This window comes from Nitrobacter sp. Nb-311A (assembly GCF_000152905.1).
Classification (GTDB): Bacteria; Pseudomonadota; Alphaproteobacteria; order Rhizobiales; family Xanthobacteraceae; genus Nitrobacter.
Genome location: NZ_CH672421.1, coordinates 128,776 through 183,107 on the forward strand (window position 1 = coordinate 128,776; position 54,332 = coordinate 183,107).

Annotated in this window: 63 protein-coding genes and 1 tRNA gene (2 of these 64 only partly in view); 42 read left to right on the forward strand and 22 right to left on the reverse strand. The window is 60.8% G+C overall.

What is annotated here, in order from left to right:
• Both groL and NB311A_RS17625 read right to left on the reverse strand, forming a co-directional pair.
• Positions 1–729, reverse strand: the 5' portion of a protein-coding gene (groL, locus tag NB311A_RS17620; protein WP_009799962.1) for a chaperonin GroEL. 912 nt of this gene lie to the left of the window's left edge; the window shows 729 of its 1,641 coding nt (coding positions 1–729); the start codon lies at positions 727–729; its stop codon lies beyond the left edge, outside the window.
• A 42-nt stretch (positions 730–771) separates the two neighbouring features.
• On the reverse strand, positions 772–1,089 hold the full coding sequence (locus NB311A_RS17625) for a co-chaperone GroES (RefSeq protein WP_009799963.1): 318 nt from the start codon (positions 1,087–1,089) through the stop codon (positions 772–774).
• A 404-nt stretch (positions 1,090–1,493) separates the two neighbouring features.
• On the opposite strand from NB311A_RS17625, the gene NB311A_RS17630 reads away from it, so the two are divergent.
• From NB311A_RS17630 to NB311A_RS17645, 4 genes are all read left to right on the forward strand, one after another.
• Complete coding sequence (locus NB311A_RS17630) at positions 1,494–1,793, forward strand: usg protein (RefSeq protein ID WP_009799964.1); 300 nt, start codon at positions 1,494–1,496, stop codon at positions 1,791–1,793.
• Positions 1,794–1,937: 144 nt separating this feature from the next.
• Complete coding sequence (locus NB311A_RS17635; protein WP_009799965.1) at positions 1,938–2,678, forward strand: molybdopterin-binding protein; 741 nt, start codon at positions 1,938–1,940, stop codon at positions 2,676–2,678.
• An 82-nt stretch (positions 2,679–2,760) separates the two neighbouring features.
• The gene (gpt, locus tag NB311A_RS17640; protein ID WP_165475276.1) at positions 2,761–3,267 is read left to right on the forward strand and encodes a xanthine phosphoribosyltransferase; all 507 of its coding nucleotides are present in this window, start codon (positions 2,761–2,763) and stop codon (positions 3,265–3,267) included.
• A 250-nt stretch (positions 3,268–3,517) separates the two neighbouring features.
• Positions 3,518–4,123 (forward strand): 2-hydroxychromene-2-carboxylate isomerase, encoded by a 606-nt coding sequence (locus NB311A_RS17645; RefSeq protein ID WP_009799967.1) that lies wholly within the window; start codon positions 3,518–3,520, stop codon positions 4,121–4,123.
• Positions 4,124–4,137: 14 nt separating this feature from the next.
• Here the strand turns inward: NB311A_RS17645 and NB311A_RS17650 are convergent, their stop codons facing one another.
• Positions 4,138–4,536, reverse strand: a complete 399-nt coding sequence (locus tag NB311A_RS17650) for a hypothetical protein (RefSeq protein WP_009799968.1) — start codon at positions 4,534–4,536, stop codon at positions 4,138–4,140.
• 156 nt (positions 4,537–4,692) lie between these two features.
• Between NB311A_RS17650 and NB311A_RS17655 the strand changes: the two genes are divergently transcribed.
• The 4 genes from NB311A_RS17655 (at position 4,693) to NB311A_RS17670 (ending at position 6,964) form a co-directional block, all read left to right on the forward strand.
• A tRNA-Leu gene (locus tag NB311A_RS17655) sits at positions 4,693–4,781 on the forward strand.
• Between the two features lie 72 nt (positions 4,782–4,853).
• Positions 4,854–5,036: a hypothetical protein gene (locus NB311A_RS17660; protein ID WP_009799970.1), complete on the forward strand. Its 183-nt coding sequence runs from the start codon at positions 4,854–4,856 to the stop codon at positions 5,034–5,036.
• Between the two features lie 150 nt (positions 5,037–5,186).
• Positions 5,187–6,443: an aminopeptidase gene (locus tag NB311A_RS17665; protein ID WP_009799972.1), complete on the forward strand. Its 1,257-nt coding sequence runs from the start codon at positions 5,187–5,189 to the stop codon at positions 6,441–6,443.
• 101 nt (positions 6,444–6,544) lie between these two features.
• Positions 6,545–6,964, forward strand: coding sequence for a hypothetical protein (locus NB311A_RS17670; RefSeq protein ID WP_009799973.1), 420 nt, complete (start codon positions 6,545–6,547; stop codon positions 6,962–6,964).
• Positions 6,965–7,007: 43 nt separating this feature from the next.
• Here NB311A_RS17670 and NB311A_RS17675 read toward each other — a convergent pair whose 3' ends face one another.
• Together NB311A_RS17675 and NB311A_RS17680 are read right to left on the reverse strand one after the other, a co-directional pair.
• Entirely contained in the window at positions 7,008–8,210 is a 1,203-nt protein-coding gene (locus NB311A_RS17675; protein ID WP_009799974.1) for an FAD-dependent monooxygenase, read from the reverse strand.
• 7 nt (positions 8,211–8,217) lie between these two features.
• Complete coding sequence (locus NB311A_RS17680; protein WP_009799975.1) at positions 8,218–8,463, reverse strand: zinc-finger domain-containing protein; 246 nt, start codon at positions 8,461–8,463, stop codon at positions 8,218–8,220.
• 456 nt (positions 8,464–8,919) lie between these two features.
• Between NB311A_RS17680 and NB311A_RS21625 the strand changes: the two genes are divergently transcribed.
• Together NB311A_RS21625 and NB311A_RS17690 are read left to right on the forward strand one after the other, a co-directional pair.
• The gene (locus NB311A_RS21625; protein ID WP_131522935.1) at positions 8,920–9,171 is read left to right on the forward strand and encodes a hypothetical protein; all 252 of its coding nucleotides are present in this window, start codon (positions 8,920–8,922) and stop codon (positions 9,169–9,171) included.
• Positions 9,172–9,226: 55 nt separating this feature from the next.
• Positions 9,227–9,979 (forward strand): alpha/beta fold hydrolase, encoded by a 753-nt coding sequence (locus NB311A_RS17690; RefSeq protein ID WP_009799977.1) that lies wholly within the window; start codon positions 9,227–9,229, stop codon positions 9,977–9,979.
• On the opposite strand, the gene NB311A_RS17695 is transcribed toward NB311A_RS17690, so the two are convergent.
• The gene (locus tag NB311A_RS17695) at positions 9,937–11,301 is read right to left on the reverse strand and encodes a hypothetical protein (RefSeq protein ID WP_009799978.1); all 1,365 of its coding nucleotides are present in this window, start codon (positions 11,299–11,301) and stop codon (positions 9,937–9,939) included. The genes NB311A_RS17690 and NB311A_RS17695 overlap by 43 nt on opposite strands.
• A gap of 305 nt (positions 11,302–11,606) precedes the next feature.
• Between NB311A_RS17695 and cysE the strand changes: the two genes are divergently transcribed.
• Both cysE and NB311A_RS17705 read left to right on the forward strand, forming a co-directional pair.
• Positions 11,607–12,437 (forward strand): serine O-acetyltransferase, encoded by an 831-nt coding sequence (gene cysE, locus NB311A_RS17700; RefSeq protein WP_040675841.1) that lies wholly within the window; start codon positions 11,607–11,609, stop codon positions 12,435–12,437.
• A gap of 375 nt (positions 12,438–12,812) precedes the next feature.
• A complete protein-coding gene (locus NB311A_RS17705) occupies positions 12,813–13,031 on the forward strand; it encodes a DUF3126 family protein (RefSeq protein ID WP_009799981.1) in 219 nt (72 codons plus the stop codon).
• 10 nt (positions 13,032–13,041) lie between these two features.
• Here the strand turns inward: NB311A_RS17705 and NB311A_RS17710 are convergent, their stop codons facing one another.
• Positions 13,042–13,752: a hypothetical protein gene (locus tag NB311A_RS17710; protein WP_009799982.1), complete on the reverse strand. Its 711-nt coding sequence runs from the start codon at positions 13,750–13,752 to the stop codon at positions 13,042–13,044.
• 199 nt (positions 13,753–13,951) lie between these two features.
• Here NB311A_RS17710 and NB311A_RS17715 point away from each other — a divergent pair, with 199 nt between their 5' ends.
• From NB311A_RS17715 to NB311A_RS17725, 3 genes are all read left to right on the forward strand, one after another.
• A complete protein-coding gene (locus tag NB311A_RS17715; protein ID WP_009799983.1) occupies positions 13,952–14,281 on the forward strand; it encodes a hypothetical protein in 330 nt (109 codons plus the stop codon).
• Positions 14,282–14,414: 133 nt separating this feature from the next.
• Positions 14,415–14,945, forward strand: coding sequence for a gamma carbonic anhydrase family protein (locus tag NB311A_RS17720; RefSeq protein WP_009799984.1), 531 nt, complete (start codon positions 14,415–14,417; stop codon positions 14,943–14,945).
• A 105-nt stretch (positions 14,946–15,050) separates the two neighbouring features.
• Positions 15,051–15,515 carry an FKBP-type peptidyl-prolyl cis-trans isomerase gene (locus NB311A_RS17725; protein ID WP_040675928.1) on the forward strand — a complete coding sequence of 155 codons (465 nt, stop codon included), beginning with the start codon at positions 15,051–15,053 and terminating at the stop codon, positions 15,513–15,515.
• 298 nt (positions 15,516–15,813) lie between these two features.
• On the opposite strand, the gene NB311A_RS17730 is transcribed toward NB311A_RS17725, so the two are convergent.
• The 3 genes from NB311A_RS17730 to purB form a co-directional block, all read right to left on the reverse strand.
• Entirely contained in the window at positions 15,814–16,434 is a 621-nt protein-coding gene (locus NB311A_RS17730; protein ID WP_040675845.1) for a transglutaminase-like cysteine peptidase, read from the reverse strand.
• A 309-nt stretch (positions 16,435–16,743) separates the two neighbouring features.
• Positions 16,744–17,352, reverse strand: coding sequence for a PilZ domain-containing protein (locus NB311A_RS17735; RefSeq protein ID WP_009799987.1), 609 nt, complete (start codon positions 17,350–17,352; stop codon positions 16,744–16,746).
• 220 nt (positions 17,353–17,572) lie between these two features.
• On the reverse strand, positions 17,573–18,880 hold the full coding sequence (gene purB / locus NB311A_RS17740) for an adenylosuccinate lyase (protein ID WP_009799988.1): 1,308 nt from the start codon (positions 18,878–18,880) through the stop codon (positions 17,573–17,575).
• Positions 18,881–19,063: 183 nt separating this feature from the next.
• On the opposite strand from purB, the gene NB311A_RS17745 reads away from it, so the two are divergent.
• Both NB311A_RS17745 and NB311A_RS17750 read left to right on the forward strand, forming a co-directional pair.
• Complete coding sequence (locus NB311A_RS17745) at positions 19,064–19,408, forward strand: DUF1491 family protein (RefSeq protein WP_009799989.1); 345 nt, start codon at positions 19,064–19,066, stop codon at positions 19,406–19,408.
• A gap of 123 nt (positions 19,409–19,531) precedes the next feature.
• Positions 19,532–20,485 (forward strand): TIM44-like domain-containing protein, encoded by a 954-nt coding sequence (locus tag NB311A_RS17750; protein ID WP_040675931.1) that lies wholly within the window; start codon positions 19,532–19,534, stop codon positions 20,483–20,485.
• 127 nt (positions 20,486–20,612) lie between these two features.
• On the opposite strand, the gene NB311A_RS17755 is transcribed toward NB311A_RS17750, so the two are convergent.
• From NB311A_RS17755 to NB311A_RS17770, 4 genes are all read right to left on the reverse strand, one after another.
• A complete protein-coding gene (locus NB311A_RS17755; protein WP_040675849.1) occupies positions 20,613–20,972 on the reverse strand; it encodes a GFA family protein in 360 nt (119 codons plus the stop codon).
• 29 nt (positions 20,973–21,001) lie between these two features.
• A complete protein-coding gene (locus NB311A_RS17760; protein ID WP_009799992.1) occupies positions 21,002–21,694 on the reverse strand; it encodes an isoprenylcysteine carboxylmethyltransferase family protein in 693 nt (230 codons plus the stop codon).
• 90 nt (positions 21,695–21,784) lie between these two features.
• A complete protein-coding gene (locus tag NB311A_RS17765) occupies positions 21,785–22,255 on the reverse strand; it encodes a hypothetical protein (RefSeq protein ID WP_009799993.1) in 471 nt (156 codons plus the stop codon).
• Positions 22,256–22,387: 132 nt separating this feature from the next.
• On the reverse strand, positions 22,388–23,320 hold the full coding sequence (locus NB311A_RS17770; RefSeq protein WP_009799994.1) for a class I SAM-dependent methyltransferase: 933 nt from the start codon (positions 23,318–23,320) through the stop codon (positions 22,388–22,390).
• 214 nt (positions 23,321–23,534) lie between these two features.
• On the opposite strand from NB311A_RS17770, the gene NB311A_RS17775 reads away from it, so the two are divergent.
• The 9 genes from NB311A_RS17775 (at position 23,535) to NB311A_RS17815 (ending at position 32,287) form a co-directional block, all read left to right on the forward strand.
• Complete coding sequence (locus NB311A_RS17775) at positions 23,535–24,125, forward strand: SET domain-containing protein (RefSeq protein WP_009799995.1); 591 nt, start codon at positions 23,535–23,537, stop codon at positions 24,123–24,125.
• Positions 24,126–24,192: 67 nt separating this feature from the next.
• Complete coding sequence (locus NB311A_RS17780) at positions 24,193–24,447, forward strand: hypothetical protein (RefSeq protein ID WP_009799996.1); 255 nt, start codon at positions 24,193–24,195, stop codon at positions 24,445–24,447.
• A 119-nt stretch (positions 24,448–24,566) separates the two neighbouring features.
• Complete coding sequence (locus NB311A_RS17785) at positions 24,567–25,736, forward strand: acetyl-CoA acetyltransferase (protein ID WP_040675936.1); 1,170 nt, start codon at positions 24,567–24,569, stop codon at positions 25,734–25,736.
• 95 nt (positions 25,737–25,831) lie between these two features.
• Positions 25,832–27,310 (forward strand): CoA-acylating methylmalonate-semialdehyde dehydrogenase, encoded by a 1,479-nt coding sequence (locus NB311A_RS17790; RefSeq protein ID WP_009799998.1) that lies wholly within the window; start codon positions 25,832–25,834, stop codon positions 27,308–27,310.
• Positions 27,311–27,326: 16 nt separating this feature from the next.
• Positions 27,327–28,472, forward strand: a complete 1,146-nt coding sequence (locus NB311A_RS17795; protein ID WP_009799999.1) for an acyl-CoA dehydrogenase family protein — start codon at positions 27,327–27,329, stop codon at positions 28,470–28,472.
• Positions 28,469–29,539, forward strand: coding sequence for an enoyl-CoA hydratase/isomerase family protein (locus NB311A_RS17800; RefSeq protein WP_009800000.1), 1,071 nt, complete (start codon positions 28,469–28,471; stop codon positions 29,537–29,539). The genes NB311A_RS17795 and NB311A_RS17800 overlap by 4 nt, the downstream gene beginning before the upstream one ends.
• A gap of 34 nt (positions 29,540–29,573) precedes the next feature.
• The gene (mmsB, locus tag NB311A_RS17805; protein WP_009800001.1) at positions 29,574–30,470 is read left to right on the forward strand and encodes a 3-hydroxyisobutyrate dehydrogenase; all 897 of its coding nucleotides are present in this window, start codon (positions 29,574–29,576) and stop codon (positions 30,468–30,470) included.
• A 79-nt stretch (positions 30,471–30,549) separates the two neighbouring features.
• Positions 30,550–31,026 carry a MaoC family dehydratase gene (locus NB311A_RS17810; protein WP_009800002.1) on the forward strand — a complete coding sequence of 159 codons (477 nt, stop codon included), beginning with the start codon at positions 30,550–30,552 and terminating at the stop codon, positions 31,024–31,026.
• A gap of 28 nt (positions 31,027–31,054) precedes the next feature.
• A complete protein-coding gene (locus tag NB311A_RS17815) occupies positions 31,055–32,287 on the forward strand; it encodes a TIGR03862 family flavoprotein (protein WP_009800003.1) in 1,233 nt (410 codons plus the stop codon).
• Between the two features lie 8 nt (positions 32,288–32,295).
• On the opposite strand, the gene NB311A_RS17820 is transcribed toward NB311A_RS17815, so the two are convergent.
• Positions 32,296–34,107, reverse strand: a complete 1,812-nt coding sequence (locus NB311A_RS17820; RefSeq protein WP_009800004.1) for an ABC-F family ATP-binding cassette domain-containing protein — start codon at positions 34,105–34,107, stop codon at positions 32,296–32,298.
• A gap of 4 nt (positions 34,108–34,111) precedes the next feature.
• Positions 34,112–34,585, reverse strand: coding sequence for a YaiI/YqxD family protein (locus tag NB311A_RS17825; protein ID WP_009800005.1), 474 nt, complete (start codon positions 34,583–34,585; stop codon positions 34,112–34,114).
• Between the two features lie 373 nt (positions 34,586–34,958).
• Between NB311A_RS17825 and NB311A_RS17830 the strand changes: the two genes are divergently transcribed.
• The 6 genes from NB311A_RS17830 to NB311A_RS17855 all read left to right on the forward strand — a co-directional run bounded on the left by NB311A_RS17830 (position 34,959) and on the right by NB311A_RS17855 (position 41,327).
• Positions 34,959–36,020 (forward strand): Ppx/GppA phosphatase family protein, encoded by a 1,062-nt coding sequence (locus NB311A_RS17830; RefSeq protein ID WP_009800006.1) that lies wholly within the window; start codon positions 34,959–34,961, stop codon positions 36,018–36,020.
• 160 nt (positions 36,021–36,180) lie between these two features.
• The gene (locus tag NB311A_RS17835; RefSeq protein WP_009800008.1) at positions 36,181–36,552 is read left to right on the forward strand and encodes a DUF2946 domain-containing protein; all 372 of its coding nucleotides are present in this window, start codon (positions 36,181–36,183) and stop codon (positions 36,550–36,552) included.
• 90 nt (positions 36,553–36,642) lie between these two features.
• The gene (locus NB311A_RS17840) at positions 36,643–39,027 is read left to right on the forward strand and encodes a TonB-dependent receptor (protein ID WP_009800009.1); all 2,385 of its coding nucleotides are present in this window, start codon (positions 36,643–36,645) and stop codon (positions 39,025–39,027) included.
• A 16-nt stretch (positions 39,028–39,043) separates the two neighbouring features.
• On the forward strand, positions 39,044–40,252 hold the full coding sequence (locus NB311A_RS17845; protein WP_009800010.1) for a sialidase family protein: 1,209 nt from the start codon (positions 39,044–39,046) through the stop codon (positions 40,250–40,252).
• A complete protein-coding gene (locus NB311A_RS17850; RefSeq protein WP_009800011.1) occupies positions 40,249–40,749 on the forward strand; it encodes a TlpA disulfide reductase family protein in 501 nt (166 codons plus the stop codon). Before NB311A_RS17845 ends, NB311A_RS17850 begins: the two co-directional genes overlap by 4 nt.
• Before the next feature lie 110 nt (positions 40,750–40,859).
• Entirely contained in the window at positions 40,860–41,327 is a 468-nt protein-coding gene (locus NB311A_RS17855; RefSeq protein WP_009800013.1) for a copper chaperone PCu(A)C, read from the forward strand.
• A gap of 6 nt (positions 41,328–41,333) precedes the next feature.
• Here the strand turns inward: NB311A_RS17855 and NB311A_RS20875 are convergent, their stop codons facing one another.
• A complete protein-coding gene (locus NB311A_RS20875) occupies positions 41,334–41,717 on the reverse strand; it encodes a copper-binding protein (RefSeq protein WP_165475275.1) in 384 nt (127 codons plus the stop codon).
• Between the two features lie 197 nt (positions 41,718–41,914).
• Here NB311A_RS20875 and NB311A_RS17865 point away from each other — a divergent pair, with 197 nt between their 5' ends.
• The gene (locus NB311A_RS17865; RefSeq protein WP_009800015.1) at positions 41,915–42,358 is read left to right on the forward strand and encodes a four-helix bundle copper-binding protein; all 444 of its coding nucleotides are present in this window, start codon (positions 41,915–41,917) and stop codon (positions 42,356–42,358) included.
• A 58-nt stretch (positions 42,359–42,416) separates the two neighbouring features.
• On the forward strand, positions 42,417–43,097 hold the full coding sequence (locus NB311A_RS17870) for an RlmE family RNA methyltransferase (protein ID WP_009800016.1): 681 nt from the start codon (positions 42,417–42,419) through the stop codon (positions 43,095–43,097).
• A 78-nt stretch (positions 43,098–43,175) separates the two neighbouring features.
• Here the strand turns inward: NB311A_RS17870 and NB311A_RS17875 are convergent, their stop codons facing one another.
• Positions 43,176–44,648, reverse strand: coding sequence for an MFS transporter (locus NB311A_RS17875; RefSeq protein WP_009800017.1), 1,473 nt, complete (start codon positions 44,646–44,648; stop codon positions 43,176–43,178).
• A gap of 118 nt (positions 44,649–44,766) precedes the next feature.
• Here NB311A_RS17875 and NB311A_RS17880 point away from each other — a divergent pair, with 118 nt between their 5' ends.
• The 8 genes from NB311A_RS17880 (at position 44,767) to NB311A_RS17910 (ending at position 52,533) form a co-directional block, all read left to right on the forward strand.
• Complete coding sequence (locus tag NB311A_RS17880) at positions 44,767–45,015, forward strand: hypothetical protein (RefSeq protein ID WP_009800018.1); 249 nt, start codon at positions 44,767–44,769, stop codon at positions 45,013–45,015.
• A 55-nt stretch (positions 45,016–45,070) separates the two neighbouring features.
• Positions 45,071–45,205: a hypothetical protein gene (locus NB311A_RS22950; protein WP_256365433.1), complete on the forward strand. Its 135-nt coding sequence runs from the start codon at positions 45,071–45,073 to the stop codon at positions 45,203–45,205.
• Complete coding sequence (gene guaB, locus NB311A_RS17885; protein WP_009800020.1) at positions 45,195–46,691, forward strand: IMP dehydrogenase; 1,497 nt, start codon at positions 45,195–45,197, stop codon at positions 46,689–46,691. Before NB311A_RS22950 ends, guaB begins: the two co-directional genes overlap by 11 nt.
• A gap of 53 nt (positions 46,692–46,744) precedes the next feature.
• Positions 46,745–47,452 (forward strand): hypothetical protein, encoded by a 708-nt coding sequence (locus NB311A_RS17890; protein WP_009800021.1) that lies wholly within the window; start codon positions 46,745–46,747, stop codon positions 47,450–47,452.
• Positions 47,453–47,502: 50 nt separating this feature from the next.
• Positions 47,503–47,922 carry an MAPEG family protein gene (locus tag NB311A_RS17895; RefSeq protein WP_009800022.1) on the forward strand — a complete coding sequence of 140 codons (420 nt, stop codon included), beginning with the start codon at positions 47,503–47,505 and terminating at the stop codon, positions 47,920–47,922.
• Between the two features lie 28 nt (positions 47,923–47,950).
• The gene (locus tag NB311A_RS17900) at positions 47,951–49,249 is read left to right on the forward strand and encodes an RsmB/NOP family class I SAM-dependent RNA methyltransferase (RefSeq protein WP_009800023.1); all 1,299 of its coding nucleotides are present in this window, start codon (positions 47,951–47,953) and stop codon (positions 49,247–49,249) included.
• Between the two features lie 124 nt (positions 49,250–49,373).
• Entirely contained in the window at positions 49,374–50,981 is a 1,608-nt protein-coding gene (gene guaA, locus NB311A_RS17905; protein ID WP_040675858.1) for a glutamine-hydrolyzing GMP synthase, read from the forward strand.
• A 295-nt stretch (positions 50,982–51,276) separates the two neighbouring features.
• Positions 51,277–52,533: a site-specific integrase gene (locus tag NB311A_RS17910; RefSeq protein ID WP_009800025.1), complete on the forward strand. Its 1,257-nt coding sequence runs from the start codon at positions 51,277–51,279 to the stop codon at positions 52,531–52,533.
• On the opposite strand, the gene NB311A_RS17915 is transcribed toward NB311A_RS17910, so the two are convergent.
• From NB311A_RS17915 to NB311A_RS17930, 4 genes are all read right to left on the reverse strand, one after another.
• The gene (locus NB311A_RS17915; RefSeq protein WP_040675941.1) at positions 52,487–52,783 is read right to left on the reverse strand and encodes an AlpA family transcriptional regulator; all 297 of its coding nucleotides are present in this window, start codon (positions 52,781–52,783) and stop codon (positions 52,487–52,489) included. The genes NB311A_RS17910 and NB311A_RS17915 overlap by 47 nt on opposite strands.
• 230 nt (positions 52,784–53,013) lie before the next feature.
• Positions 53,014–53,553, reverse strand: coding sequence for a hypothetical protein (locus NB311A_RS17920; RefSeq protein WP_131522936.1), 540 nt, complete (start codon positions 53,551–53,553; stop codon positions 53,014–53,016).
• Positions 53,554–53,560: 7 nt separating this feature from the next.
• Entirely contained in the window at positions 53,561–54,265 is a 705-nt protein-coding gene (locus NB311A_RS17925) for a cyclopropane-fatty-acyl-phospholipid synthase family protein (protein ID WP_009800028.1), read from the reverse strand.
• A gap of 15 nt (positions 54,266–54,280) precedes the next feature.
• Positions 54,281–54,332, reverse strand: partial view of a nuclear transport factor 2 family protein gene (locus tag NB311A_RS17930; protein ID WP_009800029.1) — the 3' portion only. Its footprint extends 668 nt past the window's final position; the window shows 52 of its 720 coding nt (coding positions 669–720); its start codon lies off the right edge, out of view — the gene reads right to left on this strand; its stop codon occupies positions 54,281–54,283.

The following is a 54,332-nucleotide window of genomic DNA, read 5'->3' on the forward strand; positions in this document are numbered from 1 at the left end:
GGTCTGCACCACGGCCTCCAGCAGCGGCAGCAACTCGTTCAGCGACGAGAGCTTTTTCTCGTTGATGAGGATGTAGGCGTCGTCCATCTCGACGCGCATCTTCTCGGCGTTGGTGACGAAGTAGGGCGAGATATAGCCGCGGTCGAACTGCATGCCCTCGACGACATCGAGTTCGGTTTCGAGCGACTTGGCTTCTTCAACCGTGATGACGCCCTCGTTGCCGACCTTCTTCATGGCGTCGGCGAGGAACTTGCCGATTTCGGAATCGCCGTTGGCGGAAATGGTGCCGACCTGGGCGATTTCTTCGTTCGAGGTGACCTTCTTGGAGTTCCTGACCAGATCGGCGACCACCGCGTCGACGGCGAGGTCAATGCCGCGCTTCAGGTCCATCGGGTTCATGCCGGCGGCGACCGACTTGGCGCCTTCCCTCACGATCGCCTGGGCCAGAACCGTCGCGGTGGTGGTGCCGTCGCCGGCCGCGTCAGCGGACTTGGAAGCGACTTCGCGCACCATCTGCGCGCCCATGTTCTCGAACTTGTCGTCGAGTTCGATCTCCTTGGCGACGGTGACGCCGTCCTTGGTGATGCGGGGCGCGCCGAATGACTTTTCGAGCACCACGTTGCGGCCCTTCGGACCGAGCGTCACCCTCACGGCGTTGGCGAGAATGTCCACGCCGCGCAGCATCTTGTCGCGGGCGTCGACGCCGAATTTGACATCTTTGGCTGACATGTTGGGTTGTTCCTTTGAATGATTTCTGAACGGAGACGGCGCTTAAGCGGCCTTCTTCTTGGCGGGCGCTGCATCGGTGAGAACGCCCATGATGTCGGACTCCTTCATGATCAGGAGATCCTGGCCGTCGATCTTCACCTCGGTGCCGGACCACTTGCCGAACAACACGCGGTCGCCGACCTTGAGATCGATCGGGAGCAGCTTGCCGGACTCATCGCGGCCGCCCGGGCCGACGGCCACAACCTCGCCCTGCGAGGGCTTTTCCTTGGCCGTGTCGGGAATGATAATGCCGCCTGCAGTCTTCTCTTCTGCGTCGATGCGCTTGACCACGACGCGGTCGTGAAGCGGACGGAATTTCATGCAGTCCTCCTAACTTTCTGAAAAATAGACGTATTTCTGAATTTGGCAGTCGGGGTCGACGAGTGCCAGCCCGACCCGCCACGAGATAAGCTAGGTTCGAGAGAGCGGCAAGGGTGCAAGGGGGATTTTTTAAGCAATCAAAGGTGGAGACTGCCAACCACATATTCGTCAATGCACTTCCATTTGCAAAGGATTGTTAGCAGACGCAGCAAGCCGCTGCTAGAACTTGGTTAATTACCCGTTCCTTTATTTTTGCACTTTGTGATCCCGGCCTCTCATGTCACATTTTCCAAGGGACCCGCGCGTCAAACTCGGTCCGGACCGCGGGTTTATGAGGAATGGAGCGTTATCGGGAGCCGGCCCGTCCTTCGCCGATGGCGCAACCCTCCTCAAGGAGGTTTGAGATGATCACGAAGCATGACGTGCAGTCCCGCGGCGTTTCGGATGATTTCCGCAAGCAAGTGCTCGGCTATGGCCTGACGACGGCGGAAATTTTGTACCGCCGCCCCGATCGGCAGTGGTTGTTGCAGAGCTATGTCTGGCAGGATTACGACATGTTTCCGAAATTTCCGGCGCTGTGCGACTTCCTCGCATTTTGGGAGAAGCAACTCGACGGACCTCTGTTTTCGGTGACGGTCGCGCATTCGAGGCTGATCAAGCCTGCCGAATTGCGCGCGGTGGATGGCGTGTTCCGCCTGCATTGAGGGTCTCCGAGGATGGAGCGCGGCGGTCCTGCTGTTGCGCAGTTGGGGCCTGTCTTGACGCTGGCGCGGCAGCGCGTCATGGGATGCTCGCGAATGCGCGCCGCACGGCCAGGGCGAAGCGCCTGCTGACGGCGAGGAGAGGTGATGGGTGATATTGTCACCGCAGGCGTTCTGGTGATCGGAGATGAAATCCTGTCCGGCCGGACCAAGGACAAGAACATCGGATTCATTGCGGAGTATCTGACGAACATCGGAATTGACCTCAAGGAGGTGCGCATCGTCGCCGACGACGAGTCCGATATCGTCGCGGCGTTGAACGCGCTTCGCGCACGTTACACCTACGTCTTCACGACCGGAGGTATCGGCCCCACGCATGACGACATCACCGCCGATAGCATCGCGAAAGCCTTGGGCGTCGGCATTGATTATCATCCCGAGGTGGTGGCGCGTTTCAAGGAGCGCTACCAGAAGCCCGGCGAATTGAACGAGGCGCGGTTGCGGATGGCGCGCATTCCCCGGGGCGCCGAACCGATCCAGAGCGCAACCATTCTGGCGCCCGGCTTCAGGATCGGTAATGTCATCGTCATGGCGGGAGTGCCATCAATCATGCAGGCGATGATGGATATCGTCGCGCCGACGCTGCAGGTAGGCGAGCGGATGCTGTCGGAATCGGTGCGCGGCAATTGCCGCGAAGGTGACATCGGCACGCCGCTACGCGAGATCGCCGAGGCGCATCCGGACACCACCATCGGCAGTTATCCTTTCCTCGACGAGAACGGCAAGCCGAACACGAGTCTTGTGGTGCGATCCCGCGATCAGGCCAAGCTGACAGCGGCCATGGATGCGGTGAGAGCGATGCTGGCGGCGCTCAAAGTGCCGCAGTAAGCGGATGCGTTTTCTTCACGCGAACTGATGTCCACTGCGCCCGAAAACGCTATAAGAGGCGCTCGTGACGGAAACCATCAAAGTGACCGCTGATAAAGCACCCAACAAAGCCTTTCCGGTGTCCTGGGACCAGTTTCATCGCGACTGCCGTGCGCTGAGCTGGCGGTTGAATGAGACCGGGCCGTTTCACGCGGTGGTCGCGATCACCCGCGGCGGTCTTGTCCCCGCAGCGATCGTGGCGCGCGAACTCGGTGTCCGCGTGATCGACACGGTGTGTATCGCAAGCTACGATCATATCCGCAAAGGCGAACTAAAGGTGCTGAAAGGCATCTCTGATGCGGCCGCGAAGCTCGGTGGCGGCACGGGCAAGGATCTTCTGATCGTGGATGACCTTGTCGATACCGGCGCCACCGCACGAATGGTGCGGAGCATGATTCCGGATGCGCATTTCGCCACCGTTTACGCCAAGCCGCTCGGCAAGCCGCTGGTCGATACGTTTATCACCGAGGTTTCGCAGGACACCTGGATTTATTTCCCGTGGGATCTCGACCTTGCCTTCGCTCCGCCGTTGCGCGACGGCGCGGCGTAGACACTCTCTGCCGTTTCCGCCCCGCAAGGTAAGGAAAATTCACATCGTACTTAAAAGCCGCTCATGCGTCACGTCCGTGCGCGCATTGCACGTGAGCTATCGTGCGGGGCGACATGACAGTGCAACGAGTGGATCCTATTGATCAATGGCGTGAGCATCATGCCCGGGCCTTGCGTCGGTCTCGAGCCGCGGTTGACAAGACGGCAGTGGCCGGGCCAAGCCGTGGCACACAAATTAAGGAAGCCTGCCAATGATCGAATTCTTCTTCGATTGCTCCAGTCCCTGGACCTATCTTGCTTTCCACAACATCCAGCCGATGGCGAAAGAGTTCGGTGAGCAGATTTCGTGGCGGCCGGTTTCAGTCGGTGGAATATTCAACGCCATCAACCCGAGCGTTTATGCCTCACGGGAAAATCCGGTGGCGGCGAAGGTTCATTACATGAGGAAAGATCTCGCGGATTGGGCGCGGTCGGCGGGACTTGCGATCAAGATGCCGCCGACTGTGTTCCCCGTAAACAGTATCAAAGCCATGCGCGGCTGTCTGTGGCTTGGCAACGACGCGATGGTGCCGTTCGCCAGGGCGGTGTTCGAAGCCTATTGGCGCGATGACAAGGACATCTCGCGTGAGCCGGTGCTGGGCGAGATTTGCAGGTCGCTCGACATCGATCCAGAAAAGCTTCTGACCGGCATTGGAGATGAAGGAATCAAGAACGAACTCAAGGCCAATACCGACGAAGCGATTGCGCGCGGCGCGTTCGGATCGCCAACGATCTTCCTTGATAAGACCGATATGTATTTCGGCAATGATCGCCTGCCGCTGATCCGCGAGGCGCTGCAACGAAAGAAGGCTGCGTAGGATCGCGGCGGTTCTTATTCTTGCTTTTCCTTTGGGGCGAGAAACGCGCGGGCGCGCGTCACCAGTCGAATTTGCTCGGAGTTGTTAATTCGCATCGCCGCGACCAGCTCGATGACTTTCTCCGCCTCCTTCAGCCTGGTTTCGGCGGCGATGCGACGCCTGCCTTCGCGGCCGAGTTGCTCGCCGATCGATCGGTGAGATTGATCCAACGCATCCCACTCCGCCTTGGCGTCGCTCAGCGCCTGGGCCTGGGCTTCGATGAGGTCGGCGGCCGCCTCACACGCTTTCGCGGCATCTTTCACGACAACGCCATGCCAAAGCTCGGTGAGGTTGCTCTGATAGCCGTCCTTGAGCATCTCGGCGTCTTGCCGCAACCGCTCCACCAGGTTGGTCATGTCGTCGTTCGCGGTCATGGTTTCGTCTCCTGCATCATTTCGTCACCGAGTGAGCGCATTTGCAGAACGCGCGCGCCGTTTTGCAATACCGCCATTGCATTTCCCCTCTAAGTGTTTGAAAAGAAAAGCGCGCTGGCATGGCGGAATTGGTAGACGCAAGGACTTGAAATCACCGCCCCCATGGCGAAATTGGTAGACGCAACAGACTTAAAATCTGTAGTCCCGTCAGGGACGTACCCGTTCGACTCGGGTTGGGGGCACCACTTCTTGGACCGGCGTCGGCTCGCCCTGACCGCAGGTGCGCCGATGACAGTAAAATCTGGAGATTAGGACAGGTGACCGATTATCGAGTCTACATCCTCAACGACAAGGGCCACATCCAGAGCGATACGCTTATCGTGAGCGATAATGATGCCCAGGCGATCGAAACTGCAAAGAGATTGGTTGGCGTCCGCCACGTGGAAATGTGGGACGGGGAGCGCTTGGTCGGGCGTTTCAAGACAACGCCTGATAGCTAGAGCGTTTTCGAGCGAAGAGGATACTTGGTTCGCGTGAAGAAAACGCCGCAGATCAAAATCATAGAGCTCCGCTTCTGATTCAACAGAAGCGGAAAGGCTCTGGTCCTGCGGCCTCGATCCAGCCGCACCGTTTGCTTAGGATGGATTCGCATGACCCAGCATCAACATAATATCGTTACGCCGATCGATCCGGTGAAGCTGGATCGTCTCGCGGAAGTCGCGGTCAAGGTCGGCCTGCAACTTGCGCCGGGACAGGACCTCCTGATTACCGCACCCGCGGTGGCGCTGCCTTTGGTGCGGCGGATCGCCGAACATGCCTACAAGGCTGGGGCGGGGCTGGTGACGCCATTTTTCTCAGATGAAGACATCACGTTATCGCGCTACAGGTTCGGGCCGGACGCGAGTTTCGATCGTGCTGCCGGGTGGCTGTATGAAGGAATGGCGAAAGCGTTCGCGAGCAACACCGCGCGGCTCGCCGTCGTCGGCGACAATCCGATGCTGCTGTCGGGCGAAGATGCAGCGAAAGTCGCGCGCGCCAACAAGGCCAACTCCATGGCCTACCAGCCGGCGCTTGAAAAGATCGTCGGCTTCGACGTCAACTGGAATATCGTCGCTTATCCAGGCATGGCATGGGCCAGACTGATGTTTCCCGACGACAGCGCGGACGGCGCGGTGGCCAGGCTGGCGGACGCGATTTTTTCCGCCTCGCGCGTCGACAATGATGATCCGATCGCGAACTGGACCGCGCACAATGCGGCCTTGCGCCAGCGCACCGATTGGCTCAACAGCCAGCGCTTCCATGCTCTGCATTACTCCGGGCCCGGAACCGACCTCACGGTCGGCCTGGCCGACGGCCATGAATGGGTGGGTGGCGCTTCCGCTGCCAAGAATGGCATCGTCTGTAATCCGAATATCCCGACCGAAGAGGTATTCACGACGCCTCATGCCCTGCGGGTCGAGGGGCACGTCCGAAGCACCAAGCCGCTGTCGTATCAAGGCACGCTGATCGACGGGATCGCGGTGCGCTTCGAGCAGGGTCGCATCGTCGAGGCCAACGCGTCCCGCGGGGCCGACGTGCTCAACAAGGTGCTGGATACGGATGAGGGCGCGCGGCGGCTCGGAGAGGTCGCGTTGGTGCCGCACTCCTCGCCGATCTCGAAGAGCGGCTTGTTATTCTATAATACGTTGTTCGACGAGAACGCGGCGAGCCACATCGCGCTCGGCCAGTGCTATTCCAAGTGCTTCGTCGACGGCGAGAAGCTGTCGCCGGAACAGATCGCGGCGCAGGGCGGCAACAAGAGTTTCATTCACATCGACTGGATGATCGGGTCGGGAGAAACCGATATTGACGGCATCAGCAGCGACGGCAGTCGTGTTCCGGTCTTTCGTAAGGGCGAGTGGGCGTGAGCCGCCAACGCCTGATCGCACGCGTGGCCTCAATGCGATCACGGACCAGCGCTTTTTGGCGGTTCAGCGGGCGCTTGGCTCGGTCCGGGGAATGGGGAACAATGCCGGACCGGATCGTTACTGGCCGCTGTCTGCGGCTGCCCGTGTTCATTACTTTACTGATCATGGGCGGCGGTCTTTGCGGGTGCGCCAATCTCGGCGACGGCGCCGTCTCCGGCGCGTTCGTCGATCCCGCGAAATATGATCTCTATGATTGTCCGCAGCTCGATGCGCAACGCAAATCTCTGGCGCTACGCACGGCAGAACTGCAAGGGCTGATCGAAAAGGCTCACAGGGGCGTCGCGGGGACCGCCGTTGCCGAACTAGCGTATCGCAACGACTACATCACCACTCGGGCTTCGGCCAAACTTGCCGATGAAACGTGGCGGCGGAACAAGTGTGACCAGGCTTCGGCCGCGCAAGAGACACCGGCGAGCGAGCCCCACGTCGCACCGAGGCGCTCCGGCGGCTCCGGTTACTGATCTTCGACGATCTCCGGCGACGGACAGGCTACGTCCGTTCGGCTTAGCGCCGCCAGCTGTAGATCCACTCCTGACGCGCCAGCATACGCTGAGGTCCCGTTATTCCGATGGCAAGATCACGCGCCAGAGCGGCGACGCCCCGGAGATGGTAGATTCTTCCATTCAGTCGTGCGGCCTCTTGCACACGCGCAACGCGCGCGAGACGCAGGCTGGTATAACGCGCAAGCGCGGCCGCGACATCTTCGGCGTTTTCGTTCGCCGTTTCGCCGAGACACTGCGCCAGAACCGCGGCATCCTCGATCGCCATGCCTGCACCCTGCGCAGCGAACGGCAGCATCGCATGGGCGGCATCGCCGAGCAGAGCCGTCGTATCGCGGTGCCACGCAGCCATCCGTGGAATCGTGAACAGCGCCCATTTGCGCCAGCGGTCGACCGCGTCGATCATCAAGCGCGCCGGCCGGGGCCAGTGCGCTTGTGCGAACATGCGCTTGATATCCGCAGCATCTCCGGCGGCGCTCCAGCCGGGCTGATTCCAGCCGCCCGGAACGATTGCGACCAGGTTGATCCGGTCCCCGCCTGACATCGGATATGTCACGAGATGCGCGTCCGGACCCATCCAGAGCTGTATGTGTGGCGCGGTCATGTCGCGCGGGAACTGTGCTGCCTCGACGGTCCCGCGCCATGCAATCAGGCCGGAAAACAACGGAATCGCGTCCGGAAAAAGCCGACTGCGCAAAGCGGACCACACGCCGTCGGCGCCTATCAGCGCACATGCGGCCTCCTGCGCGCCAGCTCTGTCGCCGCACACAGTCGCCTTGGCGCCGGGAGCGAATGCGGCGGCTTCTTCGGCCTTGGCGCCGAGGCGCAATTCGATGTCGGGATGATCGCGGACCTGTTCCAGCAGTCCGGCCTGCAGGTCGGCGCGATGCATGACCCAGTAGGGCGCGCCCGCGCGCAATGCGGCTGTCTCGCCAAGCGGGATGCGGCAGATCTCACCGCCGTGCCGCGCACTCCTGATGCTGACGGCTTCCGGCACCAGCGCGCGGGCGGATAACCGCGCATGCAGGCCGAGTTCGATCAGGATACGGGTTGCATTCGGCGAAAGTTGCAGTCCCGCGCCGGCCTCCTCGAGGCGCTCGGCCGTTTCGATGATGACGACGCGAAACCCTCTCGCTGCCAGCGCCAGCGCCGCCGTCAGGCCTCCGATTCCGGCGCCGGCGATGACGACTGTGCGTAACCTGCGCACAGGGCTATCAAGCGACCTTGTCTTTCACCACGCATTCGGAGGGGCGGGCCTGTCCGGCGCCGAGGTCGGCCGCGAAGCGATACAGCGTCGAGCAATAGGGGCAGATGATTTCGTTGTCGTCGCCGAGGTCGAGAAAGACGTGCGGATGATCGAATGGTGGATTGGCTCCGACACACATGAATTCCCGCGAGCCGATTTCGATCACGGCGACGCCGGAATCGTTATGGAAGTGGGGGACGATGTGATCAGACATGCTTTACACCTCAAATCGTCGCGAGATATTGACGCGCCGATACGCAACGGCATCGTGCGGCACCATACTTGTAGGCGCTTCGAATTCCTAGAGCATTTCCGCTGCCAATGAATCAGAAGCGAGCTCTGGATTGTGGTTCCGACGCGTTTTCTTCACGCGAACCGGCCTCCATTCCAGGGTCGATCCGGGATATTCCTTGCTCGAAAGCGCTATCGCTCGCGGAAGCAGATCAGTCCGTTATCCATGCAAATTCGACATAATCCTGTCGTTTGAGAAAAGCCTTCTTTGGTCGGAGAAGCTGTGCTTGAAAAGCGGCATACCGCCTCCAGGCGTACGAAGTCCCCCTCGATCCGGATTTTCGACGATGCGATGGCGAATTGGCAGCGCGATAACGACGGCCGCGGTGTTTGCAACCGCGTTTGCTGTGCTGTTGCCACGTGCCGGGGAGCCGGCGCCATGCTGATTGCGCAGGATGATCCTGCACGGCTTGCTGATCTTCAACTTGATTCCGCACTTCGAATCGATCCTGCGCTGGTCGGGCGGAACATCGAGGCAGCGCTTGCGGCGCACGATCCGGACCTCGCAAGCAGCTTCGTCGATCTTGCGGCGGCCAAAGGGATATCGATTCCGGAAGACCGGTCTCAACGCGTTACCGAGGCCGCGGGGCAAGAAAATTCGACCAGTGGTGTTGCGCCGCCGCCGCCGTAAACGGCTCATCGATCGTTGAGGCCATCCTATCTCCATCCAGATCACGGAAGCGCTGATGCCGAGCTTTCATCACGGCGAAGTTGAAATTGCCTATCTCGACGAGGGCGAGGGTGATCCCGTTGTTCTCGTGCATGGGTTTGCGTCGAGCAAGAATGTGAACTGGGTCTATCCGACATGGGTATCGGAACTCCGCAAGAATGGATTTCGGACCATCGCGTTCGACAATCGCGGCCACGGCGATTCCAGCAAGCTCTACGACCCGGAGGATTATCACATTGGCACGATGGCGAACGATATCACGGCGTTGATGGATCATCTCGGCATCGCGCGCGCGGATGTCATGGGATATTCGCTCGGCGCCAGGATGATGGGAATTCTGGCGCGGACCCGGCCAGAACGGGTGCGCTCCGGAATTTTCGGCGGTCTTGGCATCGGCCTGATCAAGGGAGGCGGTCCGGGTGAAAGCGTGGCCAGGGCGCTGGAGGCGCCGTCGCTGGATGATGTGACCGATCCGTTCGGCCGGACGTTCCGCGCCTTTGCCGATCAGACCCGCTCCGATCGTCGCGCGCTCGCGGCCTGTTTGCGAGGCTCACGGCGGCTGATGACGGAATCCGAAGTCGCCGGCATCAAGGTGCCGACGTTGATAGCGGTCGGCACGAAAGACGAGATCGCAGGATCGGCGCAGGCGCTTGCGGACGTTATCCCCGGCGCGGAAGTGCTGGACATTCCCAACCGTGACCACATGCGTGCGGTGGGAGACAAAGTTTACAAGGAAGGCGTGCTGAGATTTCTGTCACGCCGGCCGTGAAACCATCCATAGCGATCCGCGAGGAATTTCGCCGGCGCGATCAGCACCACAAATGTTGCGATCCAGACCATGCGCGCGCCGTAGCGGTGATGCGGGCCTGATATAGCGCCGCAAATGAACGCGTTACCGAGCAATGCCACGCAAACCATCGCGGCAAGAAGTTCGACGTCATCAATACGCCGCCGCCATAACGCAGCCAGGGCGATTGCAGCGGCCAACAGCATCGAGGCGAACGCGACCGGGACGTGAATCCAGTTGATAGCCGTAAATTTGATGTTCCAGTGCTGCTGCCGTGCGGCGCGCATGGTCTTCGCCTGTTCCGGCATATAGCGTTCGATGATGCCGTAGGTATGGGGAATCCATCCGGTCGTGCCTTCGCCGGTGCCGACTTCCGCGAGTTGTTCCGCCGTTGCTTCGACCGCAGCTTCGGCCTGCCAGAGCGGGTAGGCCACCAGTGCGTGCGTGGCGATGAATTCCATCTCGCCGTTCAGGCCCTCGAAGCGGCCGAGTTTGTCGAATATGGTGCCGTTCCCCCAAAGGAAATCATCCGCTGTCGCCGGCAGTTGATTGCGGTAGGGGCAGAGCTTCAGCTTGATCTTGTCGCAGTGGTCGTTGAGATAACGCGCGACGATGCCGTCCTGCATCATGCGTCCGAACGATACGGAGGCGCCGCCGGGCGTCCAGGCAAGTCGGCCTGTCAAAAAGAAATTGGCGGCCAGGAGCATGGCCGCTCCGGCAACGATCGTCAGGGAGCCCTGAACCAGCCCGGCGATCTTAAGCCTTGGGCCGAGCAACGGCTTGACGATCCATCCCGCGCAACACAGGCCCAACAGAACCCCGAACGTCGCAGTATGGCTCGCAGCCGCGAAGGACGTAAACAGGAAAAGCGAGATCTTCTCGCCGTTCGAAAGCTTGCCGTTATGGACAACGAGGATGTATAGCGCGAGCACCGCCAGCCCCGAGAAAATGTCGGTCAGCAGCATGCTGGAGAGCCACGGTAGCGCCGTGGTCGTGATGAGGATCAGGGCGATTGCGAGAAGCCGCAATGGCTGCGCCATGTTGAGCACGCGCAAGGTCAAATGCAGGATCCACAGCGTCAGCAGCGCCTGGCAGACCAAATTGATCCAGAAGTACGAGCCCTGTCCCAAATGAAGGTAGATGCCGTACGCGTTCGAGCGGCTGATCTCAAGATGGCTCTCGTACCATCGCGCCAGATAGCCGCCGGTATCATATTGAAGCAGCGGATAGCCGTTCCAGATCGCAGGGACGAGGAGCAGAACAGGGATGACGACAGCCGCGATCCAGGCCCAGGGTGCCGCCACGGCGCGCTTGTATAGGACTTGTGTGGAAATGTGTATCCCTCCGGTTAAGCAGCGCGCCATTCCGCCTATTGAGTGTCCGACGCAAATGCATAATTTGTTTGACGTAATTGGTCCGACATGTGGATTGAATAATGAGGATTTCCAGCTATCCAGATGGCGGAAGCGTCCACCCCACGAACCATATAGTGCCGTCATTCAAGGGCTTAGACCCTAAGCGCCGCGAATGAATATTCGCTGAACGGCGAGGACAACGACCTCGCATCATGTTAAACTACGGGGACAGAATTCAAGGTTACAAGACGGCCATGGCGATCCAGCAAGTCAATTCCCAGACTCCGAAACTCGCAGCGCTCGATCCGATCTGGGACCGCATCCGCAGCGAGGCCGAAGATATCGTTCGCCACGAACCTGAACTGGCGTCCTTTATCTACTCGACCGTCCTTCATCATGGTCGCCTTGAGGCCGCGGTGGTGCATCGCGTCGCAGAGCGGCTCGACCATTCGGCCTTGTCCGGCGACTTGATCCGTCAGACCTTCGATGAGGCGCTTCGCGACGATCCCGATATCGGCAACGCGTTCCGCGCCGATCTGGTGGCGGTGTATGATCGCGATCCTGCAACCTCGCGGTTCATCGATCCTTTGCTCTATTTCAAGGGCTTTCAGGCTATCCAGACACACCGTTTGGCGCACTGGCTCTATCAGAAAGGCCGCAAGGATTTCGCCTATTATCTGCAGAGCCGCTCCTCATCGGTGTTTCAGGTCGACATCAACCCGGCAGCCAGGATCGGCCGCGGCATCTTCCTCGATCACGCCACCGGATTTGTCGTTGGCGAAACCGCCGTCATCGACGATGACGTGTCGATTCTACATGGCGTGACGCTTGGCGGTACCGGCAAGGAGAACGAGGATCGTCATCCGAAGATCCGCCACGGCGTCATGATCGGCGCGGGCGCGAAAATCCTCGGCAACATCGAGGTCGGACATTGCGCGCGCATCGCGGCCGGATCGGTCGTCGTGAAACCGGTGCCGCACAATGTCACCGTCGCAGGCGTGCCAGCCAGGACGGTCGGTCCGGCCGGCTGCTCGGAGCCCTCGCGCACGATGAACCAGATGCTGAATGCGACACCAGAATCCTAAGCTTTACCAGCGTTCTCTCGAATCCTAAGTTCGCGGGGATGCAGTGCAACGACGGAACTGGCTGCGGCCACCGGAGCACGACCGATCCGAAGGACCGCACCGCCGGAAAGTGGAAACCGATTTTCGAACGAGATGATTTTCAATCGAAAAAATAAAACAGAGCTCGATTTCAGCAAAGTCGAGTCAGACTTTATGGAAGTTGAGTTGGACTCTATAGCGTTTTCGAGCGAAGCATATCCTCAGGCTTGACCCGGGGATGAAACCCGGCTCGCGTGAAGAAAACGCATCAAAACAAAAAGCCAGAGCCTTTCATCGTTTCCGTGGAGCGGTGAAGGACTCTGGAACCCTTGCGAACCCTCACATCTGGAGACGACCGTGAACGTTCAGGAAGTCAGGAAACTCGACGCTTACTTCAAGCGTGTGTTCGGCAATCCCCGGATTCGTGTGGTGCCGCGTCCGAAGAAGGACGATTCGGCCGAGGTCTATATCGGCGAGGAGTTTATTGGCGTGCTATTTGTCGACGACGAGGACGATGACCGTTCGTTTCAGTTTCAGATGGCTATCCTCGAGGAGGATCTGGCCGACGTCGGATAAACCTAGCGCGCTAGTTTTGCAGCGGGTGCAGTTGCTGCACGAGCCGCTCCATCACACCGGCAACGTAACGCCAGTCTGAAAGCCATTGCCGTGGAAAGCGGAACGTCAGGTCGGCGTTTCCGATCCGGCGTTCGCTCAGGCACATGCCCGGCGTCAGGGCTTCGCGGGTGCATCGCGCCACCAGCGCGGGCGTCTGCGCCACGAACAGGTCCTCGCCTGCATACGGCGTGCCGTCGCGGAATGCCCGTATCGACAGTCCGTCCTGAGGCTGCGCGAGGGTCGCATCAAGATAACGTGGATAGATGGTGTGCACGAGAATGTCTGGCGCCAGCGAATCGTGATGGGCGGCAATCGACAGGAAAATGCGGTCGATCGGCTGTGGTCCATCTTCGACAGTCTCGGCGGTGACATGTCTTGGTGCGTCTGGCGTTGCCAGCGAAGGATAGAGAAAATTCAGATCGATGCGTTCCTGCGATCCCGAATGTCTCTGAATTTTCACGCGGAAGGCGCGTTCCGGCACGTTGAACACGGTTTGCCCAATGCTGACCGGCAACCGCTCATTGTTGTCAGGCGCTTTGGGGGTCCAGGTTGGCCATAACAAATAGGCGACTGCGGTGACCGCGGGAATCGCGATCGTCACAGCTGCGAGAAGCGGGATCAGATGACGACCGGTTAGCGGTTTCCCGCGCGACCGGCGCGGGGCGGACAACAACAGGGCCATGCGACGGAGATTTCCGAAAAGACGAATCAGCCGCGACTATGCCACGCAATGTGGAGTTTTCATGCGAGGTTGGAGGCGCTCCACCACCGCGCGATTGCCGCGGCGCGCCGTGCGTTAACCTTTTCTTAAGGATAAGGTGGCGAGGCAGTCCGCATTCTGCGAAGGAGGGACACCGTAGTCGTGATGGGTGTCCTTTTCGATGTCGCCGGATGCGTTGAATTCCTTCTTCTCCCTGTGCATCGGTTTCGCCATCGCGGGCGCGCTCGCCAGCGGTTATCAGGCGTTGGTCAAACACCCCGCCGGCTTCGGATTGCTGCAGCAGGGTATTGTTGTCAGGGCATTTGCGGCGGTGCCGTTCCTGGTCTTCGCGGCGCCCTTCATCATCATGCGCAATACGCTCCGCGGACGACGCATCGAGCGCCGCCGTTTTGAGTTCGTCATGATGGCGACCGTGATCGCGGGTTTCTGGAGCCTGATGTCTGGCACCTGCGTGGTCATGACACTGAAGGCGGTCGGGTTGCTCGCCTGAACGGCGCCGTGGCATTGTCGTCTCCGGAGCCTTCCGCCTTTGCTTGAATCGGAAGCGGCACTCTATGATTTTGATTTGACAGCGAACGCGGGAAACGCATGTCAAATCCCAACCTTCGCGACCAAGAGGCGTTATGGCGATTTACGCACTCGATGGGCAGACGCCCGACCTTCCCGAAACCGGGCGCTATTTCATCGCCGAAACCGCCGCGGTGATCGGCAAGGTCCGTCTCCGCGAGAATGCAAGCGTGTGGTTCGGTGCGGTGCTGCGCGGCGATAACGAGTGGATCGAAGTCGGAGAGGGTTCCAATGTCCAGGATGGCTGTACCTGCCATACCGACGAGGGATTCCCGCTGACGATAGGTAGCAACTGCACGATTGGCCATAACGTTATTCTGCACGGTTGCACCATCGAAAATGATGCGCTGATCGGTATGGGTTCGATTGTCATGAACGGCGCGCGGGTTGGCCGCGGATGCATCGTCGGCGCGGGCGCGCTCATTACCGAAGGCAAGCAGTTCGCGGAATACTCCCTCATTGTCGGTGCGCCGGCGCGCGTGATCCGCATGCTTGATCCTTCGGAGACCGAGGCGATGGGAAGCGGCGCGACGTCCTACGTCACGAACGGCCTGCGCTTCGGAAAGGGATTGAAGCGAATCGACTGAGGTCAAGGTGGAATTTCGATTCTGACGAAGGTCGCAAAAAGCCATGGTCGCAGCTTATTCCTTGGAATAGATGTGAACGCCGATAACGGGCTGGAGAATGCGTCGATGCGGGCGTTTCGATGGACGGGCGTTTTGACATTTGCTCTTGCGATTGCATCAAGCGGAATCGCTCTGATAAATGCTCCGGCCACGGCAGTGGCCCAAACCGCGGAGAAGACCATGACAACAGCATCGGGCTTGCAGATCACGGATACCAAAGTTGGAGATGGCCCGTCGCCTCAGCCGGGGCAGGTTTGCATCATGCATTACACCGGCTGGCTCTATGAGAACGGACAGAAGGGCGCCAAATTCGACAGCTCGGTGGATCGCAACGAACCCTTCGAGTTTCCGATCGGCAAGCGTCGTGTGATCGCGGGGTGGGATGAAGGCGTCGCGACGATGAAGGTCGGCGGCAAGCGGACGCTGATTATTCCGCCGGAACTCGGTTACGGCGCGCGCGGCGCCGGCGGAGTCATTCCGCCCAATGCAACGTTGATCTTTGATGTCGAGCTGCTCGGCCTGAAAGGCTGAGCAGCGGCGAGCGACCGCCGTTTCACGCGGTAGCGCAAGATCCGTTCCTGGCCTCATGACGAAAGTTCGAACGTTTCCGCTTCTGATGGAAATCAGAAGCGGGGCTCTATGATTTTGACGCGCTTCGTTAAAGGAACCGGCGCCCATCCCTGGATCAAGGCCCGAGAATTGCTTCGCTCGAAAAGGCTGTAGAGCTGAAAAGGGATGCGGCCAGCCTCTTGGGGGAAGGCTGGCCGCGCGCGAGCCGGCCTGGGGACGGGGAGGGGTATGACCGGGTCGCGGGTTTCGTACTTTTTGTTTATCGAGAACTGGCTGTTGCGACCGCAGGATGGTTGTCGTCCAGTGCAACCCAGACATCGGGGTCGCTTTGCGATTGCCGCTTCATGAAGCGGTAGCCGGTTTCCGTCCAGGCCAGAACATTCTCGTTCTGGTTGTCGAGAATGAATTCGCCTTTGTTTGTCTTAACGGTCAGGACGGCATGGCCATCGCCCTGCTTGTCGCGGACCACCGTGACCAGCAACGCCTCGCGCGGCCATCCGGCGTCGATCAGCAGCTTGCGCTTCAACAGCACATAGTCCTCGCAATCTCCGTACCCGTCGGTGGGAAGAGACCACTTTTCGACGACGTTCCAATGTTCCTTGTCCGTCATCGGCTTGACGGTTTCGTTGACCCAGCTGTTGACCTTCAAGAGATCGCGCCAGGCGTCAGTCGTTAAGACGATATCACGTGGCTGCGTTGCCCCGGTGCGGCATTCCTTCGGATTGTCGTTGCAGAATTCAACCCAACCGATCGGCGCCCGCGTGTTGTCGCCGAGACTTGCATAGAGCTTTCCTGTTTCCGCGGCGCTCGCTTGCGTTACCATTCCCCACAGGATGGCGCCAATAATCGCCAGTCCAACTCCCTGTCCCCTGTTGAGCATTGTGGCCCCCGTTTCTTGTTGGGACCACATTTCGCACAAAGGATTTGCGCCGACGCTAAGTACTCGACGTGTATTCGACGCAAATGCGAGTAAAGTTCGCCGCTAATTAAATCAGTACTTGAATCGAAATTGACTAAAGTTTTAGCGACCATCCTCGTTTCAAAAGTTGGCTGTTAACGATTGAGCGCCGAATAAATTGGGTGTTTCTGCGTCGGAACGCGGCTGGCGTTAACCTAAAGATCGCTGGCTTTTGCCGTGGCGAAACCGGACGGCGGCGACCGCAAAACGAAAATTTACGAGAATGGCCGTTTACCGGGCGGTGACGTTATCTTCGAGAGTATCGGGATGTTGCTCGTGAATGAACTCGAGCGCGAAGCCTTCTTCCAGATAGCGAACAACCCGAGCAAGCACCTTGCCGAGTGCGACCCTGGACCGCAGCGGGGGTCTTTTTTCAGCGGAGACAGCGGCTCCTGACTTGGAGAGATCAAGGATCCGGCAAGTCAGCTGCGTGCCATCCTCGAGTGTGAGGTTCGCGACCGGATTGCGCGGCACGATGCGATCGTGGCGGCGGTCTTCCGGGAGATTGAGGATGTCGCGATTGGCGAGCCAGGTGAGCTGCGACGCCAGCTTGTCCCGTTTGCGGGGAGTCGCGCTGATATTCATGGCGAATCCGCTGTCGATAATCCGCGTAACCTTGCCTTCGACCCGGCCGATATGGTCGAGATAGGCGACGACCCGGTCACCGACATTGCCGATGCCGGGGGCCAGCATGGCCAGCCCGCCGGGGGACATATTGATGACCTGACAGGGGAATTCGCGTCGATCCGGCAGCATATAGCGGCCCAGCAGGTGAATCTTGACCCGCTGAAAGCGCCGGCGCTCAGCCGGCAGGTTCGAAATTTGCTGCGCCAACACCATAAATCGGTCCGCCGGTCGACCGGTGATCGGTATGAGTAAACCCTACGGTTGTCAGGGTTAACGCGGAGTTAGTCGCGTTTCGGAGCCTTATAGCCCCCACACGCGACATAGGACCTTGGATCGGCGCCACGACCGATTATCCCGCATCTGCGAAAAGCGCGATAAGGGCCCCTTCTTCGATCACGGGCATATCCGGCTCCGACTGACGTATGCTGCACGCTCACACGCTGCCGAACACCCGCTTGAAGATCGTATCGACGTGTTTGAGGTGGTAGTTGAGGTCGAACTGCTCGGTGATCTCAGCGTCGGTGAGATATTTCGTCACGTCGGCATCGTTCTTCAGAAGCGTCTGGAAGTCGCCTTCGCCACGCCATACCGGCATGGCGTTCCGCTGAACCAGCCTGTAGGCATCCTCACGGCTCGCGCCTTTCTGCGTGAGCGCGATCAGAACACGCTGCGAATGCACGAGCCCGCCAAGACGATCGAGGTTCTTTTGCATGGTGGCGGGATAGACGAGGAGCTTGTCGATAACGCCCGCGAGGCGGTTGAGCGCGAAGTCCAGCGTCACGGTGGCGTCCGGGCCGATCATGCGTTCGGCCGAGGAGTGCGAGATGTCACGTTCGTGCCAGAGCGCGACATTCTCCAGCGCAGGCGTCACATAGGCGCGCACCATGCGGGCAAGCCCGGTGATGTTTTCGGTCAGTACCGGGTTGCGCTTGTGCGGCATCGCCGATGAGCCCTTCTGGCCTTCGGAGAAGAACTCCTCGGCCTCCAGCACCTCGGTGCGTTGCAGATGGCGGATTTCGATGGCAAGCCGCTCCATCGAGGAGGCGATGACGCCCAGCGTCGCGAAGAACATCGCGTGGCGGTCACGCGGGATCACCTGGGTCGAAACCGGCTCGGGGGTTAATCCCATCGCGTTGGCAACATGCTCTTCCACGCGCGGATCGATCTGGGCGAAGGTGCCGACCGCGCCGGAGATCGCGCAGGTTGCCACCTCCTTGCGGGCCGCGATCAGGCGCTCCCTGGCGCGTGTGAACTCCGCATAGGCATATGCGAGCTTAAGGCCGAAGGTCACGGGTTCGGCGTGAATGCCGTGCGAACGGCCGATGGTCGGCGTCATCTTGTGTTCGAAGGCGCGCGTCTTCAGCGCTCCGAGCAGCTTGTCGATATCGGCAATCAGGATGTCGGCGGCGCGGGTGAGCTGCACGTTGAGGCAGGTGTCGAGCACATCCGATGACGTCATGCCCTGATGCACGAAGCGCGCTTCGGGACCGACGATTTCGGCAAGATGAGTGAGGAAGGCGATGACATCGTGCTTGGTTTCGCGCTCGATCTCGTCGATTCGCTGAATATTGAAAGTGGCGTCCTTCGCCTTGGCCCAAATAACTTCGGCCGCCTGCTTCGGAATGATTCCGAGTTCGGCCTGGGCATCTGCGGCGTGTGCCTCGATCTCGAACCAGATCTTGAAGCGGGTCTGGGGCTCCCAGATCGAAGCCATTTCCGGGCGGGCGTAACGGGGGATCATTGGCGATTCTTGAGGTTTTCTTCACGCGAACCGGTATCCACTTCGCTCGAAAACGCTATAGCAGAGCCGCCGGACAGAGACAAACGATGCGGCTGGTTAAACGACTTCGGCACCATTTGCCGGCATCGCGTCTGGCACAAGCTGCACTGGTTTCGCTGTCCCGAAGCGCGTATCGTCATTCTCATGCGTCTGAAATCGAGCATTTGGGTTGCCGCCTATCTGCGCCGTTGCCAATGCGAGGGCGTATTCGGCGCGGTGCGCCGCCGTGGAGCGGATGAGGCGGGCGCCGTCTTCATCAAACTGGCGTTCCTCGACGGCAATGCGATGCTCTACGGCCCTGCGCCGCAGGCTGTATATGACGACAGCCGGCCGATTGAACGTGTGTTTGCTCCGTCTTCAGCCGAGCCTGTCGCCGAACAGGCGATCGAAGAGCGTCTTGCGAGAGAAGTTCGATTCGATCCGGATGCCTGGATCGTTGAAATCGAAGACAAAGCAGGGCGGCACTTTCTCGATCTGGCATCGAAATGACGAAATTACCAGATGTTCCCGCGACGGTGGGCCGCAGCTTTGTGACTCGATAAGACTTTTCTTTTGACCGGAGCCACCCATTTTATGGACACGGATTCTGCCGAAAGGAAAAAGGAACAACTCATGAAATTGGCTAAGCGGGCGTCCGGCATGATGAAGGCTTTCGCCCTCGTCCTGTCGTTGGCGCTTCCCTTGATGTTCGCAGCCTCGGTAGCGGACGCTCGCATCGGCGGAGGCAAGAGCTACGGATCGCGCGGCGCGCGTACCTTCTCTGCACCGCCGGTCACCAGCACCGCGCCGAACGCAGCGCGTCCGCTCGATCGGACCATGGCCCAGCCTGGCCGTCTCGCCGCCGGTGGCGCGGCGACTGGCCGCTTCAACAGACCGGGCATGGGTATGCTCGGCGGTCTGGCCGCCGGGTTCCTCGGCGCCGGACTGTTGGGCCTGCTGTTCGGCGGCGGCCTGTTCGGCGGTCTCGGAGGTCTGTCGTCCATCATCGGGCTGGTGCTTCAGATCGGCCTGATCTACCTTCTTGTCCGCTTCGCGATGTCATGGTGGCAGCGGCGCAATGCGCCAGCATATGCCGGGCCGACGCCTGGGCCAACGTCCGGGCCGGCAGCCGCTCAAACGAACGCCCGCAGCGGTCTCGGCTTCGGTTCGATGGCGAACGCCGCACCGTTGGAGATCACGCAGGAAGACTATGAGGCTTTTGAGCGCCTGCTCGGAGAAATCCAGACCGCGTGGTCGAACGAGGACGTCAATACTCTGCACGCGCTGGCGACGCCGGAAATGGTGTCGTACTTCACCGAGGATCTTCAGGCCAACGACGCCCGCGGCGTCGTCAACAAGGTATCGGACGTCAAGCTTCTGCAGGGAGATCTCGCTGAAGCCTGGCGCGAGGGCATGACCGATTATGCCACGGTGGCGCTGCGCTACTCGTTGATCGACAAGACTATCGAGCGCGCTGGCGGACGCATCGTCGAGGGCAGCGACCAGCCGCAGGAGGCGACCGACGTCTGGACGTTCGCGCGTCGCGGCGGAGGAAAATGGGAACTGTCGGCGATTCAGCAGACCTGACCGGTTAGGACGGTCATTCAAAAGCAGGCGCCGCGATAACCTCGCGGCGCTCTTTTTGTTTACGCGGGACAAAAAGAGTTGATTGCGCATTTTTCGTTCGAAAAGGTTATCGCAAAAGTGCAGCGTTTCAGAGGCTGCGGCCGTCGATCGGCGTCAATGCAATACGGGACAGATCAATACCGTCGATGCAACTCACATTGAGGGCGACCACTTCAGTCCCGTCCGGCTTTTTGCCGCGCGCAAATACTTCAACGCCGCAGTCGATGCAAAGCTGATGCCGGATCACATGCTTGTTGAATAGGTATTCCTTGAGATTGTCTTCGCCCGCCCTGAGTTGAAAATTTTGCGGCGCGAGAAATGTGATGTGCAGTCCCTTCTTGGTGCAGATCGAACAGTTGCACGCGGTCACCATCGCAAGATCCGTTGTGCACTCAAATCGCACCTGGCCGCAATGGCATCCGCCGGTATACGTTTGTATGTCGGGCATTTTGGCTCTCCGGCCCAGGAGCGATCAGACTACCAGATTCCGGGCAACAATCGGTACCGGACTTGTTCAGTGTACTCTCGATAGTCCGGCAAGCCAACGACCAGAGTTCTTTCCTCGATCACCGTACGCCCTGCGAACAGCCCGATGAATATCGGCATGATCGCGGCGCCCCACCATGATCCCAGCAGCAGCGACACCCCGAGGAAAAAGAAGATCGCCCCGCTATACATCGGATGCCTGATGAAGGCGTAGGGGCCCGTGCGGATCACGTGATGTCCGCGCTCGGCCTGTATCTTCACCACCGGCGCTGCGAATGTGTTCTCCCGCATGACCCAGAACGAAATAGCGAGCGACAGTATGAATAGCGCGAAGCCGAGGACCTGAAATCCGATGCTCATGCCGGACCACTGATAGCGTTGATCGAGGCCCATGACGATCAGCCAAATCATGCTGACCAGCCCCGTTGCCACGATGAAGACCTTGTCCGCCTGTGGCTGGTCCTTCTGGATCATTGGCCGCATGCGTTCGGCCAACAGCCCGGGATTGATCTGCACAAACCAAAATCCACCGATGATACCGAGAATACCGAGCGTCGCGAGAAACAGCCAGGCGGCAGGCCAGTGCAGGCTGCCTGCGGGGACGAACAGCAGCGCGCCCAATGAAAAGATCCACACCGTGTTCTGGGTCATCAACCGGCGGATCAGGTTGCGCTTTTCATCCATGCGTCCGAATTTTCCGCGTCTTCGCGGCAAACTTGCGGCAGAAGCGGAGTTTCGGTCCCTTTCCGGAGAAGGCCGGAAATCGTTGGTTCGTCACTCGTCGCGGCCGCGGGATACCGCAATGGCGGCGCTGGTCTTGGTGCGGGTGCAATGCATGTTCAGCCGCCGATAGCGCGTCTGTACGTCGTCGCCGTGTAACAGGCCCATGCGTTTAATGCATCGGGTAACGCCTCTCAGCGTATCGGCGATCGGGATCGTGAAAATAATGGCAGAGGCCCGTGCCACCAGATCGTAAAACTCAGGCTTCGGCTTGCGGCTGTCTGCGCCGGCGATCAGTTCGTTGGTGAACTTGCGGTTGGAGCAACCGAGGATCAACTGCGTGGTCGCGGGATGCGACAGGAAAATGGCGTTGGCCGCGGTCTTGCCGACATGCAAGCCGTCGATCTGACTTCTAAGTTGTGCGGCCAGATCGTCGCAGCGGTCAGCAAGGGCCGGTGAAGATGCAAGCATCGTTGCTGCGGCAAGATAAAAGCTGGCGGTGAGGCGGCGGCGCAGGCTTGTCATTCAACGATCTCCCGAGGGAAATAATCAAGCTGGTTCGGGTACGCGGACCGATTCACACGGGAGCCGGCAAATTTTCTCAGCGCCCGATGGCATATTCCTGACCGCCATGATGACCGCGAGGCAAGGCGCGGATCACGGCTCCAGCGTCACTCGCAGGCCATCATCGCTCTCGACGTGAACGTAACGCGGCGCGATCGGACGGCCCCGCCCGCTGGACACGGTGACGATGTCTTCCAGCGAGGCGGCGCGCGCATCTTCCTCTGGCCGGGACAGGATCAAATCAGCGTGAAACAAACCTTCGGATTCGAGGCCCGTTGAGTCGATCTGGGCGGCTGCAAGTGTTGCAAGGCTGTTCTCGAACTCCTCGGCATCGCGAAAACGACGCTGGACAAAAGTCACGCCGCCCAGTTTTTCCGTTACCATGCCCCGTTGCGCGAACGTCTTCTCAAGCGCGTCATAAGGAAACATTCGCAGCACGAAGGAAATGATCCATGGTTTCTTTTCGGTCGCATCGAGGAGCTTGCCGAATGTCTTTTCGGTAACATAGCCGATGCACCCCGTTGACAAGATCACGTCGACGGGGCGGATAATGCGTGCGTCTTCTGCGGAAAGCGACTGGCTCTCGAGATCGGCGACGATGCCCTGATCGAGAAGTCCGACTCGCGTCGCGTAGCGGACTGCTGGCGCCGACACATCGAGGCCGATAAACCGGGCGAGGCCAAAATCGGGCCAGCTCGCATAGAAATTGCGATCGAGCCGCGTCAGCTCTTCGGGAGAAACTGCTTTTATTTCGCGCCGGGCATAACGGTGCCGCAAGCCTCCGAAGGTCAGCGGAAAACGATGCACAGCGGCGTTGATGCCGTACGAGCAGCCGACATCGAGCACGACAGGTTTGGTTTCGGCGCTGGAAGCCTTGGCGGATAATATCTGGCGGATAACCGGCTCGGCTACATCGGTGATCATATAGTCGAGATCGCCCAGGATCGAGAAATACGATCGTGGATCGTCCTGAACGTAGATATCATCGAAGACCGCTTTGGCCTGATTGATCCGGGAGAATTCCACCTTTAACAATGCTTCGCACCTTTTTCGAGAGTTCAATTGTCGTTCGCGCCACTGACTTGCTTATCGCAGAAACCAGCGCGAAGATAAACCCATATGCGGTTGTGGAGGGGTCAACACGTATGGACGGAGAACCTGACAATTGCTGCGGAATCATGCAAAACCAATGCATCCACGAAGCCTGCCATCATCATTGAGCATTTCAGTTTAGCCCATCATGCCTGTCATCTCTCCGAACAAGCCTTATCGTATCGGCCGCTCTCGCACCGGGCTCGGCCTCTTCGCCACCAAACCAATCAAGAAGGGCACAAAGATCATCCGATATTCCGGGAGGATGCTCGATTGCACCAAGGAGAAGGACGACGCGGTCGAGAACAAGTATCTATTCCAGATCACCAGCCGCTGGACAATCGACGGCTCGATGCGTTCGAATGTCGCGCGCTATATCAATCATTCCTGCAAGCCGAATGCGGAGTCGGACGTCCGCAAGATCAAGCGGCGCGTTGATATCCGCGCCATCAAGGATATCGCGCCTGGTGAGGAGATCAACTACGACTACGGCACCGAATACTTTAAGGAGTACCTGAAGCCGATCGGATGCAAGTGCGATTCGTGTGAAAAAAAGCGCAAAAAGTTGCGTGCGGCGGCGCGCGAGGAAAAGAAGCGCTCACGGGCGAGGGCCGAAAAGCGCGCGGGCGCCGGAGGCGGTCGCAGAAAGCTGAACGGGCACAAGGCGCACTCTGGCGTTTCCAAGAAGTCTAAGGTGCTGTCGACAGCCAAGGGCCGAAGGTCAAAGAAACATTCTTGAAAACCGGCATTGACCTGCCGTTGTCCCTTCATCCGGTCGTTATGATCTTGCGTTGCAGTGGTCCGGTATGAATGCGGGTTTTCTTGTGCCGCCAAAGAGCGGACATGAAGTGCGCAGCCATATAAGTTACAGCGCGGCGGCAGCTGACCGCTCCGCCGAGTTGCTTCCGATTTGGTTCCACAAGATGCCGCTCTGTCTCGCCAGCCCTGCCGGGGAACGCATGATCAGCGACGCGCTGGGCAGCGGTGAAAAATCCGAGATCTCCCTGAACGCCGCGGCCCCCATGGACTATATCTCCCGGCATGAGACCAGGGCGGGTTGAGGAAGATGTGAGGCGGCTATCCGCTCGCAGCCTGCTCTGAACAGGTACTGATCACGTTCATGATTTTGGAATTCATCCGATCCAGGATCATGGTGATCCGGAACATGGGAGCAGGGACCATGACGGCCAACATTGTGGGGTGGGCGCATACGCCGTTCGGGAAGCTGGATGCCGAGACCGTCGAAAGCCTCGTGGTGAAGGTTGCAACCGACGCGTTAGCCGATGCCGGTGTTTCCGCCGGCGAAGTTGATGAGATCGTGCTCGGGCATTTCAATGCCGGCTTTTCACCACAGGATTTTACCGCGGCTCTCGTCCTGCAAGCCGATCCGCAACTCCGCTTTAAGCCGGCGACGCGGGTGGAGAATGCCTGCGCCACCGGATCGGCGGCGGTGCATCAGGGCGTCCGCGCGATCGCCTCCGGCGCGGCGAGGATCGTGCTTGTGGTCGGCGTCGAGCAGATGACGCGGACGCCAGGTCCGGAGATCGGCCGTAATCTGCTGCGCGCCTCTTATCTGCCTGAAGACGGCGATACCATCGGCGGCTTTGCCGGCATTTTCGGCAAGATCGCGCAAGCTTATTTCCAAAAATATGGCGATGCCTCGGATGCGCTGGCGATGATCGCCGCGAAGAATCACAAGAATGGCGTGGCTAATCCTTACGCGCAAATGCGCAAGGATTTCGGCTATGACTTCTGTCGCTCCGAGAGCGAGAGGAATCCGTTCGTGGCCGGGCCGTTGAAGCGCACTGACTGCTCGCTGGTGTCGGATGGCGCGGCTGCGCTGGTACTGATGGATGACGATACGGCCAGGTCGGCGCGCAAGGCGATCAGCATCATCGGGACCGGCCACGCGCAGGATTTCCTGCCGATGTCGAGGCGCAACATTCTGGAGTTCGAGGGCTGCACGGTGGCCTGGCAGCGGGCGCTGTCAAAGGCTGGTGTTGCGTTGTCGGATCTCTCTTTCGTCGAGACACACGATTGCTTCACCATTGCCGAACTGATCGAGTACGAGGCCATGGGTCTGACGCTCAAGGGGCAGGGGGCGCGCGCCATCAAGGAAGGCTGGACGCAGAAAGATGGCAGGTTGCCGATCAATCCGTCGGGCGGCTTGAAAGCCAAGGGTCATCCGATCGGCGCCACCGGAGTTTCCATGCATGTGATGAGCGCGATGCAACTCGCGGGTGAGGCGCCCGATGGTATGCAGATCAGGGCTGCCAGACTCGCTGGCATCTTCAACATGGGTGGCACGGCGGTTGCTAACTATGTTTCGATCCTTGAGCCGGTTCGATAGTTTCTAAAGTGTGCGTCGTGCAAGACGCACAGTGAATGAGAGTATGCGGGTCAGGATGTCATGACCGGACTCTTGCAGACGGGCCGGCAGGAAACATGCGCACCATCGGGCACTTTATCGGCGGCAAGAAGGTCAAGGGCGTATCGGGACGTTTCGCCGACGTGTATCAGCCGATGACAGGCGACGTGCAGGCGAGGGTCGCATTGGCATCGAAAGCTGAATTGCGCGAAGCTGTGGAGAACGCCAAGGCTGCGCAGCCGGTCTGGGCGGCGACCAATCCGCAGCGTCGCGTCCGCGTCCTGATCAAGTTTCTCGAACTGGTGGCGCGCGACAACGATGTGATGGCTGAACTTCTCGCCCGCGAACATGGCAAGACCATTCCCGACGCCAATGGCGACATCTTCCGTGGCGTGGAGGTCGTTGAATACGCCATCGGCATTCCCGAACTGATGAAAGGCAGCTTCACCGAGAACGCCGGTCCCGGCGTCGACAGCTATTCGATGCGTCAGCCGCTCGGCGTCGTCGCCGGAATTACGCCGTTCAACTTTCCCGCGATGATTCCGATGTGGAAGTTCGCGCCGGCTATTGCCTGCGGCAATGCCTTCATTTTGAAGCCTTCCGAGCGCGATCCCGGTGTGCTGATGCGGCTGGCCGAACTTATGTTCGAGGCCGGTTTGCCACCCGGCATTCTCAATGTCGTCAACGGGGACAAGGAGGCGGTCGACGCCATTCTTGACGATCCCGACATCGCGGCAGTCGGCTTTGTCGGCTCCTCGTCGGTCGCGCATTACATTTATTCACGTGCCGCCGCGACCGGCAAACGATGCCAATGCTTCGGCGGCGCCAAGAATCACATGATCATCATGCCCGACGCCGACATGGATCAGTCGGTGGATGCGCTGGTCGGGGCGGGCTATGGCGCAGCCGGCGAGCGCTGCATGGCGGTATCGGTCGCGGTGCCCGTCGGCAAAACAGCCGGCGAGCGGCTCATGGAGAGGTTGATCCCGCGCGTGGAGAATCTGAAGATCGGACCGTCCACCGATGCGTCCGCTGTCACCAAGGCGGCGCTGGAGCGTGTCAGGGATTATGTCGAGATTGGCGTCAAGGAAGGCGCCACGCTGGCGGTCGACGGCCGCGGGTTCAAAATGCAAGGCTACGAGAACGGATTCTACATGGGCGCCTGTCTGTTCGACAACGTCACCAGGGACATGCGGATTTACAAGGAAGAGATTTTTGGTCCCGTGCTCTCGGTGGTGCGCGCCGCGGATTTCGACGAAGCGGTGGCGCTGCCCTCGGAGCACGAATACGGGAACGGCGTCGCGATTTTCACCCGCGATGGCGACGCCGCGCGCGAATTCGCCTCGCGCGTCCAGGTGGGGATGGTCGGCGTCAATGTGCCGATTCCGGTGCCGGTGGCCTACTACACCTTCGGCGGCTGGAAACGTTCGGCCTTTGGCGACCTTAATCAGTACGGTCCGGATTCAGTTCGGTTTTACACCAGAACCAAGACCGTCACCTCGCGCTGGCCCTCCGGCGTCAAGGAAGGAGCGCAGTTCGCGTTCCACAGCAAGTGATCGGCAGGGATCGCGTATGCAGTTCGCGCTCACTGAGGATCAGATCGCTGTCCGCGACATGGCGCGCGACTTCGCCGCCAAGAAGATCGCGCCGTTCGCGCTCAAATGGGATGAAGAGAAGCACTTTCCCGTCGAGGTGATGCGGGAAGCGGCGGCGCTTGGTATCGGCGGCATCCATATTCGCGATGATGTCGGCGGTTCGGCCTTGAGCCGGCTCGACGGGACGCTGATCTTCGAGGCGCTGGCGCAGGGTTGTCCCACCGTATCGTCGTTCATCTCGATCCACAACATGGCGTCGTGGATGATCGATGCCTACGGTTCGGATGAGCAGCGGCGCAAATGGCTGCCGAAACTGTGCACGATGGAGTTGCTCGCGAGCTATTGTCTGACTGAGCCCGGCGCGGGATCGGATGCTGCGGCATTGCGGACCCGCGCGGCGCGCGATGGGGATCACTACGTTGTCGACGGACAGAAGCAGTTCATATCGGGCGCCGGTGCGAGCGACATCTATGTCGTTATGGTGCGCACTGGAGACGACGGTCCGGATGGCGTTTCGACACTCGTGGTCGAGCGTGAGACGCCCGGCCTCTCATTCGGCGTCAGCGAGCGCAAGATGGGATGGAATGCCCAACCCACCCGCGCCGTGATTTTCGAGAACGCACGGGTGCCGGTCGCCAATCGCCTCGGCGCGGACGGCCTCGGCTTCAGGATCGCGATGGCCGGACTCGACGGCGGACGGCTGAACATCGCCGCCTGTTCGCTCGGCGGCGCGCAAGCGGCGCTAGACAAGGCGCTCGGTTATATGAAGGAGCGCAAGGCGTTCGGCAAGCGGCTCGACGAATTTCAGGCTCTGCGGTTCAAGGTCGCCGACATGGCGACCGAGTTGGAATCGGCGCGAACTTTTCTATGGCGCGCGGCTTCCGCGCTGGACCGGAAGGATGCCGACGCCACCATGCTGTGCGCGATGGTAAAACGGCTTGCCACGGATGTCGGCTTCGAGGTCGCCAATCAGGCGCTGCAACTCCACGGCGGTTACGGCTATCTCAGCGAGTACGGTATCGAGAAGATCGTGCGCGATCTGCGCGTCCATCAAATTCTTGAGGGGACTAATGAGATCATGCGCGTGATCGTGGCGCGCAAGCTGATCGAGGGGGCACGATGAACGTTGCTGCGCACGAGCCGGATCTGATCGCACGGCGCGAGGGGAGCGCGGGCATCGTTCGCCTCAATCGTCCGAAGGCGATCAATGCCGTCACTCTGGACATGTTCCGCGGAATCCACAGGGCGCTGGACCAGTTCGAAGCGGACCCCGCGGTCGGTCTGATCCTGCTTGAGGGCGCCGGCGAGCGCGGCCTGTGCGCGGGAGGCGATATTCGCTCACTTTGGGAGAGTGCGAATGCCGGGGGTGACCTCGGCAAGGTGATGTGGCGCGAGGAATACACCCTCAACGCGCGGATCGCGAAATTTCCAAAGCCCTATGTCGCCTTCATGGACGGCATCGTGATGGGCGGCGGCGTCGGCTTGTCGGCGCACGGCGCGCACCGCGTCGTCACCGAGAGAACCAGGCTCGCAATGCCGGAGGCCGGTCTCGGCTTCTTTCCGGATGTCGGAGGCACCTGGCTGTTGTCACATGCGCCTGGCGAGATCGGGACCTGCTTCGGGCTGACCGGCCAGAATATGAACGGAGCGGATGCGATCTACGCAGGCTTCGCCGATGTGATTGTACCGTCGCGAAAACTCGCCGTGTTGCGCGAGGCGCTGATCGATCTCGGCGCTCGCGCGGATTCAGCCCGCGTGAGAGCCGTGATCGCGGGCTTTGCGAACGGCGACGCGGATAGTTCTGTCGCGGCAATCCGCCCGCGGATCGATGCATGGTTCGCACATGGCCGAATGGACGATATCCTGACGGCCCTGCAACGGGACGGGTCCGAACTCGCGCGCTCAATTCTCAAGATACTGAACGAGAAATCGCCACGCGGTCTTGTCGTAACGTTAAAGCTGCTGCGGCTTGCACGCGCCTCGGCCACGCTGGAAGAATGTCTGGCGCGGGAATATCGTGCCGCGCTTGCTGTCTTTGCCAGCGACGATTTTCGCGAAGGCGTTCGCGCCGCGATCATCGACAAGGATCGCAATCCAAAATGGTCGCCGTCAGCGATCGAGGATGTTACGCCGGAGATAATTGCGCCGTACTTTGCGAATGCCGGCGCGGACGAACTCGTGTTCAAGTAGATATAAGAAGATATAACCTCGACTGGAGGTCCGCATGGCGGCAATTGCGTTCATCGGTCTCGGCAACATGGGTGGCCCCATGGCGGCCAATCTCGTCAAAGCCGACCACAGGGTGGTCGGTTTCGACCTCGTTCCGGAGTCGAGGGATGCGGCCAAAACGAATGGCGTGACGATCGCCGGCAGCGCAAGGGCCGCGGTGACCAATGCGGACGTCATCATCACCATGCTGCCGGCCGGCCGGCACGTGGTGTCGGTCTGGACCGATGTCATGCCCGCGGCCACGAGAGGCGCGTTGATGATCGACTGTTCGACCATCGATGTCGAAAGCGCCCGGCGGGCTCATATGCTGGCGGCGAGGGCTTCCCTGCATTCGGTCGATGCGCCGGTCTCGGGAGGCGTCGTGGGCGCCAGGGACGCGACGCTGACTTTCATGGCCGGCGGGGAAGTTGAGTCCTTCGAGGCGGCGAAGCCGTTTCTTGAAGCGATGGGCAAGAAGATCATCCATTGCGGCCGTGATGGAACGGGCCAGGCCGCCAAAATCTGCAACAACATGATCCTGGGCGTTTCGATGATCGCGGTGGGCGAAGCCTTCGTGCTGGCGGAAAAGCTCGGCCTGTCGCATCAGGCGCTGTTCGATGCCGCATCAAATGCGTCGGGCCAGTGCTGGTCGCTCACCAGCTACTGTCCCGTGCCGGGGCCGGTTCCGACCTCGCCCGCGAATAGCGGCTACAAGCCGGGTTTCGTCTCGGCGCTGATGCTCAAGGACCTGACGCTTGCGCAGGAGGCGGCGAAATCCAGTGGCGCGGTGACGCCGCTCGGACAGCACGCACAGGATATCTACAAGGCGTTCGACGCGGCTGGAAACGGCGGCGTCGATTTTTCTGGAATCATCCAGCACATCCGCGCCCTTGCGGAAGACAGGGGCGGTTGATGAAGAGGTTTGCAGAAGGTTGCGAGGTTGATGATCGGGAGCTTCAGGCGCTCAAGTCAAAGTTAAGGAGGCGTGAGTCGTGAACGAGGTCTGGAAGCAACGACCGGTCTCGCTCGAAGCCTACAGGCAAATGATCGGTCAGGAGATCGGCGTTTCCTCCTGGCGCCTGATCGACCAGAAGCGGATCGATCTCTATGCCGACGTGATCGAAGACCATCAGTTCATTCACATCGATCCCGAGCGGGCCAGGAAAACAGCTTTCGGCACTACCGTCGCGCATGGATTCCTGACCATGTCGCTGCTCAGCGTCATGTCGCATGAGGTGATTCCGCCGGTCGTCGGTGTCACCATGCGGGTGAATTACGGCTTCGACCGGCTCCGCTTCATATCGCCGGTCAAATCCGGATCGCGCGTCAGGGGCCGCTTCACGCTCACCGAGGCGACGCTTCGAAAGCCCGGCGAACTGCTGTCGCGTTCTGCCGTCAGCGTCGAGATCGAGGGCGAGACGCGGCTGGCGCTCGCCGCCGACTGGCTTGCCCTTTTGTACTTTTCCTGACGGCTGCTCTTGATCCTGTGCCGCTTGCATGCGTGACGTCCTCCACATCCGGGCCGCGGTTCTCGGCGCTGGTCCCGCCGGCCTGATGGCCGCGGAAGTTCTCGCGCGCGGGGGCGTGCGCGTGATCGTGTTCGATGCCATGCCGTCGGCGGGCCGCAAGTTTCTGATGGCGGGTCGCGGCGGCCTCAATCTGACGCACAGCGAACCGTTGCCGCAATTTCTCGCGCGCTACGGCGGGGCCGCGTCGCATTTGCAGCCGGCGATCGATAGCTTCACACCAGAGGCGCTGAGAAAGTGGGCCCACGATCTCGATCAGCCGACTTTCGTGGGATCGAGCGGCCGCGTGTTTCCGAAAGCGCTCAAGGCGTCTCCGCTGTTGCGTGCATGGCTTAAGCGGCTTGATTCTCATGGCGTGACGCTGGCGCTGCGGCATCGCTGGATTGGCTGGGACCACGACGGCCGCCTTAGGTTTCAGACGCCTGACGGCGAGCGCATGGTGGTAGCAGATGCGACGATCATGGCGCTTGGCGGTGCGAGTTGGCCGCGACTTGGCTCCGATGGTGCGTGGGTGGAACAGCTTGCGTCCAGAGGGATCGCCACTTCGCCGCTGCGACCGGCAAACTGCGCGTTCACCGTGGCATGGAGCGCCACCTTCCGTGATCGCTTCGAAGGCCAGCCTTTGAAGAACGTCGCCCTGTCGTTCGGTCCACGCACAGTGCGCGGGGAGGCGCTCATCACGCGTGACGGTATCGAGGGTGGAGGGATCTATGCCCTCTCGGCGGTGCTGCGCGAGCACATCAACGCTGCGGGGAACGCCATTCTGCACGTCGACCTCCGACCTGATGTGCCGACGGATCGACTCGCTGCGCGGTTGAATGCGCCGCGCGGAAAACAATCCGTCTGCAACTGGATACGCAAGGTGGGCGGTCTATCCCCTGTCGCAATCGGGCTGTTGCAGGAAGCTGCGATAGCTTCCGGACAGCAGCCTGGAATGATGCCGCCGCCAGCGCTTGCTGGGTTTATCAAGTCGATCCCGGTCACGCTGACTGGCATCGCGCCGATCGCGCGGGCGATTTCTACTGCCGGTGGAGTTGCCTTCAGCGCGCTTGATGAGGACTACATGATCCGGCGGTTGCCGGGCGTGTTCGCCGCCGGGGAAATGCTGGACTGGGAAGCGCCGACCGGCGGCTATCTGCTGCAGGCCTCGTTCGCCACCGGTGCGGCGGCCGGGCGAGGCGCGCTGAAATGGCTGCGGCGTTAGTCCGGCTCTCAGGCTTGCTCGATCTCTTCGCGGAGCATTTCCAGTTCCAACCAGCGATCCTCGGCCTGCTGCAACTCCTCTTGCGCTTTGGTCAAAGCAAGCGAGATCTTGTCGAAGCTCGCGCGATCCTTCGCATAGAGGTCCGGATCGTCAAGATGCCGCTGTTGCTTTGCAATTTCGGCGTGAAGCTTTTCGATTGATTTCGGCAGTGTCTCCAGCGCGTGTTTCTCGTTGAAACTGAGCCGCCGCTTGCCGGGAGCGGGTGCAGGCGTGTTCTTCGCAGAACGGTTTGCCTCAGGTGCGGGTGCTGATTTTGGCGTCCCGCGCTTCAGGTCTGCGCCGCGCTGCGCCAGCATGTCGGTATAGCCGCCGGCATATTCGACCCAACGGCCATTGCCTTCGGGAACGATCACTGAGGTCACGACGCGATCGAGAAAGTCACGGTCATGGCTGATCAGGATCACGGTGCCCTCGTAGTCGCCGAGCATCTCCTCCAGCACGTCGAGCGTTTCCAGGTCGAGGTCGTTGGTCGGTTCGTCCAGCACCAACAGGTTGGACGGTTTTGCCAGCGCGCGCGCCAGCATCAGACGTCCGCGCTCGCCGCCGGACAACGCCTCAAGCGGCGTGCGCATCTGCTCCTGCGCGAACAGAAAATCCTTCATGTAGCTGACGACGTGCTTGGGCTTTCCGCCAACCATGACGTGGTCGCTGCGTCCACCGGTCAGTGCTTCCGTCAGCGTCGATTTCGGATCGAGGCTTTCACGGTGCTGGTCGAGCGTCGCCATTTCGAGATTGGCGCCAAGCCGGACGGTGCCGCTGTCGGGTGTATCGGCTCCCGTGAGCATGTTGATCAGCGTGGTCTTGCCCGCGCCGTTAGGGCCGACAATGCCGATGCGGTCGCCGCGCTGGATGCGAATTGAAAACTCGTCGACGATCGTTCGCTCATAGGACTTCCCGATGCGCTTTGCCTCGATGACGAGCTTGCCCGATTTGTCGGCCTCGGCTGCGGCCAGGTTGGCGCTGCCGGCGGTGCCGCGATAATCGCGGCGTTGCCGGCGCAATTCATGAAGACCGGCGAGCCGCTTGACGTTGCGCTTGCGCCGGCCCGAGACCCCGTAACGCAGCCAGTGTTCCTCTGCGACGATCTTGCGATCGAGCTTGTGCTGGTCGCGCTCCTCTTCCGCCAGCACCTCGTCGCGCCATTCCTCGAATTTCGCGAAGCCCCGGTCGATCTGACGGACCCGGCCGCGATCGAGCCATGCGGTGCTGCGGGAGAGGTTGGCCAGGAAGCGCCGGTCATGGCTGATGAGAACCAGCGCGCCGCGCCCCCCGCCGAGTTCACTTTCCAGCCATTCGATGGTGGTGAGATCGAGATGGTTGGTCGGCTCGTCCAGCAGCAGGATGTCGGGCGAGGGCGCCAGCACGCGCGCCAGCGCCGCGCGCCGGCCTTCGCCGCCGGAGAGGTGCGCGGGGTCCTCCTCGCCGGTGAGGCCGAGCCGTTCGACCAGATAGCGTGCCTGATAGGGATCGTCGCCGGGACCCAGCCCGGCTTCGACGTAGGCGAGGGTGGTCTCGAAGCCCGAGAAATCCGGCTCCTGCGGCAGATAGCGGACGGTAACGCCGGGTTGCACGAATCGGCTGCCGCCATCAGGCATCGTGAGACCTGCCGCGATCTTCAGGAGCGTGGACTTGCCGGAGCCGTTGCGGCCGACCAGACAGAGCCGCTCGGATTCAGATACCGTGAGTTCGACGCCGGACAGCAGCGGCGTACCGCCAAATGTCAGCGTGATATCTTTCAGCTGGATCAGCGGCGGCGCCATCGTCTCAGCCCTGCTGTGTAGCGCGGGCGCGCTGGATACGGCGGATGACCCTGTCGAGTTCAGACAGGAATGCAGAGCGGTCGCGTGGCTGGAACGAGCGTGGGCCGCCCGTCACTTCGCCGCTCGCGCGCAGGTCGGTCATCAGGTTGCGGACCGCGAGCGTCATCCCGATCGACTGCTCCGTGAACGGCTTTCCATTCGGTGCGATCACGCTCGCGCCTGCCTTGACGCAACGGCTCGCCAGCGGAATGTCGGCGGTGATGACGATATCCGTCTTGCCGGCGCGTTCGGCGATCCAGTCATCGGCAGCATCCATGCCGGGCCCGGCTGCAATTCGCTCGATCAATTGGTCTTCGGGTATACGAATATACGTACCTGCGACCACGATGACAGGTACGCAGTGACGTATCGCGACGCGATAAATCTCGTCCTTCACCGGGCACGCATCGGCGTCAACGTAGATGCGAATGGAGGTCAATGGCGGATCGTCGGTTGCGCGAACATCATGGCAACGCGTGTTACTCCATGTGAAGAAGGATTGCGAGCGGCCAAAGTCTCCGACTGTGGCGTACGAGAGGGCATTCGGCTGTCAAGTCGGTGACTACGCAAATCCGGATCGTGTCTTCATGGCCAGCTTGCGAAAACCGATTTTGCGGCGCAGTACATGCACGAGAATGTTACCAGGAGTGCGCCCGGTTTTTGATGTTTTCCAATTTATTCCGAGCCCAAATTGCCCGAGTACTCGAAAGACTACGACTTACGGCGATGGAAGCGGTTGCGCTGGCGATCCGCGCTGCTAAACTTCCATGAAAAACAGCATTGTCTCGTAGGTGCCGCGGAAAGACGGATTTATGGATGATGACATCGAGCGTTGCGTTGATGCCGGATCGCGCGACAGCTTGCGGGGACTGGAAGCCGCGATGACCGCGGCGAGTGCTATTCGCCCTTCGCCGAGTGCCGACGCCGGCGTTTATGCTGCCCTCGATCTAGGCACCAACAACTGCCGGTTGCTGATCGCTTCTCCGACAAGCGGCGGCTTTCGCGTGATCGATTCATTTTCGCGGATTGTCCGGCTGGGCGAAGGCATCTCATCGACCGGGTGTATCAGCGAGGCGGCGATCGAACGGACTATCGCGGCCCTCGTCATATGCCGCGACAAAATCCGCGTCAGGAAAGCAGGCCGTCTGCGGCTGATTGCGACCGAGGCGTGCAGGGCGGCGTCGAACGCGGAGAATTTTCGCAGTCGTGTTGCCGCTGCCGCGGGCATCCAGCTTGAGGTGATCGATCGGGAGACGGAAGCCGCACTTGCGGTGATCGGCTGCTCGCCGCTGGTTCATCCGAAAGCGAGCGGCGCGATCCTGTTCGACATCGGCGGCGGCTCGACGGAGCTCGTTCGGATAGAACGCGGTCGCGAGGGCGACCTGCGCACCATGGCATGGATGTCGATTCCGGTTGGTGTCGTAACGCTGGCTGAGCGTTTTGGCGGGCACGACATAACGCCGGAATCTTACGCGGCGATGGTGAAAGAGGTCACCGGCCATATTGCAGCGTTCGCAGCCGCCCACGGCCGTGATCTCTATGGAATGCACCTTCTCGGCACTTCGGGCACGGTGACCACGCTTGGCGGTCTCCATCTCGGCCTGGCGCGCTACGATCGCCGCAAGGTTGACGGCATATGGATGAACGACATCGAGGTTACCCAGGTGATCGCGCGGCTCTGCGGCATGGATTATCAAAAGCGGGCTGCAAACGGCTGTATCGGAATTGAGCGTGCCGATCTGGTTCTGGCAGGCTGCTCCATCCTGGACGCCATTCGGCGAGCCTTTCCCTTGCCGCGTCTGCGGGTCGCCGATCGCGGTCTGCGGGAAGGTATGCTGGTCGAAATGATGCGCGAGGATGGCGCGCTCAATTGAGCTGATGCTCAAAAGGATGATGCCGCCAGATTGGCGGCTTGATCCGGCGTTTCATCCCGAGTGGCGGCAACCGACCTGAATTTGATCGGCCGAAGCCGAGAGTGTCGTCTAGACACCGGAATCCGGGCATGGTAGCTCCCGGCGCGAAAGGCTGGGGATCATGCGCCGGCGGCTGGGAAGATTTCTTCCGATCGTCATGCTTGCAATGCTGGTGCAGATATTTGCGCCCATTGCCGCGTGCCTGGCGTTCAGCACGACTCCGGCCGATCCGCTGGCGGGCGCGATATGTTCGCACGCCCCGGATGCGAGTTCCCCGCAACACCGGGAGACCGATCCGCAGCAAACTCATCGCGCCTGCTGTGTGTTGTGTTGCGTCGTCCATGCCGCGACCCCGCCGCCCGACCCGCTGGCGGTTGCTGTCAGCATCGCGCGTGACCCAACCAACGTCGTCTGGCGCGGCCTGGCCTTCGGTCTACCGCCATTCGCGATCGACTCCCACGCGCAGGCGCGTGCTCCTCCCGCCATTTCCTGATTCGGCAAATCCGCATGATCGCCGCGACTGCGCGGTGATCCGATCTGTTTGATTAAATGCTCTGGGCGATGGCCCGCATCGGAATATCCCATGTTTTACCCTCGTATCTTTTCGAGCGCCAGCGTGCTCGCATTGCATGCGGCGTTATTCGCAGCTTGCAGCGATGCTGCCGCTCAGACTGCCGCCCAGACATTGCCGGGCATTACGGTCGAAGCGCCGCGCCGTGCCCAAGCCAGTCCGCTCAGAAAACGATCGGTCGCTCACCGCGGCGCTCCGAGATCATCTCCCCGCCAACAGCCGGCCGTGGCAGCAAGGCCGTCGCCAGTCTCTACAGAGACGCAACTTGCGATCCTCCATCAGGCGCCGAGCGGACAGCCCCAGACCACCATCGGCCGGGATCAATTCGCCAACAGGCCGTCATTTTCCGTGGCCGACGTGTTGCGTGACAGTCCGGGCATCTCCATCAAACAGGGGAACGGCCCCAGGGATTTCGGTATCTCGATTCGCGGGTCGAACGCGCGCAACGGCTTTGCCATTCGCAACCTGGTGATTTTTGACGACGGCTTCCCCGTCACCCAGCCTGACGGACTGTCCCGCAGCGACCTGATCGATCCTCGCGCCTACGGGGCCATCGACGTCATTCGGGGGCCGTCGTCCGCGCTTTACGGCAATTACGCGACCGGCGGGGCGCTGAACTTCAGAACCCGTCGCGGCGCTGAAATCAACGGCTTCGAGTACGGCGTCGATGCCGGGAGCTACGGGTATCTCAATAACTATCTGACGGCTGGCAAGAAGGTTGGAAACTTCGAGGGCTCGCTGTTCGCAAGTTCAGCGCGCAGCGACGGCTTTCTTGGCAACAGTTGGTTCAACACCCAGACCGTGAACTTCCTCGGGACGCTACAGGCGACGCCGGATGATCGTTTCACGTTCAAGCTGATCAACAACATGCTGGATACGCGCCTTCCGATCCGGTCTTCGCTCAATCAATTCTACATCAACCCCTTTCAGCGGGGCTGTGAAACGGCCGCAACGGCCGCTCCGGGCTGCGGCACGATCACGTTGTTCAACAACGGTTTCAACACAGCCGCCGGGACCAGCCTCCAAACGGCGGAGCAGGCCAGGCTCGGCCGCACGGACCGCCGGACGATCGTCGGCGGACGTTGGGAGCATGATTTCGATAATCAGACCACCTGGCGCAACCAGTTCGTGTTCGACGATCGCAATATCAACCAGCCGACCGGCACCACGAGCTCGGTCGGCGATTATCCGTCCTATAATTTCATGAGCGACGTCGTCAGACGAAGCCAGATTCTGGGCATGGACGCCACCAGCTACCTTGGCGCGTTCTACAACACCCTGAGCTGGTCGGGTGACACGTACAATGTGGCGCCTGGAGGAGCGCGGGGCCGGCTCCAGTCAAATGTCACCGGCCAACACACCAACTACGGTGTCCGGGCGCGCGAAGAACTGCGGCTCACCGACTCATGGACCGCTATCGCTGGTATTGGTTGGGAGGCAACGCATTTAAAGGGCATCAACACGGCTTACACTTATACGGGACCGACGGGGATCACGACCACCACGGTCAGAAGCGCGGATCGCCAGTTCCAGAACACCGCGCCGGAATTCGCGCTGCAATACCGGGCGGACAAGGACTGGCTTTTGCGTGCGCGGGTCGCGACCGGCTACGGAACGCCGCAGGTCGGCAATCTGTTCGTGCTGCCAAACGGTCAGAACGGCAACAACACGCAGCTCAATCCCCAAAGGAATCTTGGCTACGATCTCGGCTTTGACTGGACGCCGGATCCCACGCTCAGGGTAAGCGCGACAGGCTTTTACGAATTTTTCCGCGACGAATTGGTCACGCAGGCAACACCGCTCGGCGCGCCCAATTCAAGCTATACGTTTAATGCCCCCAAATCCGAGCACCGGGGCTTTGAAGTTTTGGCGCAATGGCGTTTCCTGCCAAGTTGGCGAGTGACCGCTGCCTATACCTATCTCGACCAGATCTACACAAGCTACACCGAGAATATCAACAATGGAGCCGCTTTCAGCTTCAATCGGGCAGGCAACAAAATTCCCGGTATTTCCCCGAACGAACTGACGGCGCGGCTTTCCTATGACCAACTCTCGGGCACCCTGAAAGGCGTCGGCGCGTTCGTCGAGTTTCAGTGGAGGGACGCCTTCTATATGGACAACGCTAATCTCCTGAAAGCGCCCGGCTATGAACTCATCAATCTGAATCTGCACTACGACAGGCCACTGCAATCGGAATATCTCAAGTCGCTTCATCTCTATTTCGAAGTGCGGAACGTCTTCGATAAGACATATATCGCATCCGCCAACAACATCGCGAATACGGTCACCGGCGCGGGCCTTCAAAACCCCGCGAGCGTCTTGGCTAACACCGGCCGCTCCATCTATGCAGGATCGCCGCGCATGTTCATCGCTGGAATGAGATTCGCGTTTCGATAGCAAAGGTGGCCTGACCATGATCAGAACAGCAACCATCGCCGCGATCACGCTCCTTTTGCAGGGCGCGGCAAACGCGCAGATGAGCCATCATCACGTATCAGAATCCGCTTGTGATACGACCGAACTGCGATGTGCGACCAAGGTCACGCCGGCATTCGCTCCCGACGGGAGGTTGTGGCTGGCGTGGATGGCAGGCGGGCGTATTCTGGTGGCGAACTCCAAGGATCGCGGAAAAACCTTTTCAACGCCAGTCGCTGTCGTTGATCGACCGCTCGAACTCGACTGGGGGCCCGATGCGCGCCCCAGGATGGTCATTGACCGGCACAACCGGATCGCCATCGCCTTTGCGATTTTCAGGGACAAGAACTTCAACGGCGAGGTGTTGTACACGCGCTCGGTTGATGGAGGTCACAGTTTCACCAAGCCGGAACCCATTACGCCGAACACGGAAAGTCAACGCTTCGCGCAACTCGCGCTGGATGCCGACGGTTCGGTCTTCGTGGCCTGGCTCGACAAACGCAACCGGGCGCAGGCACGCGCGGCCAATCGAATATATAAGGGAGCGGCTTTGTTCTTCGCGTGGTCGAAGGACGGCGGCGGGACGTACTCCGAGGCCCGCATGGTGAGGGACAGCACCTGCGAGTGCTGCCGGATCTCCGTCGCATTCGCGGGCCCTGGCCGACCCGCCGTTCTGTTTCGCAATATCTTCCCGGGCAGCGTGCGGGACCACGCGATCGTCACCTTCAAGGATCAGGCAACGCCCGGAGAGGTTCATCGCGTCAGCCAGGACGGCTGGAAGACCGAGGCGTGCCCGCATCAGGGGCCGAGCCTCGCCATTTCGCCGAAGGGAACTTACCACGCGGTCTGGTTTACCGGTGGCGAAGTTCGGAAGGGTTTATTTTACGCGCGCTCGGCTGATAGCGGAGAGACGTTTTCCGAGCCCATGGCTATTGGCAGGTTGGACCGGAACGCGTCACGTCCCTACGTCGTGGCGAGCGCCTCTGGCACAGCGATCGCCTGGAAAGAATTCGACGGCGAAAAGACAGCCGTGAAGCTTATCACATCCGGCGACGATGGAAAAACCTGGTCGCAACCGCGAGTGATCGCTGCAACAGTTGACGCGTCTGATCATCCTTTGCTTGTGAGTGATGGACACGATCTCTTCTTGTCCTGGATGACCAAGGCGGACGGCTACCACATCACGCCGATCGATGGCGCGCCATGAAGCGCCATCTGTTATTGTTCGCACTCGCGCTCACTGTGTCATTTCTCCCGCAATATCTTGCCGCGGCCGATCAATTGCGCGCGTTCCAGCGGGGAAGCTGGCAAACCATTCTCCACGCCCACGCCGGACGCCCGATGATGGTCAACTTCTGGGGTGTTACCTGCGCTCCTTGCAAGGTTGAACTGCCGCTGCTCGGGAAGTTCGTCCGAGATAACCCCGGCCTCGACGTCGTGACGGTCAATGCCGATCTCGTTCCGAATGCGCGCGAGGCGGTGCTGTCGATGCTGCGGAAGACTGGACTGTTGTCAACCGAGAACTGGACCTTCAGCGATGGTTTCGTCGAACGGTTGCGCTTTGAGATCGATCCCGCCTGGCAGGGCGATATCCCGCGCACGATGTTGATCGCGCGCGATGGAAAGGTCACCACCCTCGAAGGTATCGTCGATCTTGCCAAGGTGAAGAAATGGTTTGAGGCTCAAATGAATGAAACGAAATGAGAGAATTTCGTGACTTCGCTGACGGCGTCGTCATCTTTGCCGAAAAGCGGGATGAATGCGTTTCGCCAGCCGGCTCGCATCGTAATCGTGCGTGAAAAAGGATCGATGGCATGAAACTTCTTCGCGTCGCGGTCACCTGCGCCTTGCTGGCAACCGCGGGAGCCACCTCGGCGGAGGATTTCAAGGCAGGTGATCTTGTAATCTCGCACCCGTGGTCGCGGGCGACGCCGGCGGGAGCGCGAGTCGGCGCTGGCTATCTCGTCATTGAAAACCACGGGACCTTGCCCGATCGCCTTCTCGGGGGCTCGGTGGAGGTTGCAACGGGTTTCGAGCTTCACGATATCGTGCGCGAGGGCGGCGTCATGAAAATGCGCCAGCTGACGGGCATCGACCTGCCGCCAGGAAGTTCAATCGAGGCAAAGCCGGGTGGACGCCACATCATGTTCGTGGGCCTTTCGCATCCGCTGGCTGCGGGAGAGACGGTCCGAGGCGCCTTGCAGTTCGAGCGCGCGGGCAGAATCGAAGTTGAGTTCAAGGTAATCGGGATGGGAGCGCCGCCGCCGGGTCGCAGCGATTGAGGTGACTCATTTGGCGGGTTTGATCACCTTGATGTCTCGAATTGTATAGGTCTTGCCTTCGAGTTGGAATTCGATCTTGTCGCCCGGCTTCACGCGATCGCTCAATATGCGCGGATTGACTTGAAACAGCATTTCCATCGCCGGCATCAAACCTTCGATTTCCTGGTGGTTGATGGTTAGCGACCCGGTCGCCGGATTGATCGCCGTTACGACTCCAACCCCTCGATAGAGGCCACTCGACGGTTCCTGAGCCTGGGCCAGCAAGAACCGCGTGTGCGGAGGCCTGGCAAACGGGTGGTCTCCGGCAGAGAAAGCTTCAGCCCGCCGGAGATGGAGGGTCACTACCGTGGTCGCGGCCACGACGCCGCATATGAAGATGCGATTTTTCACGACATACTCCGTTCCGCAGGCATGGTTTTCCCGCGTGTTCGCGGACCACGGAGACTTACATGAAAAACAGCGGTTTGGGAAACTAGCGGGTACGACGGTCGCTTCGCAACCAATCGCAATTGCTTGATGTGAGGCAGCCGGGATTGCTATTGTAACGTGCCGAAAAGGGCGTCGATTCGATCAGCGAGGAGGAAATCATGCACCGTCGTGAATTCGTGGCGACTGCGGCGGCAGTTTTATCGGCATCGAAGGCTTTTGGCGCCCCGGCAAATAAAGCGCCGGCGCCGGCGCCGGCCGAATCGATGCATCCCGCGAAATACAAAGCTCTCGAAGACGCGACCAGTCATTGCGTCTCCAAGGGCGACGCGTGCATGCGGCATTGCCTCGGCATGTTGAGCATGAAGGATGCGAGCATGGCCGGTTGTACGAACGCGGCCTATCAAATGATGGCCGCATGTGGTGCGTTGCGGACGCTGGCAGCCGTCAATTCGCCCCATGTTCCCGCTCTTGCCAAGGTCATCGCGCAGGTGTGCGTGGACTGCCAGAAGGAATGCGAGAAATTTCCGGATGTGGCGGAATGCAAGGCGTGCGGCGACTCTTGCAAGACCTGCGCCGAGGAATGTCGCAAGATTTCCGCTTAAGGTCTTCCAGCCTGTCGGCGCGCGGACGTCGGGCGATGTCCGGGCATAGCGGCTAGATATGGCAAAAGACACCACCGGCCGGCTGCACGTCACCGTCAGGAGCGGCGGCCGACGAAAGCTGTCGTCAAAGCTCTGGCTCGAACGGCAGCTCAACGATCCCTATGTGGCGCAGGCCAAGCGCGAAGGCTGGCGCTCCCGCGCGGCTTTCAAGCTGATCGAAATGGACGACAAGCACCGCTTTCTGAAGCCTGCCATGACGGTTGTCGATCTTGGCGCGGCGCCCGGCGGCTGGAGTCAGGTCGCCGCGCAACGCGTGGGGGCTACCGAAGGCAAGGGCAAGGTGATTGCAATTGATCTTCTGGAGATGCCGGAGATCGTCGGCGTGACGTTCGCCCGGCTCGATTTTCTCGACAACAACGCTCCCGACAAGCTGCTCGCGATGATGGGCGGAGCCGCGGACGTCGTGCTTTCCGATATGGCCGCCAACACCACCGGCCACCGCAAGACTGACCAGCTCCGGATGGTGGGCCTGGTCGAGAGTGCGGCGGCCTTTGCGGCCGACGTGCTGCGGCCCGGCGGGACGTTCATCGCAAAAGTCTTCCAGAGCGGGGCGGACGCCGGTCTGCTTGTGCAGCTCAAACGCGACTTCCAGACGGTGCGGCATGTGAAGCCTGCCGCGAGCCGGCAGGATTCATCAGAACGTTATGTCCTGGCGACGGGCTTTCGCGGGCGGCATTGAAGCTGCGCAGATGCTGTCATGCCCGCGCTTGCCTGGCCATGACGAGAGCCGATAGCCTGTCAACGCGCTCGATTTCCTTCAGCTCAGCTTCTGATCGCGGGCGGTAACCGTTTCGCGAGACGCTTCCTCCTCGGCCTCGGATTCCCGGGTAGGGTCTGAAATCACCACCATGCGGCGCCCCGAGACCTGATGGCCGGCATCGGCGGGCATCCGCATGAAATAAAAGCTGGACATCGCTGAAAGCACCGAGACGACGAGAAATCCGGGGCCGAAATCGGCAGCCGTCAATTCCGTACTGTGACGGACCAGCATCGTGGTCTCCACCGAGAATGCGCCGAGTGCGACTCCTGACGAAATGGCCAGCTGCTGACTGACGCTGGCGAGCGTGGTCGCGCGGCTCATCCGCTTTGGCTCGACGTCGGCATAGGCGAGGGCGTTGATCGCGGTGAATTGCAGCGAGCGAAAGAAGCCTCCGACGACGAGAATGATCATGATCAGCAGCAGCGGCGTCGTAACGGTGAACAGCGCGCAGGCGGCGAGAAAGACGGAACTGACGATCGCGTTGATGGCCATGATGTTGCGGAAACCGAAGGCGCGGATGATGCGGGCGGCGAGCGTTTTCATGCCCATGGCGCCGACGGCCGATGAGAATGTCACGAGCCCGGAGCCGAGCGGCGACAGGCCGAAGCCGATCTGCATCAGAAGCGGCAGCAGGAACGGCAGTGCGCCGACGCCGACGCGAAACAGAAACCCGCCGTAGATGCTGACACGGAACGTCGGCAGACGCAGAAGCGTGAGATCCAGCACGGGCGAATCCGTGCGGCGGGCGTGCATCATATAGGCCGCCATCGAGACCGACCCGACCCCGATCAATGCCGTTACAACGGTCCATGGCAGCAGGTTGAGGCCGGCGACCGACAGGCCGAAGGCGATGCCGCCGACTCCTATCCCGGCCAGCACCATACCGTAAAGGTCGAAGCGTTCGGGGTCGTCACTGCGGATCGGGTCGATGAAGCGCTGCGCCATGAAGATGCCGATCAGACCGACCGGTATGTTGATCAGGAAGATCCAGTGCCATGAGAAATAGGTGGTGATGAAGCCGCCGAGCGGTGGTCCGATCACCGGTCCGATCAACGCTGGCACCGTCACCCACGCCATCGCGTTGACGAGCGCGCTCTTGTCGATCGAACGCAGCAGCACCAGCCGGCCCACCGGCGTCATCATCGCGCCGCCCAATCCCTGCAGGGTCCGGGCGATCACGAAATCCGTCACCGACGACGATAGCGCGCAGCCGATCGAGCCGATCATGAATACGACGATGGCCGCGCTGAAGACGGAGCGCGCCCCGAACCGGTCCGCGGTCCAGCCGCTTGCGGGAATGAATACCGCCAGCGATAGCAGATAGGACGTGATCGCGAGCTTCAGCGTCAGCGGGCTGGTGCCGATGTCGGCGGCGATCGCCGGAAGCGATGTCGCGATCACCGTGGAGTCCATGTTTTCCATGAAGAGCGCGGCAGCGACGATCAGCGGGATCAGGCGTTCCTTGTTCATGCGGGCTCGCACAGGCAAGCGGATAGGGAGGCGGGCTGTAGCATCAATTCGGGCCGTCGCGCTATTGCGGAGCGGCAAAGCCTCCCTAAATCCTTGGTGTGTTTTGGGAGGGCCAACGATGATTTATGTGCTCGCCGCCTTGCTGCCGCCGCTCGGACTGCTGTTCAACGGTCAGCCATTTTCGGCCATCCTGAACGTGGTCGTGATCGTGTTTTGCGTTATTTTCGGGCTGATTTTCCCTATCCTGTTCCTGGTGCCGTCAGCACATGCCGTGATCGCCGTCTACATGAAGCGGGAGGACCGCCGGCACCGGGAGGTGGTCGATGCGATCAGGGAGCATGGGCCGCCTCCGAACTATCCACGCTGAACCGGCTGGAAAAGCCCCCGCACGGCAGCCAAACGCTTTGATTCTCGGGACTGCCGTGCTATCGACCACCGCCAATCCATTCGATGGAACTTCATTCGACGGCGACGCCAGGGTGTCGCTGGTCGGCCATTCCATCCTGATGGGTTACGCGGCGACCGCGCCGCCCAATGGAGTTGGCGATGGCGCTTGAAAACGGATTTCGGGATATCAAAGAAGCCTTCACGTTCGACGACGTTCTGCTCAAACCTGGCGCGTCCGACATCCTGCCCTCCGAAGCCGATATCAGCTCCCGCGTTACCCGCGCCATTCCGCTCAACATCCCGATCATGGCCTCCGCCATGGATACCGTCACCGAAGCGCGCATGGCGATCGCAATGGCGCAGGCTGGCGGCCTGGGCGTCATCCATCGCAATTTCGATGCGGAGGGCCAGGCCGCGCAAGTGCGGCAGGTGAAGAAGTTCGAGTCGGGCATGGTGGTCAATCCGCTGACCATAGGCCCGGACGCCATGCTGTCCGACGCGCTGGCGCTGATGAGCGATCACGGTTTTTCCGGCATTCCGGTGGTGACCGGCGGCAGCGGAGCCTCTCCGGGCAAGCTCGTCGGCATTCTCACCAACCGCGACGTCCGTTTCGCGACCGACCCGCGGCAGAAAGTTTCCGAGCTGATGACGCACGAGAACCTGGTGACGGTGCGCGAGGGCGTCAGCCAGGAAGAAGCCAAGAGGATGCTGCACAAGCATCGCATCGAGAAACTCCTGGTCGTCGACGACCAGTATCGTTGCGTCGGTCTCATCACCGTCAAGGACATGGAAAAGGCGGTGGCGCATCCGCTGGCCAGCAAGGACGCGCAGGGCCGGCTGCGTGTCGCTGCGGCAACCACGGTCGGCGAAGGCGGCTTTGAGCGCACCGAGCGACTGATCGATGCCGGCGTTGACCTGATTGTCGTGGACACCGCGCACGGCCACTCCAGCCGCGTGCTGGAAGCGGTCAACCGCATCAAGCGGCTGTCGAACGCCGTGCAGGTCGTCGCGGGCAACATTGCCACGGCGGAAGGCGCGCAGGCGTTGATCGATTCCGGCGCCGACGCCATCAAGGTCGGCATCGGTCCGGGCTCGATCTGCACCACCCGCATCGTCGCCGGCGTCGGGGTGCCGCAGTTGACCGCCATCATGGATGCGGCCGAGGCGGCGAAAAAGGCCGACGTGCCGGTGATCGCCGATGGGGGCGTGAAGTATTCCGGCGATCTCGCCAAGGCGCTCGCCGCGGGCGCGGACATCGTCATGGTCGGCTCGCTGCTTGCCGGCACCGACGAAACGCCCGGCGAGGTGTATCTGTGGCAGGGGCGCTCCTACAAGGCCTATCGCGGCATGGGTTCGGTCGGAGCGATGTCGCGGGGCTCGGCCGACCGCTATTTCCAGCAGGATATCAAGGATACGCTGAAGCTCGTTCCGGAAGGAATCGAGGGGCAGGTGCCCTATAAGGGGCCGGTCGGCAACGTCATGCATCAGCTTGCTGGCGGCCTGCGCGCGGCTATGGGATATGTCGGCGCGCGCAACCTCGCCGAATTTCATGACAAGGCGTGTTTCGTCCGCATCACCGGCGCGGGCTTGCGCGAAAGCCATGTCCACGATGTCACGATCACGCGCGAAAGCCCGAACTATCCCGGGGGGGCCTGACCGAGGTTGTCTCAATTGGGCCGCACAGCGGCGTGAGAATGGCGTTACGGTCCATGCTGCCGTTGTTTTATGCCGGGACAGTGCGTGCATTGCGTCGTTTTCCGGACATGACATTCCGGGTCATCACAAGAGAACTTGAAAACATGGTCGATTGGACAGACGACAGAATTGCGGAGCTTTCGGATTCCGGTCTCAAAAACCTGCTGGCGAATGCGGAGCGGAAGTCGGTCGATGATCTCGTCGCGCGATGCCAGGCGGAACTCGAAAAGCGAAATGCGCTGAAGCCGCGGAAGGTCGCGAAGGCGCGTACCGGTCTGAAGGATTTCGAGCACGAAATGTCGTCGCAGCTTGCCACCATCGGCCGGCAAATGGCGGAGAAATACGATCTGTCGGAGGAAACCGCGAAGGCGAAGTCGGCCGGCGTCAAGGGCTTCCGGGCGCACAAGCTTGTTGGCGGCGATGGCCAGGCCAAGCTCGGCGGATTGCAGCGCGCGGGATTCGTCGCGGTCGATCGCTATATCTCCTATCGGTGCGGCAACGATATCGTCTCTCTTGGTGTATTCCTGCCCAAGAATCAGGATATGTCCGAACACAAGTTCTTTGTGATCGCGCCACAGGCGATGCTCGACGGTGGCCAGCCGGTCGATGCCATTCGCGACAATCACGGCCAGAAGCAGTCCGCCGACAGCGCACTGATGTTCGATGATCTGGAAGCCGCTGCTGCTGCTTTCGACAAGGTTCTGGCCAGGATCGCGGCCTGAGTTTATTTCGATCTTGCCGCGTAGCGGGGCGATCCAGAGGTCACCGAGAGATGTCTGTTCAAATGGTGCTTTTGCCCGTTTTTGTGCTGGTCGGGCTGGCGTTCGCCTTGCTGATGGGAATGGCCGTTGTGCGGACGAGGTCTTTGAGGTCGGGGGAGACCCGGTTCGAGGACATCGCGTTGCGCGAGCCGAACTGGTCGGCGCGCGCCACGCAGATCGCAAACTGCTTCAGCAACCAGCTCGAAATACCGGTGCTGTTTTATATTCTGATTGCGGTGGCCTTACCACTGCGTCACGCCGATCTGGTCATCGTGGTGTTGTCGTGGGTGTTCGTCATCACCCGGTTCGTGCATGCCGGCATCTTCGTGACCTCGAACAACGTCCCGCAGCGAGGATTGGCGTGGTTCGCAGGCGTGGTGGTGCTGCTGGTCATGTGGATTTATTTCATGCTCCGCATGTTGCTCGTGTGAGCGCCGTCGCCAAGATGGGAAGTCAACCATGACACCCGCCGCGCGGCTCTCCGCGGCAATCGAAGTCATGAAGACCATCGACGGCCAGCGCGTCCCGGCGGCGAAGGCGCTCAAGGAGTGGGGCGCCGCGCACCGCTTCGCGGGCTCAGGCGATCGCGCGGCGATCTCCGGGCTGGTCTACGATGTGCTGCGCCGTCAGGCTTCCAGCGCCTGGATCATGGATGATGATACCCCGCGCGGCCGTCTGCTCGGAATGCTGAGGCTGGAGCGCGGCATGAATGCCGACGTTATCGCGTCGCTGTGTGACGGCAGCCGTTTTGCGCCCGAACCGCTGACCGATGGGGAGTGGCAGGCATTGACCGCGCGCTCGCTGCAGGAGGCGCCCGCCCATGTCGCCGGGGACTATCCGGAATGGCTCGACGTATATCTGGCTGAGGCGTTCGGCGACGATCGTGCCGCGGAGACAGCCGCGATGGCGCGCCGCGCGCCGCTGGACCTGCGGGTCAACACGCTGAAGGCGAAACGCGACAAGGTCCTGGGATCGCTGCGGCATCTCGGCGTGACGGCGACGCCGTGGTCGCCGCTCGGCTTGCGGATCATGCTGGGCGCGGACGCGCGCAATCCCGGCATTCAGGCCGAGGAAGAGTTTATCAAGGGCGCCGTCGAGGTGCAGGACGAGGGCTCGCAAGTCGCGGCGCTTTTGTCCGGAGTCAGACCGGGCGAGCAGGTGATTGATCTTTGCGCCGGCGCTGGCGGCAAGACGTTGACGCTGGCCGCCATGATGCAGGGCAGGGGACGCCTCATCGCGACCGATCGCGACAAGCGTCAGCTCGCGCCCATCCATGAGCGGCTGTCCCGCGCGGGGGTGCATAACGCGGAGATCCGGAGCCCGAAGGGGGAGGCCGAACCGTTGTCCGATATCAGGGAGTCGGCCGATCTTGTGCTGATCGACGCGCCTTGCACCGGGACCGGCACCTGGCGGCGTAACCCCGACGCGAAATGGCGGATGCGGCCCGGCGCGCTCGAGGTGCGTTTGAGGGACCAATCGGAAGTGCTTGATCGTGCTGCCGGTTTTGTCAAACCGGGCGGCCGCGTCGCCTACGTTACTTGCTCCGTATTGCCGCAGGAAAACAGCGAGCAAATCCGGAAGTTTATCAGCCGACACCAAGATTTCACTGTAATGCCGCCGTCTAAGGTCGCTTCGATGCTTTGGGATAAGGCCGACGATTTTCTCGCAGCCGTTTATGTGTCGAACGAGGGGTTGCTGATGACCCCGCGCCGCACCGGAACCGACGGATTCTTCGTCTCGATTCTGGCAAAGCGTTGACCGGAAGCACGCGTCATGCGCGGCGCGGACGCTCTCGCATCAAAGACGTGGATGCCGGGACAAGCCGGAGCATGATGCGTTTTTGGCGGTTGCGGCCCTTTGGCCGGTCGCGTATCTGCTTGCCATGACAGCTTCCAGCAAAGCGTTTGCGTCAGCGTCTGATCCTTCTGCCGACGTGACCTCCGCGCACGACAAGATTCTGATCGTCGATTTCGGCTCCCAGGTCACGCAACTGATCGCGCGGCGGGTGCGGGAAGAGGGCGTTTATTCCGAAATCGTGCCGTTTCAGAAGGCGGAAGCCGCCTTTCTTGAGATGAAGCCGAAGGCGGTGATTCTGTCCGGCGGGCCGGCATCCGTGCTCGACAGGGATGCGCCGGCGGCGCCGATGTCGATTCTCAGGGCGGGCGTACCCGTGCTCGGCATCTGTTACGGCGAGCAAACCATGGCCCGGCAACTCGGCGGCGCTGTCGAGGCCGGGCATCATCGCGAATTCGGCCGCGCCGCCATCGAGGTCATTGACGCCTGCGCCTTGTTCGACGGCGTCTGGGAGAAGGGCGGCGCATACGATGTCTGGATGAGCCATGGCGACAGGGTGACCAAGCTGCCCGATGGTTTTCGCGCCGTGGCGAAGGCGCCGGGCTCGCCGATCGCGGTGATCGCCGACGACGCGCGCAAGTTCTACGCGATGCAGTTTCACCCCGAGGTGGTGCATACGCCCGACGGTGCAAAACTGATCCGCAATTTCGTCCGCAAGGTCGCCGGGCTGAAAGGCGACTGGACCATGCGCGCGTTTCGCGAGGAGGCGATCGGGAAGATCAGGGCGCAGGTCGGCAAGGGCCGGGTGATCTGTGGCCTGTCCGGCGGCGTCGATTCCTCGGTGGCGGCGATTCTGATCCACGAGGCGATCGGCGATCAATTGACCTGCGTGTTCGTCGACCACGGTATGCTGCGGAAGGATGAAGGCAAGACGGTAGTGGATCTATTCCGCCATCACTACAACATCCCACTGGTCCACGTTGATGCATCGAAACAATTTCTGGACGAGCTTGCCGGGGTTACGGATCCGGAATCAAAGCGCAAGACCATCGGTCGTCTCTTCATTGACGTGTTCGAGGCGGAGGCGAAGACGATCGGGGGTGCGGAGTTTTTGGCGCAGGGTACGCTGTATCCGGATGTGATCGAGAGCGTGTCGTTCACCGGCGGGCCGTCGGTGACGATCAAGTCGCACCACAATGTCGGCGGTCTGCCTGACCGCATGAACATGAAGCTGGTCGAACCCTTGCGCGAACTTTTCAAGGACGAGGTGCGTGCGCTCGGCCGCGAACTCGGCCTGCCGGACATTTTCGTCGGCCGCCATCCCTTCCCGGGACCCGGGCTTGCGATCCGTTGTCCCGGAGAGATTACCCGCGAGAAGCTGGACATCCTGCGCGAGGCAGACGCCATTTACATAGACCAAATCCGCAAGGCCGGGCTTTACGACAAGATCTGGCAGGCGTTCGCGGTGCTGCTGCCGGTGAAGACGGTTGGCGTGATGGGAGACAGCCGCACCTACGACTATGTCGTTGGCCTGCGCGCGGTGACATCGACCGACGGCATGACCGCGGACTTCTATCCGTTCGACGCACAATTCCTCGGCACGACCGCGACACGGATCATCAATGAGGTCAAGTGTGTAAATCGGGTGGTGTATGACGTGACGTCAAAACCGCCCGGCACAATCGAGTGGGAATGATTCAGGGCCCGCCCAGGGTATCCTGCAGTATCCCGCGATTTCCATCTAACATATTGATCTAGATAGAAAAGCGTCGATTGGCGTTCGGCATCTATCGGCCCGCTAAGATTGGCGCCGACGGACCGCCTGACGGTGCACGATACCGTTGCCAAGTCCGACTCCTGCCGCTACCGTCACTGTCCGGATGGCCGGTGACGGTATTTTTTGTGAGCTAAGCTGTTGAAAGATTGTCGATTATAGCCGGATCGGCGGCCCAAAAATGGCTGACGGTATTGTGGGTCGAGAGGCGTGCGGAATGCTGACGGACGTGGCGCTTAAGAACTTGAAACCAAAGGAGAAACCGTACAAGGTCACCGACCGTGACGGTATGTATGTGCTGGTGAGCACGACGGGAACGGTGTCGTTCCGCCTGGACTACCGTCTGAACGGGCGGCGCGAGACCGTCGTGCTGGGGAGGTACGACAAGGCCGGCATCTCGCTCGCGCGAGCGCGAGAACTCTGCATCGACGCCAAGCGCATGATCCGGGAGGGGCGCTCGCCCGCGTTTGAAAAGCAGCGCGCCAAGCGGCGGCTTCTCGAGGCGAAGAGCTTCGGCGAATTCGGCGAGAAATGGCTGACCATAGCGCCGATGGCCGACAGCACGCGGTCCATGCGCCGGGCGATCTTCGAGCGTGAGCTTCTGCCGGCGTGGCGCAAGCGGCTTCTCACGGAGATCACGCCGGACGACCTGCGGGCACATTGCGGTGCCATCGTCGACCGCGGCGCGCCGGCGACGGCGCTGCACGTCCGCGACATCGTCAAGCAGATCTACGGCTTCGCCATCCTCCACGGCGAGAAGGTCGCCAATCCGGCCGATGAGGTCGGCCCCTCGGCGATCGCTCATTTCACCCCGAGGGACCGGTCGCTGTCGCCGACCGAAATCAGGATCATGCTCAAGCAGCTCGAGAATGTCGCAACGCTGCCGACGATCCGTCTCGGTTTGAAGCTGATCCTGCTGACGATGGTGCGGAAGAGCGAGCTGCAGGACGCGGTGTGGGACGAGATCGATTTCGAGAACGCCGTCTGGACGATCCCGAAGGAGCGGATGAAGCGCTCCAAGGCGCACAACGTCTATCTTTCGCGCCAGGCGCTCGACATCTTCATCGCCCTCAAGACCTGCGCGGGCAATTCACGGTACGTCCTGCCATCGCGCTACGATGCCGATGCGCCGATGTCGCGGGCCACCTTCAACCGCGTCACCTATCTCGTCGTGGAACAAGCGAAGAAGGAAGGGCTGCCGCTCGAGCCGTTCACCGTGCATGACCTGCGCCGGACGGGATCGACGCTGCTCAACGAGCTCGGCTTCAACAGCGACTGGATCGAAAAGTGCCTCGCGCATGAGGAGGGCCGTTCCTCGCGCGGCGTCTACAACAAGGCCGAGTACGAGGTGCAGCGCCGGCATATGCTGCAAGAGTGGTCGAACATCGTCGATGCGTGGGTGGCGGGCGAGAAATACGTGCCGGTGCTCATCCCGCCTTCGATGCCTCTCCTTGCGCCTGATCCCGCTCTCTGACCGGGCGGGCACGCCGCTGGCGGACATCGGGATGCTGTGCGCGTCGTACCGGTGACGCTCGCCGCGCGGCCAGCCAGGCCTCGACTTCGGCCAGGTCCCACACGACGCATCTTGGGGACAGTGCAAAGCGGCGGGGAAACTCGCCGCGCTGCTCCATCTCGTAGATCGTGCTGTCGGCAAGCGGCACCATTTCGCGCAGCTGTTGCCGACGGATGGTTCGCCGGATTGGGGCGCCATTGCGGTCAGCCATCAGCATCTCCTCGGTTTTTCCTTCCGAGGAAATGAGCGCGATAGACTCCGAAAGGGAAGGGAAGAAATTTGGCATTCGGGGAGCCGGATAGCATGGCGTAGAAATAGAAAGTTGCCTGGTCCGACGACCGATGCGCCGCCTAGGTTGCCTCAAGGTGCGTAGTAACCGAGACCGCCAATGGCTTCGTCGCCGAAGGGGCCGCTACCTTAAGGGATCGTCGTCGATGACCTCTACCCGCTGTTTGTCAGATGTGTTGGATATTCGCGCAGCGGCCCTCTGGATACGTTAAGAAATGATTGCTGGTGACCCTTCGAAGCAAGGCACGGGTCCAACATGATCTGACTTTCACCGGCTCTGTTGTATCCTCCGCCGAAAAGAACCGTATCGCCGACTTCCCGTCCGTCCTTACTGTATGTGACGCACAACACTTGAACCCCCGGCTTCTGACACATGACGAGGTAAGCCAACGCGCCATCCCACCCGACTGCGACAAGCTTACCTTCGATAGCGAAGCTGATGCGGTCGTCTATCTGCGGGGCATGGTAAATCCAGTAGTTTGCCGTCTCGCAGGTGGCTACGACATCGGGACAGGCCTCGCCAATCACGAACGGACTATCGGGCCGCTTCCATTCTTGGCCATTCGCCACGCCACCCGATGCGAGCGCGATCGTGCATAGGATCATGGCTGCGCACGCTCCACGATGAGGTTGGCTGCCAACTGCTTCGCGTGCTGCGTGGTATTGCATTTGTTTTCGGAAACGTTGCTTCATGCGATATTCATCCGTCGCATCTGGCGATCCACGCGCCCCAGAACAGGCTCGAGAAGAACAGCCTGGGCTCCTTGAAGCCCGCAAATTCAAGCAGCTTCGCGATCGCTTTGTTCGACGCCGGCGGATCGGCACCTTGAAGAATTTTTCCGATCTTGCCTTGAATTTCGCTTTCAGGTGTTCCGGCCATGCGCCAACGCGTCGCCCAGGCGTCGAGGAAGAGCGGTTGATCAGCATAGGTTCCGCGGTTGCATGCGAGAATGATGGGCGCATTTGGCTTCAGGCGAGAGGCGATGCCTCTCAGCAAGGATAGTTTGGCTTCGTCACCCTGCACGTGATGCAACACGCCGATGAGCGTTGCGGCATCGAAGGGCTCGCGCGCACTCAAACTTTCCACTAGTCCAAAGTGCCACTCGGTGCGAGCAGACAGACCGGCGGCCTCGATTGCTGCCTGCGCACCCTGCAGCATCGGCGCTGAGGGATCGATCGCTGTGAAGCGCCAGTCTCCTTCAAGGCGGCCCGCCACCAGTATTTCTTGACCGGTGCCGCCAGCGCCCACGACAAGAAGATGGCATCGGCTACCTCGCCCCAGGATGCTGGACAACAAGCAGGCCGCCAGCTCATGACAGGCCTCATAACCGGCGAGCGCAATACGACTCTGTTCTGCATACTCTTCGGCACGAGAGCTATCGAACTTCGACGCCGCCGAAACCATGGTATTTCACTCCGATCAATCTCTACGCCAGATGAGATCATTGTTGTCACGTCGGTCGACGAGCGCG

Bases quoted from the DNA above. Each gene is read 5' to 3' on its own strand.
- NB311A_RS17625 (WP_009799963.1), bottom strand. From the start codon at position 1,089: ATGAAATTCCGTCCGCTTCACGACCGCGTCGTGGTCAAGCGCATCGAC.
- NB311A_RS17630 (WP_009799964.1), top strand. From the start codon at position 1,494: ATGATCACGAAGCATGACGTGCAGTCCCGCGGCGTTTCGGATGATTTC.
- NB311A_RS17635 (WP_009799965.1), top strand. From the start codon at position 1,938: ATGGGTGATATTGTCACCGCAGGCGTTCTGGTGATCGGAGATGAAATC.
- NB311A_RS17645 (WP_009799967.1), top strand. From the start codon at position 3,518: ATGATCGAATTCTTCTTCGATTGCTCCAGTCCCTGGACCTATCTTGCT.
- NB311A_RS17650 (WP_009799968.1), bottom strand. From the start codon at position 4,536: ATGACCGCGAACGACGACATGACCAACCTGGTGGAGCGGTTGCGGCAA.
- NB311A_RS17665 (WP_009799972.1), top strand. From the start codon at position 5,187: ATGACCCAGCATCAACATAATATCGTTACGCCGATCGATCCGGTGAAG.
- NB311A_RS17670 (WP_009799973.1), top strand. From the start codon at position 6,545: ATGCCGGACCGGATCGTTACTGGCCGCTGTCTGCGGCTGCCCGTGTTC.
- NB311A_RS17680 (WP_009799975.1), bottom strand. From the start codon at position 8,463: ATGTCTGATCACATCGTCCCCCACTTCCATAACGATTCCGGCGTCGCC.
- NB311A_RS21625 (WP_131522935.1), top strand. From the start codon at position 8,920: ATGCTGATTGCGCAGGATGATCCTGCACGGCTTGCTGATCTTCAACTT.
- NB311A_RS17690 (WP_009799977.1), top strand. From the start codon at position 9,227: ATGCCGAGCTTTCATCACGGCGAAGTTGAAATTGCCTATCTCGACGAG.
- cysE (WP_040675841.1), top strand. From the start codon at position 11,607: ATGGCGATCCAGCAAGTCAATTCCCAGACTCCGAAACTCGCAGCGCTC.
- NB311A_RS17710 (WP_009799982.1), bottom strand. From the start codon at position 13,752: ATGGCCCTGTTGTTGTCCGCCCCGCGCCGGTCGCGCGGGAAACCGCTA.
- NB311A_RS17715 (WP_009799983.1), top strand. From the start codon at position 13,952: ATGTCGCCGGATGCGTTGAATTCCTTCTTCTCCCTGTGCATCGGTTTC.
- NB311A_RS17720 (WP_009799984.1), top strand. From the start codon at position 14,415: ATGGCGATTTACGCACTCGATGGGCAGACGCCCGACCTTCCCGAAACC.
- NB311A_RS17725 (WP_040675928.1), top strand. From the start codon at position 15,051: ATGCGGGCGTTTCGATGGACGGGCGTTTTGACATTTGCTCTTGCGATT.
- NB311A_RS17730 (WP_040675845.1), bottom strand. From the start codon at position 16,434: ATGCTCAACAGGGGACAGGGAGTTGGACTGGCGATTATTGGCGCCATC.
- NB311A_RS17735 (WP_009799987.1), bottom strand. From the start codon at position 17,352: ATGGTGTTGGCGCAGCAAATTTCGAACCTGCCGGCTGAGCGCCGGCGC.
- purB (WP_009799988.1), bottom strand. From the start codon at position 18,880: ATGATCCCCCGTTACGCCCGCCCGGAAATGGCTTCGATCTGGGAGCCC.
- NB311A_RS17745 (WP_009799989.1), top strand. From the start codon at position 19,064: ATGCGTCTGAAATCGAGCATTTGGGTTGCCGCCTATCTGCGCCGTTGC.
- NB311A_RS17750 (WP_040675931.1), top strand. From the start codon at position 19,532: ATGAAATTGGCTAAGCGGGCGTCCGGCATGATGAAGGCTTTCGCCCTC.
- NB311A_RS17755 (WP_040675849.1), bottom strand. From the start codon at position 20,972: ATGCCCGACATACAAACGTATACCGGCGGATGCCATTGCGGCCAGGTG.
- NB311A_RS17760 (WP_009799992.1), bottom strand. From the start codon at position 21,694: ATGGATGAAAAGCGCAACCTGATCCGCCGGTTGATGACCCAGAACACG.
- NB311A_RS17765 (WP_009799993.1), bottom strand. From the start codon at position 22,255: ATGACAAGCCTGCGCCGCCGCCTCACCGCCAGCTTTTATCTTGCCGCA.
- NB311A_RS17775 (WP_009799995.1), top strand. From the start codon at position 23,535: ATGCCTGTCATCTCTCCGAACAAGCCTTATCGTATCGGCCGCTCTCGC.
- NB311A_RS17780 (WP_009799996.1), top strand. From the start codon at position 24,193: ATGAATGCGGGTTTTCTTGTGCCGCCAAAGAGCGGACATGAAGTGCGC.
- NB311A_RS17785 (WP_040675936.1), top strand. From the start codon at position 24,567: ATGACGGCCAACATTGTGGGGTGGGCGCATACGCCGTTCGGGAAGCTG.
- NB311A_RS17790 (WP_009799998.1), top strand. From the start codon at position 25,832: ATGCGCACCATCGGGCACTTTATCGGCGGCAAGAAGGTCAAGGGCGTA.
- NB311A_RS17795 (WP_009799999.1), top strand. From the start codon at position 27,327: ATGCAGTTCGCGCTCACTGAGGATCAGATCGCTGTCCGCGACATGGCG.
- NB311A_RS17800 (WP_009800000.1), top strand. From the start codon at position 28,469: ATGAACGTTGCTGCGCACGAGCCGGATCTGATCGCACGGCGCGAGGGG.
- mmsB (WP_009800001.1), top strand. From the start codon at position 29,574: ATGGCGGCAATTGCGTTCATCGGTCTCGGCAACATGGGTGGCCCCATG.
- NB311A_RS17815 (WP_009800003.1), top strand. From the start codon at position 31,055: ATGCGTGACGTCCTCCACATCCGGGCCGCGGTTCTCGGCGCTGGTCCC.
- NB311A_RS17820 (WP_009800004.1), bottom strand. From the start codon at position 34,107: ATGGCGCCGCCGCTGATCCAGCTGAAAGATATCACGCTGACATTTGGC.
- NB311A_RS17830 (WP_009800006.1), top strand. From the start codon at position 34,959: ATGGATGATGACATCGAGCGTTGCGTTGATGCCGGATCGCGCGACAGC.
- NB311A_RS17835 (WP_009800008.1), top strand. From the start codon at position 36,181: ATGCGCCGGCGGCTGGGAAGATTTCTTCCGATCGTCATGCTTGCAATG.
- NB311A_RS17840 (WP_009800009.1), top strand. From the start codon at position 36,643: ATGTTTTACCCTCGTATCTTTTCGAGCGCCAGCGTGCTCGCATTGCAT.
- NB311A_RS17845 (WP_009800010.1), top strand. From the start codon at position 39,044: ATGATCAGAACAGCAACCATCGCCGCGATCACGCTCCTTTTGCAGGGC.
- NB311A_RS17850 (WP_009800011.1), top strand. From the start codon at position 40,249: ATGAAGCGCCATCTGTTATTGTTCGCACTCGCGCTCACTGTGTCATTT.
- NB311A_RS17855 (WP_009800013.1), top strand. From the start codon at position 40,860: ATGAAACTTCTTCGCGTCGCGGTCACCTGCGCCTTGCTGGCAACCGCG.
- NB311A_RS17865 (WP_009800015.1), top strand. From the start codon at position 41,915: ATGCACCGTCGTGAATTCGTGGCGACTGCGGCGGCAGTTTTATCGGCA.
- NB311A_RS17870 (WP_009800016.1), top strand. From the start codon at position 42,417: ATGGCAAAAGACACCACCGGCCGGCTGCACGTCACCGTCAGGAGCGGC.
- NB311A_RS17875 (WP_009800017.1), bottom strand. From the start codon at position 44,648: ATGAACAAGGAACGCCTGATCCCGCTGATCGTCGCTGCCGCGCTCTTC.
- NB311A_RS17880 (WP_009800018.1), top strand. From the start codon at position 44,767: ATGATTTATGTGCTCGCCGCCTTGCTGCCGCCGCTCGGACTGCTGTTC.
- guaB (WP_009800020.1), top strand. From the start codon at position 45,195: ATGGCGCTTGAAAACGGATTTCGGGATATCAAAGAAGCCTTCACGTTC.
- NB311A_RS17890 (WP_009800021.1), top strand. From the start codon at position 46,745: ATGCTGCCGTTGTTTTATGCCGGGACAGTGCGTGCATTGCGTCGTTTT.
- NB311A_RS17895 (WP_009800022.1), top strand. From the start codon at position 47,503: ATGTCTGTTCAAATGGTGCTTTTGCCCGTTTTTGTGCTGGTCGGGCTG.
- NB311A_RS17900 (WP_009800023.1), top strand. From the start codon at position 47,951: ATGACACCCGCCGCGCGGCTCTCCGCGGCAATCGAAGTCATGAAGACC.
- guaA (WP_040675858.1), top strand. From the start codon at position 49,374: ATGACAGCTTCCAGCAAAGCGTTTGCGTCAGCGTCTGATCCTTCTGCC.
- NB311A_RS17910 (WP_009800025.1), top strand. From the start codon at position 51,277: ATGCTGACGGACGTGGCGCTTAAGAACTTGAAACCAAAGGAGAAACCG.
- NB311A_RS17915 (WP_040675941.1), bottom strand. From the start codon at position 52,783: ATGGCTGACCGCAATGGCGCCCCAATCCGGCGAACCATCCGTCGGCAA.
- NB311A_RS17920 (WP_131522936.1), bottom strand. From the start codon at position 53,553: ATGAAGCAACGTTTCCGAAAACAAATGCAATACCACGCAGCACGCGAA.
- NB311A_RS17925 (WP_009800028.1), bottom strand. From the start codon at position 54,265: ATGGTTTCGGCGGCGTCGAAGTTCGATAGCTCTCGTGCCGAAGAGTAT.